At 61.0% G+C, this 57,671-nt stretch carries 48 protein-coding genes and 2 tRNA genes (1 of these 50 running past the window's edge); 28 read left to right on the forward strand and 22 right to left on the reverse strand.

Annotation, left to right across the window (positions count from 1 at the left end; genetic code table 11):
* The first annotated feature begins 81 nt into the window (after positions 1-81).
* Positions 82-549, forward strand: coding sequence for a competence protein CoiA family protein (locus BM017_RS17620; protein WP_256575645.1), 468 nt, complete (start codon positions 82-84; stop codon positions 547-549).
* Between the two features lie 457 nt (positions 550-1,006).
* Here BM017_RS17620 and BM017_RS17625 read toward each other — a convergent pair whose 3' ends face one another.
* Positions 1,007-3,079 carry a TerD family protein gene (locus tag BM017_RS17625; RefSeq protein WP_092246692.1) on the reverse strand — a complete coding sequence of 691 codons (2,073 nt, stop codon included), beginning with the start codon at positions 3,077-3,079 and terminating at the stop codon, positions 1,007-1,009.
* Between the two features lie 385 nt (positions 3,080-3,464).
* Between BM017_RS17625 and BM017_RS17630 the strand changes: the two genes are divergently transcribed.
* Positions 3,465-3,719 (forward strand): helix-turn-helix domain-containing protein, encoded by a 255-nt coding sequence (locus BM017_RS17630; RefSeq protein ID WP_092246695.1) that lies wholly within the window; start codon positions 3,465-3,467, stop codon positions 3,717-3,719.
* Positions 3,703-4,938: a type II toxin-antitoxin system HipA family toxin gene (locus BM017_RS17635; protein WP_092246698.1), complete on the forward strand. Its 1,236-nt coding sequence runs from the start codon at positions 3,703-3,705 to the stop codon at positions 4,936-4,938. The genes BM017_RS17630 and BM017_RS17635 overlap by 17 nt, the downstream gene beginning before the upstream one ends.
* A gap of 16 nt (positions 4,939-4,954) precedes the next feature.
* Here the strand turns inward: BM017_RS17635 and treR are convergent, their stop codons facing one another.
* Positions 4,955-5,659, reverse strand: a complete 705-nt coding sequence (gene treR / locus BM017_RS17640; RefSeq protein WP_092246701.1) for a trehalose operon repressor — start codon at positions 5,657-5,659, stop codon at positions 4,955-4,957.
* Positions 5,660-5,896: 237 nt separating this feature from the next.
* Here treR and treP point away from each other — a divergent pair, with 237 nt between their 5' ends.
* The 5 genes from treP to BM017_RS17665 all read left to right on the forward strand — a co-directional run bounded on the left by treP (position 5,897) and on the right by BM017_RS17665 (position 13,241).
* The gene (gene treP, locus BM017_RS17645; RefSeq protein ID WP_092246704.1) at positions 5,897-7,339 is read left to right on the forward strand and encodes a PTS system trehalose-specific EIIBC component; all 1,443 of its coding nucleotides are present in this window, start codon (positions 5,897-5,899) and stop codon (positions 7,337-7,339) included.
* A 118-nt stretch (positions 7,340-7,457) separates the two neighbouring features.
* On the forward strand, positions 7,458-9,104 hold the full coding sequence (gene treC, locus BM017_RS17650; protein WP_092246707.1) for an alpha,alpha-phosphotrehalase: 1,647 nt from the start codon (positions 7,458-7,460) through the stop codon (positions 9,102-9,104).
* Between the two features lie 69 nt (positions 9,105-9,173).
* Entirely contained in the window at positions 9,174-10,394 is a 1,221-nt protein-coding gene (locus tag BM017_RS17655; protein ID WP_092246710.1) for a maltoporin, read from the forward strand.
* Between the two features lie 49 nt (positions 10,395-10,443).
* Positions 10,444-12,960, forward strand: a complete 2,517-nt coding sequence (ptsP, locus tag BM017_RS17660) for a phosphoenolpyruvate--protein phosphotransferase (RefSeq protein ID WP_092246713.1) — start codon at positions 10,444-10,446, stop codon at positions 12,958-12,960.
* A 2-nt stretch (positions 12,961-12,962) separates the two neighbouring features.
* Positions 12,963-13,241, forward strand: coding sequence for a PTS sugar transporter subunit IIB (locus tag BM017_RS17665; RefSeq protein ID WP_071489269.1), 279 nt, complete (start codon positions 12,963-12,965; stop codon positions 13,239-13,241).
* A gap of 124 nt (positions 13,242-13,365) precedes the next feature.
* On the opposite strand, the gene mltF is transcribed toward BM017_RS17665, so the two are convergent.
* Positions 13,366-14,826 (reverse strand): membrane-bound lytic murein transglycosylase MltF, encoded by a 1,461-nt coding sequence (gene mltF, locus BM017_RS17670; RefSeq protein ID WP_071489270.1) that lies wholly within the window; start codon positions 14,824-14,826, stop codon positions 13,366-13,368.
* Between the two features lie 287 nt (positions 14,827-15,113).
* Here mltF and purL point away from each other — a divergent pair, with 287 nt between their 5' ends.
* Positions 15,114-19,010 (forward strand): phosphoribosylformylglycinamidine synthase, encoded by a 3,897-nt coding sequence (gene purL / locus BM017_RS17675; RefSeq protein ID WP_092246716.1) that lies wholly within the window; start codon positions 15,114-15,116, stop codon positions 19,008-19,010.
* A 4-nt stretch (positions 19,011-19,014) separates the two neighbouring features.
* A complete protein-coding gene (locus tag BM017_RS17680) occupies positions 19,015-19,326 on the forward strand; it encodes a YqfO family protein (protein WP_015885716.1) in 312 nt (103 codons plus the stop codon).
* Between the two features lie 173 nt (positions 19,327-19,499).
* Here BM017_RS17680 and nagE read toward each other — a convergent pair whose 3' ends face one another.
* The 7 genes from nagE to BM017_RS17715 all read right to left on the reverse strand — a co-directional run bounded on the left by nagE (position 19,500) and on the right by BM017_RS17715 (position 27,985).
* Positions 19,500-21,206 carry an N-acetylglucosamine-specific PTS transporter subunit IIBC gene (gene nagE, locus BM017_RS17685; protein ID WP_092246720.1) on the reverse strand — a complete coding sequence of 569 codons (1,707 nt, stop codon included), beginning with the start codon at positions 21,204-21,206 and terminating at the stop codon, positions 19,500-19,502.
* Between the two features lie 27 nt (positions 21,207-21,233).
* Positions 21,234-23,744: a phosphoenolpyruvate--protein phosphotransferase gene (ptsP, locus tag BM017_RS17690; RefSeq protein WP_092246723.1), complete on the reverse strand. Its 2,511-nt coding sequence runs from the start codon at positions 23,742-23,744 to the stop codon at positions 21,234-21,236.
* 29 nt (positions 23,745-23,773) lie between these two features.
* Positions 23,774-24,796, reverse strand: coding sequence for an SIS domain-containing protein (locus BM017_RS17695; protein WP_092246726.1), 1,023 nt, complete (start codon positions 24,794-24,796; stop codon positions 23,774-23,776).
* Positions 24,777-25,883, reverse strand: a complete 1,107-nt coding sequence (gene nagA, locus BM017_RS17700; protein ID WP_092246729.1) for an N-acetylglucosamine-6-phosphate deacetylase — start codon at positions 25,881-25,883, stop codon at positions 24,777-24,779. The genes BM017_RS17695 and nagA overlap by 20 nt, the downstream gene beginning before the upstream one ends.
* A gap of 10 nt (positions 25,884-25,893) precedes the next feature.
* On the reverse strand, positions 25,894-26,652 hold the full coding sequence (locus tag BM017_RS17705) for a GntR family transcriptional regulator (RefSeq protein ID WP_071489278.1): 759 nt from the start codon (positions 26,650-26,652) through the stop codon (positions 25,894-25,896).
* Positions 26,653-26,915: 263 nt separating this feature from the next.
* The gene (locus BM017_RS17710; protein ID WP_071489279.1) at positions 26,916-27,419 is read right to left on the reverse strand and encodes a L,D-transpeptidase family protein; all 504 of its coding nucleotides are present in this window, start codon (positions 27,417-27,419) and stop codon (positions 26,916-26,918) included.
* 17 nt (positions 27,420-27,436) lie between these two features.
* Entirely contained in the window at positions 27,437-27,985 is a 549-nt protein-coding gene (locus BM017_RS17715; RefSeq protein WP_092246731.1) for an NUDIX hydrolase, read from the reverse strand.
* A gap of 149 nt (positions 27,986-28,134) precedes the next feature.
* On the opposite strand from BM017_RS17715, the gene BM017_RS17720 reads away from it, so the two are divergent.
* The 5 genes from BM017_RS17720 (at position 28,135) to purT (ending at position 31,392) form a co-directional block, all read left to right on the forward strand.
* Positions 28,135-28,737 carry a CoA pyrophosphatase gene (locus BM017_RS17720; RefSeq protein ID WP_071489281.1) on the forward strand — a complete coding sequence of 201 codons (603 nt, stop codon included), beginning with the start codon at positions 28,135-28,137 and terminating at the stop codon, positions 28,735-28,737.
* Between the two features lie 37 nt (positions 28,738-28,774).
* Positions 28,775-29,299 (forward strand): gamma carbonic anhydrase family protein, encoded by a 525-nt coding sequence (locus BM017_RS17725; protein ID WP_071489282.1) that lies wholly within the window; start codon positions 28,775-28,777, stop codon positions 29,297-29,299.
* Positions 29,296-29,511, forward strand: coding sequence for a DUF1289 domain-containing protein (locus BM017_RS17730; RefSeq protein ID WP_071489283.1), 216 nt, complete (start codon positions 29,296-29,298; stop codon positions 29,509-29,511). Before BM017_RS17725 ends, BM017_RS17730 begins: the two co-directional genes overlap by 4 nt.
* Positions 29,512-29,673: 162 nt before the next feature.
* Positions 29,674-30,141: a VUT family protein gene (locus tag BM017_RS17735; protein ID WP_032890779.1), complete on the forward strand. Its 468-nt coding sequence runs from the start codon at positions 29,674-29,676 to the stop codon at positions 30,139-30,141.
* A gap of 69 nt (positions 30,142-30,210) precedes the next feature.
* The gene (gene purT / locus BM017_RS17740) at positions 30,211-31,392 is read left to right on the forward strand and encodes a formate-dependent phosphoribosylglycinamide formyltransferase (RefSeq protein WP_092246734.1); all 1,182 of its coding nucleotides are present in this window, start codon (positions 30,211-30,213) and stop codon (positions 31,390-31,392) included.
* Between the two features lie 104 nt (positions 31,393-31,496).
* Here the strand turns inward: purT and BM017_RS17745 are convergent, their stop codons facing one another.
* The 3 genes from BM017_RS17745 to BM017_RS17755 form a co-directional block, all read right to left on the reverse strand.
* Positions 31,497-32,810 (reverse strand): MFS transporter, encoded by a 1,314-nt coding sequence (locus BM017_RS17745; RefSeq protein ID WP_092246737.1) that lies wholly within the window; start codon positions 32,808-32,810, stop codon positions 31,497-31,499.
* A gap of 276 nt (positions 32,811-33,086) precedes the next feature.
* The gene (locus BM017_RS17750; RefSeq protein WP_071489285.1) at positions 33,087-34,325 is read right to left on the reverse strand and encodes a transporter associated domain-containing protein; all 1,239 of its coding nucleotides are present in this window, start codon (positions 34,323-34,325) and stop codon (positions 33,087-33,089) included.
* Positions 34,326-34,337: 12 nt separating this feature from the next.
* Positions 34,338-35,150: a cytochrome C assembly family protein gene (locus BM017_RS17755; protein ID WP_071489286.1), complete on the reverse strand. Its 813-nt coding sequence runs from the start codon at positions 35,148-35,150 to the stop codon at positions 34,338-34,340.
* Between the two features lie 220 nt (positions 35,151-35,370).
* On the opposite strand from BM017_RS17755, the gene ffh reads away from it, so the two are divergent.
* The 9 genes from ffh to thrC all read left to right on the forward strand — a co-directional run bounded on the left by ffh (position 35,371) and on the right by thrC (position 43,735).
* Positions 35,371-36,747: a signal recognition particle protein gene (gene ffh, locus BM017_RS17760; RefSeq protein WP_003193965.1), complete on the forward strand. Its 1,377-nt coding sequence runs from the start codon at positions 35,371-35,373 to the stop codon at positions 36,745-36,747.
* A gap of 251 nt (positions 36,748-36,998) precedes the next feature.
* Positions 36,999-37,250, forward strand: coding sequence for a 30S ribosomal protein S16 (rpsP, locus tag BM017_RS17765; protein WP_003175899.1), 252 nt, complete (start codon positions 36,999-37,001; stop codon positions 37,248-37,250).
* Between the two features lie 5 nt (positions 37,251-37,255).
* Positions 37,256-37,792, forward strand: coding sequence for a ribosome maturation factor RimM (gene rimM / locus BM017_RS17770; RefSeq protein WP_053135622.1), 537 nt, complete (start codon positions 37,256-37,258; stop codon positions 37,790-37,792).
* Positions 37,774-38,547, forward strand: a complete 774-nt coding sequence (trmD, locus tag BM017_RS17775) for a tRNA (guanosine(37)-N1)-methyltransferase TrmD (protein WP_016971933.1) — start codon at positions 37,774-37,776, stop codon at positions 38,545-38,547. Before rimM ends, trmD begins: the two co-directional genes overlap by 19 nt.
* Before the next feature lie 45 nt (positions 38,548-38,592).
* Positions 38,593-38,943 carry a 50S ribosomal protein L19 gene (gene rplS / locus BM017_RS17780; protein WP_003175895.1) on the forward strand — a complete coding sequence of 117 codons (351 nt, stop codon included), beginning with the start codon at positions 38,593-38,595 and terminating at the stop codon, positions 38,941-38,943.
* 113 nt (positions 38,944-39,056) lie between these two features.
* Complete coding sequence (xerD, locus tag BM017_RS17785) at positions 39,057-39,953, forward strand: site-specific tyrosine recombinase XerD (protein ID WP_092246741.1); 897 nt, start codon at positions 39,057-39,059, stop codon at positions 39,951-39,953.
* A 139-nt stretch (positions 39,954-40,092) separates the two neighbouring features.
* Positions 40,093-40,824, forward strand: a complete 732-nt coding sequence (locus BM017_RS17790) for a thioredoxin fold domain-containing protein (RefSeq protein ID WP_010207987.1) — start codon at positions 40,093-40,095, stop codon at positions 40,822-40,824.
* A gap of 129 nt (positions 40,825-40,953) precedes the next feature.
* Positions 40,954-42,258, forward strand: a complete 1,305-nt coding sequence (locus BM017_RS17795; protein WP_092246744.1) for a homoserine dehydrogenase — start codon at positions 40,954-40,956, stop codon at positions 42,256-42,258.
* Positions 42,259-42,325: 67 nt separating this feature from the next.
* Positions 42,326-43,735 (forward strand): threonine synthase, encoded by a 1,410-nt coding sequence (thrC, locus tag BM017_RS17800; protein ID WP_092246747.1) that lies wholly within the window; start codon positions 42,326-42,328, stop codon positions 43,733-43,735.
* Between the two features lie 88 nt (positions 43,736-43,823).
* Here the strand turns inward: thrC and BM017_RS17805 are convergent, their stop codons facing one another.
* Positions 43,824-44,024: a hypothetical protein gene (locus BM017_RS17805; protein WP_092246749.1), complete on the reverse strand. Its 201-nt coding sequence runs from the start codon at positions 44,022-44,024 to the stop codon at positions 43,824-43,826.
* A 314-nt stretch (positions 44,025-44,338) separates the two neighbouring features.
* Between BM017_RS17805 and BM017_RS17810 the strand changes: the two genes are divergently transcribed.
* On the forward strand, positions 44,339-44,623 hold the full coding sequence (locus tag BM017_RS17810; RefSeq protein WP_092246752.1) for a DUF3509 domain-containing protein: 285 nt from the start codon (positions 44,339-44,341) through the stop codon (positions 44,621-44,623).
* 226 nt (positions 44,624-44,849) lie between these two features.
* On the opposite strand, the gene BM017_RS17815 is transcribed toward BM017_RS17810, so the two are convergent.
* Complete coding sequence (locus BM017_RS17815) at positions 44,850-46,049, reverse strand: CaiB/BaiF CoA transferase family protein (protein WP_092246755.1); 1,200 nt, start codon at positions 46,047-46,049, stop codon at positions 44,850-44,852.
* 136 nt (positions 46,050-46,185) lie between these two features.
* On the opposite strand from BM017_RS17815, the gene BM017_RS17820 reads away from it, so the two are divergent.
* Both BM017_RS17820 and recJ read left to right on the forward strand, forming a co-directional pair.
* Positions 46,186-46,728, forward strand: coding sequence for a YaeQ family protein (locus BM017_RS17820; protein WP_032858231.1), 543 nt, complete (start codon positions 46,186-46,188; stop codon positions 46,726-46,728).
* A gap of 60 nt (positions 46,729-46,788) precedes the next feature.
* On the forward strand, positions 46,789-48,498 hold the full coding sequence (gene recJ, locus BM017_RS17825) for a single-stranded-DNA-specific exonuclease RecJ (protein WP_071489291.1): 1,710 nt from the start codon (positions 46,789-46,791) through the stop codon (positions 48,496-48,498).
* Between the two features lie 76 nt (positions 48,499-48,574).
* Here recJ and BM017_RS17830 read toward each other — a convergent pair whose 3' ends face one another.
* The 4 genes from BM017_RS17830 to BM017_RS17845 form a co-directional block, all read right to left on the reverse strand.
* Entirely contained in the window at positions 48,575-49,855 is a 1,281-nt protein-coding gene (locus BM017_RS17830) for a virulence factor family protein (RefSeq protein WP_092246758.1), read from the reverse strand.
* Positions 49,855-52,497 carry a bifunctional lysylphosphatidylglycerol flippase/synthetase MprF gene (gene mprF, locus BM017_RS17835; RefSeq protein WP_071489293.1) on the reverse strand — a complete coding sequence of 881 codons (2,643 nt, stop codon included), beginning with the start codon at positions 52,495-52,497 and terminating at the stop codon, positions 49,855-49,857. Before mprF ends, BM017_RS17830 begins: the two co-directional genes overlap by 1 nt.
* A gap of 279 nt (positions 52,498-52,776) precedes the next feature.
* Positions 52,777-52,853 (reverse strand) — tRNA-Met (locus BM017_RS17840).
* A gap of 205 nt (positions 52,854-53,058) precedes the next feature.
* A tRNA-Met gene (locus tag BM017_RS17845) sits at positions 53,059-53,135 on the reverse strand.
* A gap of 279 nt (positions 53,136-53,414) precedes the next feature.
* Here BM017_RS17845 and dinB point away from each other — a divergent pair.
* Positions 53,415-54,473: a DNA polymerase IV gene (gene dinB / locus BM017_RS17850; RefSeq protein ID WP_064054577.1), complete on the forward strand. Its 1,059-nt coding sequence runs from the start codon at positions 53,415-53,417 to the stop codon at positions 54,471-54,473.
* 129 nt (positions 54,474-54,602) lie between these two features.
* Here the strand turns inward: dinB and BM017_RS17855 are convergent, their stop codons facing one another.
* The 3 genes from BM017_RS17855 to BM017_RS17865 all read right to left on the reverse strand — a co-directional run.
* Positions 54,603-55,556: a hypothetical protein gene (locus BM017_RS17855; RefSeq protein WP_092246761.1), complete on the reverse strand. Its 954-nt coding sequence runs from the start codon at positions 55,554-55,556 to the stop codon at positions 54,603-54,605.
* A gap of 20 nt (positions 55,557-55,576) precedes the next feature.
* Complete coding sequence (locus tag BM017_RS17860; protein WP_092246764.1) at positions 55,577-57,292, reverse strand: proline--tRNA ligase; 1,716 nt, start codon at positions 57,290-57,292, stop codon at positions 55,577-55,579.
* A gap of 181 nt (positions 57,293-57,473) precedes the next feature.
* A protein-coding gene (locus BM017_RS17865) for an AmpG family muropeptide MFS transporter (RefSeq protein ID WP_092246767.1) crosses the window boundary here: on the reverse strand, positions 57,474-57,671 show its end. The gene runs 1,335 nt beyond the window's last position; 198 of the gene's 1,533 nt are visible here — the last part of the coding sequence; the start codon falls outside the window, past its right edge; it ends in the stop codon at positions 57,474-57,476.

Consider the following 57,671-nt stretch of genomic DNA (forward strand, 5'->3'; position numbering starts at 1 on the left):
CTGCCGACGCAGCGGGCGAGTGAGATTGGGGATTTGTTGCCGCATCGATGGCAACCGACTTAGCTGCGCAAGACGGGATGCGTGGACGCTTACGCCTTAACTGGCATGGGTATCGAGAACCGCGATGAAGTGCCCGGCCAATCAGCGAGCGGGGAGAAGTGGGAGGCTGATGTTCTCTTCTCGGCTTCAGGTCGCACCATCGCCATTGAGCTACAACGCTCTTATCAGCATCTTCGCGACTTCACGCGTCGTCAGGAGCGGTATGCCGCATCGGGCGTAGAGTGCTACTGGCTGGTCCGCAAAGAGACATTCAGGACCTTAGGCAAGGCAACGTCGCGCCTGCTGTTGAAGCGTGATTTCGGCAATGTATTTCCTCCCCATGGAATTGGTACTGGTATGTTGCCCGAGTTGCCAGTGGCGATGCTCGACATTGAGGGCGCGCAACTAGTGCAGTTTGGCGGGTTCAAGACTGCGACTGTGTCCGTATGGCTAACTGGCATCCTCAGCGGCGCGTATCAATATCGCGGCGGCTCTTGGAATCTTGATTGATCTTGAGTGCATGGAATGCCATGGTATTTATAATGGTATTGCATATTTTTTTGATTTAAATGCTTTGAAATATAAGGTTTTTTTGTTGTCGTTGATAATAGAGTGGGAATGATCCTGCGGTAGCAGGTGAACGCTGAACAACAAAACCCCGGTCATGTGCCGTAATGCTGTTCACTTAAGCATTTGAGTCCCGGCCGGGCTTTATAGAGAATCCGATGTCAGACTCCTCGGTCATGTGCCGGGGTTTTGTGTTTATGGAATACGGTAAATGAATCACCCCGATTCTCTGTAGGAGCTGGCTTGCCAGCGATGGCATCACCTCGGTATGACTTGATACCCCGGCGTCTGCATCGCAGGCAAGCTCCCACAGTTGATCTCTGTCTGGCCTTACCGCAGCGCGATATCCGAACAGCAAAACATTTACGTTTTCAACGAACGGCTCAGGCCGGCGTAGGTATTAAAGAAACTGTGATCGAATCAAATCCGTATCGAACGGTGTTATACCTTGATCAGGCGCAAACACCGCCTGTGCCTGCTGCGGTGAAGCCACTCGTTCTCCCCGTGCTCGAACATGTAGATTGAACAGAGTCTCCAAATCCGGCCTTGGTGTATGTACCAATGCTCGCAGCATCAGCGATACCCCACTGAGGTTGTTCCCGACGTTGTTCCACCGCGCAGATGACGTGAGCCCCAGGTCGGCCCAAATCATGCGTCGTTCCTGTAAGTCCATCACGAATGGTAGACAGATCGCTGTATCGGATGCGATATCGATACGGTCGAACACGGAGCGCGGCTCAAAAACTTCACCCGACGCCGTGTCGACGCGGGCCATCCAGCCAGCGAAGCATTCTGGAAGATCGCAGTACGGCTGTTCGGTGAATGAGTTGATAGACGTGACGACATAGCGGATGCCCTTCTCGACAAGGACATTAAGGTCGAGGTCGATGAATTCCGAGGCCCCTTCGGGCGCGTCGACGATGTCGCCACTGTGGTAGCCGCCGAAACCCTTCAGGTTGTAGTACGCGACCGTTTCTTTGAACACGAAGTTGGCGTCGAAAAATGCGGCGGACAAGTCGATGTCCGTGCGTCCACGGCCGTTCTTCCACCACAGGAACAGGCGAATGAAGCGTGTGTCAGGCATAGGCAGCCGACTGCCCCGCACCAGCGTACGTAGCGACTTCGATGAGGCACGCTGCGCCAGCGGCACCCGATATTCGCGTAATGCTGGATCGATGAAACAGCGGCCCAGTGGCGGTAGCGACGCAAAACGCGTAACGAGTGCGTCCTCGCAGATTCTGGCTGCACGCGCTAACACGTCGGGAGCGAGAGGTTCGCGTCGATCCTTGATGCCATAGACTTTGGCAAATGCACCTTTCGGCGTGAAAGCCCGCAGTGGGAGGGGGCGCGGCGCACGTACCTGGGCCAGTACCTGCAGCAGCACAGGTGAGGAAACTTGTGTTGCAACCGACTCGAACGCGTCGAGAACCGACTCTGGTTCCGTCGCGCGCCGCAGGGTCGCGTCCAGCCGTCGCGCGAACTCCCCAGGACGGCTCTGTAGTAGGGACGTAAGCGTGGTTATGTGACGCTGGGCAAACAATGTTTCGACACGTGATCCAAATGAGGCTGGCGCTTCGTTGCGACGTGCTGCCGTGATGGCGCCTAGCGCGCGTGGGTATTTATCGGCGTAGTCGCCCGGGTGCAGTACTTCAGCCAGGCGTTTCCAGCGCTCAGCATGGCGCATCACGTCTTCTACAGCGTTGGGTATTTGGTCGAGTAGGCGCAAAAGCAGACGGCGTATCGAGCGCTTCATAGCTTTGAAGCGCGTCGAAGCTGTCGCTAATGATACGTCTCCACCACTCAGAGCGACCGCGAGTCGTAGCACGTCAGTCGCTGTTTCGACGTTTTTCTCAAGGAATGCGTCCACCCGTGCATCGCCGGCTACCTGCAGGACAAGTGCGCCGCCAACCTGTGCACGGATCTCCCGGAACGGAATGGCTTCAGGCAGTAGGCGGAACACATCGTTTTTGTACATTCGGATAAACCAGGCGACATCGGCGGCTTCCTCTTCGGAAAGCGAAGTGCGCGATGAAGCCAGTGGCTCAAGCAGTGCCTCAAATTCATCGATGGTTCCCGGTTCGATAACGCGGGATATGAAGTTGCCTTCAAGCATCGCAGGTCGCGAATGTTCAGTTGGCGGTAAACGTAGAAGCGTGAAGTAGTGAATGATGGCGTTAAGGTACAACTCCGCCTCTGAAGCCGTCAGGACCTGCTCTGGAAAGTCAGGATAAAATGGCTTGTGGTGTACATGAGCGCCAGTTTGCCGACGCAGGACTCCGATAATTTCGTGCAACCAGTGCTTGAGTTCTGTTGCTGACAACATGCCGAGTTGCGCAATCAGAGGTTCTGATAGTACGCATCGGAACGCCGCGACTTCCCGGACAGCCGACGCGACCTGAGCGCGCGTGGCTCCGCCAGTTCCCATCGGGACGTGAACTTTGCTTCGGCGACGCAGGAAAAGATCCTGATTCATGCTTGATTATCTCCCTTGGCCGCCGTCGTTGAGGAGTTGCAGTATGGTTTTACAGCTGATGTAAAAACGCCTGCAAGAAGCAGGCGCGGTGTGGAGAGCGAAACCCCTAGGTCATAGGAGGTTAGAAGGAAGGTGTTCCATAGCCACGAACGCATCCTACGGAAGGTTGTATTTGTTTGCCAAGTAGCGGCGTATCTCAACGGTAACAAGCTGCTTTACAGACTACGTTTTTGCACAGTCTGCTTGGCGAGATGTTTGTGTTTCTTGGTGTGTGAACGCTCAACGACCTGCGCGCGAGTAAAGCACTATTCAAAATTCAGCGCATCGTATAGGATGCATTAATGCAGTATTATGCAATTTTGCATTGCATTGGATGCGTTTCGATATGAACGATTTAGGACTATTGATTAGGCGGCTCCGCAAAGCCGCAGGCCTTTCACAAAGCCAGCTCTCACAACGGCATGGCATGAGTCGCGCCACCATCTCGGGGATTGAGAACAATACCATCCCGGAAGTGGGGATTCGCAAGGTCGCAGCCATTCTTGAGGGCTTGGGATATGAGTTGACGGCCATCCCCAAGCGTCGGCGCAAAACCCTTGATGAGCTGAAATCGGAGAATATCCATGACCAGTCAACGTGAGCGGCTATATATCGGCGCAAGCGGCGTGCCTGTGGGAACGCTCGGGCGGGGAGAGGAGAACCGCCGCGATACGGTTTTCTCATATAACGACACTGTCGGCGAAGAGAATGCGGTCTCCCTGACCATGCCGGTGCGCCTGGAGAGCTACAACTGGGAGTATGGAGTCCACCCTCTGTTCGAGATGCACATCCCCGAGGGGCATCTCAAGGACGAGCTTGTGCGACGCTTCAGCAAGTCGGTGCGCGGCTTTGACGACTTTGCGTTGTTGGGCATTGTAGGCCCGCATCAATTGGGGCGTATCAGCGTTACTCATGACGCGGTTGGCGAGTCACTGCCCGAGGTCAAGCTTTCCGAGTTGTTGGTCTATGCCGGAGCCAAAGACCTGTTCGTTGACCTTCTGAAAACCTACGCCGCCTACTCGGGTGTGTCGGGTGTTCAACCCAAGGTGCTGGTACGCGATGCTGACGACATGAACTTCGGTGTCGAGCGTCTCACCCATCGGGGCGCGACTCACCTGGTGAAGGCGTTCAACGAATCTGATTTTCCACAATTGGCGGCCAATGAGTTTTTCTGCATGCGGGCCGCATTCCATTGCGGTCTTGAAGTGCCTGAGGTCCAGCTCAGCCAACACGGTAAATTCCTGGTGGTGAAACGGTTCGACATCAGTGAAAGCGCCTACCTCGGATTTGAGGATATGTGCGTTCTATCGGGATGGGGAACCGCGAAGAAATATGACGGAAGCTACCAGGGATGCGCGAAGCTGATCAGGTCATTTGTCACGCCCAGCCGTGTCACCAGAACGCTGGAAGACTTCTTCTTGATGGTGGCACTTTCTGCTGGCATCCAGAACGGTGACGCTCACCTGAAAAACTTCGGCTTGCTGTATGAGAATTGCGCACAGGATGCGGACGTTTGGCTGGCACCAGCTTACGACCTGGTGACCACAACCGTGTACAGCTGCAACGACATCATGGGTTTGTTGCTCGGTGGTTCGAAGGCCTGGCCCAAGCGCAAGATGCTGGTCCAGTTCGGGCGCAGTTCGTGCGGCTTGTCCGAGGCACGTTGCAACGAACTGCTGGCCAGAGTGCAAGACGGAATGGCTCAGGCGATGGCAGAGCTTTCCGAGTATCAAAGCACTCACCCAGAGTTTGCGGCGGTAGGAGAGAAGATGGCCGCTGCCTGGGCAGCAGGCCTGGCAAAAAGCATCGCAGTGCAATGATCTTCCCGACTCATGCTCAACGCCGTGCAATATCCGAAAAATAAAACTTATCCAACGTATGCCGCGACTCGGTGTACTCGAACTGTCGCCCGTCCTGCAAAAACGTCTGGTTACTTACCACGATCACATGGCTCTGACCTTCGAGGTCGAGGTGTGTCTGGTCGTCCTTGCCGCGCGGCAGGGCTTCGATGGTGCGTTGCGCGTAGGCAATTTGCAGTTGCAAGGTCTGCTCGATAAACGCGTAGATCGACTGCTCGGCAATCGCGCGATCCAGGCCGGGGATCACGTCGGCCACGAAGTGGTTGATGTCGAGGATCACCCGTTTGCCGCCGATGCGCCGTACCCGTTTGATGCGGGTGATCAGGGTGCCGGGTTCGGCTTCGATGTGTTGCAGCAGTGAGTCTTCCAGTGGGAACTGAGTGAATTCGACCACTTCGGTGCGTACGTCGTCGCCCAGGTCGGCATGGGTTTCGTGGAAGCTGACGATGCCGCCCAATTGGAACTCGATCGGGTTGGGCGACAACACGAACGTGCCCTTGCCGTGGATCTTTTGCGCAAACCCGCGCTCCTGCAACTGCTCGATGGCGCGACGCACGGTGCCTCGGCTGGCCTGGTAGCTGTCCATCAGTTCGGTTTCGGAGGGGAGGCGCGTGCCGCGTTGCAGGCGTTCAGTGGTGATGCTGGCAAGCAGATCCGTATAGATCTGGTTGTATTTGCTCATGGGGATGGCTCTTTGCCGGGGTTGCGGTCAAGGCAGGAACCTTAGTGGCAGAGAGGCGGTTTGTCCATTAGACCCTTGGTTCATGCGGCTTGCAGCGACGCGCTGTCCTACAAAAGATAAACAATATGTAACTCGTACAGACGAGTTGTTGCTTTAACTCGTACAGACGAGTACTTTTGCCCTCGGCGTGCTGCCAATGACTGCCCCCAATAAAAAAAACCAAAGTGGAAACCAAGCATGAGCCACGACTATTCCAATATCGCCCGCGAGATTCTCGAGAACCTCGGGGGCAGCGACAACCTTGAGCAAGCTGCTCACTGCGTGACCCGTCTGCGCCTGGCGCTCAAGGACCCGAGCCTGGTCAACAGCAGCGCGCTGAACCAGGTGGATCTGGTCAAGGGCTCGTTCTTTACCGGCGGTCTGTTCCAGGTGGTGATCGGCCCCGGCGAAGTGGAGAAGGTCTACGCCGCCCTGCGTGAACAGACCGGCCTCGCCGCCGCGACCATCGCCGACGTGAAGAAGAAGGGCGCCGACAAGACCAACGCCATGCAGCGCCTGGTGCGGGTGTTCTCCGATGTGTTCATGCCGATCCTGCCCGCGCTGATCATCGCCGGCCTGTTGATGGGCGTGAACAACCTGATGGGCGCCAAGGGCATGTTCATCGAGGGCAAGACGCTGCTGGAGGCTTATCCGGACCTGGATGGCCTGTGGAGCCTGATCAACCTGATGGCCAACACCTCGTTTGTGTTCCTGCCGGCCCTGGTGGGCTGGTCGGCGGCCAAGCGGTTTGGCGGCAGCGAAATCCTCGGCATCGTGCTCGGCCTGATGCTGGTGCACCCGGACCTGCTCAACGCCTGGAACTACGGCAAGGCGGTGGCTGGTCTCGACGGCCAGAGCCTGCCGTACTTCGATATCTTCGGTTGGTTCAAGATTGAAAAAGTCGGTTACCAGGGGCAGATCCTGCCGATCCTGATGGCGGCCTACGTGATGAGCGTCATCGAGAAATGGCTGCGGGCGCGGGTGCCCAACGCGGTTCAACTGCTGGTCGTGCCGATCACCACCATCGTTGTGACCGGCGTGCTGGCCCTGGCCATCATCGGCCCGGTGACCCGTCACCTCGGCATCCTGATCACCGAAGGCGTGGTCACCCTGTTTGACCTGGCGCCGATGGTCGGCGGGGCGATTTTCGGCCTGCTGTATGCGCCGCTGGTGATCACCGGCATGCACCACATGTTCCTCGCCGTGGACCTGCAACTGATCTCCACCCAGGGCGGCACTTTCATCTGGCCGATGATCGTCATGTCCAACCTGGCCCAGGGCAGCGCCGCGCTCGCGGTGTTCTACACCACCCGTAATGCACGGGACAAAAGCATGGCCTCGACCTCGGCAATTTCCGCGTACTTCGGCATCACTGAACCTGCGATGTTTGGCGTGAACCTGCGCTTCAAGTTCCCGTTCTATGCAGCGCTGCTCGGCTCGGCGCTGGGCAGCATTTTCCTGTCGCTGAACAAGGTGCAGGCGTCGGCCATCGGCGTCGGTGGCTTGCCTGGATTCATTTCGATCATTCCGCAGTACATCCCCAGCTTTGTTATCGGGATGGTCATCGCGATCGTCGTGCCGTTTGTCCTGACCTGTGCGTTGAGCATGAAAATTGTTCGGCCTGGATATCGCGTCGCCTGAACCATCGCAATCGGGGGCAAGCCCCCTCCCACATTGAAACGCATTTCAAATGTGGGAGGAGGCTTGCCCCCGATGAGGCCCGAAAGGCCTGCACAGCAATCAACTGAAGGAACCCACCATGCAAGACTGGCAACACTCGGTGATCTACCAGATCTACCCCAAAAGCTTCCACAGTCACGCGGGTAACGCCACCGGTGACCTGCTGGGCATCGTGGACAAGCTCGACTACCTCAAATGGCTGGGCGTGGACTGCCTGTGGATCACCCCATTCCTGCGCTCGCCGCAACGCGACAACGGCTACGACATCAGCGACTACTACGCCATCGACCCCAGCTACGGGACCATGGCCGACTGCGACCTGCTGATCAGCGAAGCGGCCAAGCGCGGCATCAAGCTGATGCTCGACATCGTGGTCAACCACACCTCCATCGAGCACGAATGGTTCCAGCAGGCACGCAGCAGCCTGGACAATCCGTACCGCGACTTCTACATCTGGCGCGACCAGCCGAACAACTGGGAGTCCAAGTTCGGCGGCTCGGCCTGGGAATACGAGGCGCAAACCGGCCAGTACTTCCTGCACCTGTTCGACCACACCCAGGCCGACCTGAATTGGGACAACCCCAAGGTGCGCGCCGAGGTGTTCAAGCTGATGCGCTTCTGGCGCGACAAGGGCGTGGGCGGTTTCCGCCTGGATGTGATCAACCTGATCTCCAAGCCCGCCGATTTCCCCGAGGACACCAGCGACGGCCGCCGTTTCTACACCGACGGACCGAACGTGCATGAATACCTGCAGGAAATGCACCGCGAAGTCTTCGAGGGACATGACCTGATCAATGTCGGCGAGATGTCGTCCACCAGCCTCGAGCACTGCATTCGCTACTCCAATCCCGCGTCGAAAGAACTGTCGATGACCTTCAACTTTCATCACCTGAAAGTCGATTACCCGAACCTGCAGAAGTGGGTGAAGGCTGACTTCGACTTCCTGCAGCTCAAGCAGATCTTCTCTGACTGGCAGCTGGGCATGCAGGCCGGTGGCGGCTGGAACGCGCTGTTCTGGTGTAACCACGACCAGCCGCGGGTGGTCTCGCGTTTCGGCAATGACGGTGAACATCGCGTGGTCTCGGCCAAGATGCTCGCCACCGCGCTGCACTTTCTCCAGGGCACGCCGTATGTGTACCAGGGCGAAGAACTGGGCATGACCAATCCGGGCTTTGACCGGATCGAACAGTACCGCGATGTGGAGACCCTGAACATCTTCCGACTCAAGCGTGATGCGGGGGAATCCGAGGCGTCGAGCATGGCGGCGATCATGCAGAAGTCCCGCGATAACGGCCGTACGCCGATGCAGTGGAATGCCGACAGGAATGCCGGTTTCAGCAGCGGAGAACCCTGGATCGGCATTCCGGCCAATGCCTCCATCATCAACGTCGAAAGCCAACGGGATGACCCCGAGTCCGTGCTGCATCACTACCGCGCATTGATTGCGTTGCGCCGTCATGAACCGCTGATCCAGGAAGGTATTTATCGCGAGCTGCTGCAAGGCCACTCGCAAGTCTGGGCGTACCTGCGCGAAGGCCATGGCGAACGCCTGCTGGTGCTGAACAACTTCTACGGCACGCCCTGCGAAATCCAACTGCCGGACAACGTGATCAACCAGGCGACTGAACAACGCCTACTGATCAGTAACTACCCCCACTGCCCGGCGCGAACGGGCACGGTTGCATTACGCCCTTACGAATCGTTCGTGCTGCACCTCAAGGACTGAGACCCGTTGTAACCCCGTGTGGGAGCACGGGGCGCTGCAAAAAACATAATAAAAATATCGGAGTGCTTTATGAAAACAACAATAAAGCTGGGCCTCGTTGCGTCTTGTCTAAGTCTGCCTCTTGGCGTTCAAGCCTTGGAATTTGCGGGTTACGTGCGCAGTGGCGCGGGGACGTCGACGGGCAGTGGCCCACAGCAGTGTTTCCAATTACCCGGGGCGCAAACCAAATACCGTCTGGGCAACGAGTGCGAGCAGTACGCCGAACTGGAGTTGCGCCAGGACCTGCTCACCCTCGACGACGGCTCGGTGCTCAGCGTCGATGCCATGGCATCGCTCTACAACAAGTACGACCGCGCGCTGAAGTTCCAGGGCGAAAACAACGGCACCGCGCGCATGCCGCAGATGTATGCGCAGTGGTCCAACCTGCCAGCCCTTAATGGCGGTTCGCTGTGGGCCGGCCGGCGTTACTACAAACGTAACGACATCCATATCTCCGACTTCTACTACTGGAACCAGAGCGCCACGGGCGGTGGTATCGAGGACGTGCTGATCGGCGACCTCAAGTACAGCTATGCCATTTCCCGCAAGGACAACCTGTACCAGAAGGAATACGCCACCCGTCACGACTTCAACGTCGCGGGCTTCAAGACCAACCCCGGCGGCGAGCTGGAACTGGGCCTGAGCTACATCGAAAAAGCCGGCGGGCGCGACACCAACAGCGGTTGGGCGCTCACCGCGCAGCACGTGCAAAAACCTTTCCTGGGCGGCAAGAACAAGTTCGCCTTGCAGTACGGCGAAGGCCCCGGCACCGGCCTGGGTTACACCGGCAATACCTTCCTGGACAACAGCAGCAAAAGTTACCGCGCCGTGGAGTTTTTCGATTGGCAGGTGACCCCGCGTTTCGGTGGGCAGATCGAAGCGGTGTACCAGAAGGATATTCGTCCGGGCAGCCAGGACCAGACCTGGATGTCCCTCGGCGTGCGTCCGGCGTACGCCATCAGCGAACAGTTCAAACTGGTCGCCGAGCTTGGGCATGATCAGGTCGAGGCTACGGGCGGGACGCGCAAACTGAGCAAATTCACCTTCGCTCCGACCTGGTCGCCCAAAGGCCCGGATTTCTGGGCGCGGCCGGAGGTGCGCTTGTACTACACCTATGCCACCTGGAACGAAGCGGCTAAACGTGCAGCGAATGAATTGGCGGCGGGGTCGGCGTTGTCCGATGCCGGCTCGTATGGCACGGCGCGGCATGGGTCGAACGTTGGTGTGCAGGTTGAGTATTGGTGGAAGTGACCCTTCCTCCGCTCAATGATATCTACGGAACAAAACAACAGGTGAAGTCATGACCACAACTCAACCCCTGGAATTACTGGCGCCCTTGTCGGGTGTGCTGCTGGCGCTGGACAAGGTGCCCGACCCGGTCTTCTCCAGCCGCCTGATTGGCGATGGCCTGTGCATCGACCCCACGTCGCAGACCCTCTGCGCGCCATTGGCCGGGACGATCAGCAATATCCAGGACAGTGGTCATGCCGTCAGCATCACCGACGACAACGGCGTCCAGGTGCTCATGCACATTGGCCTGGACACTGTGAACCTGGCGGGCAAGGGCTTCACCCGGTTGGTGCAGGAAGGCCAGCGGGTGGAGACCGGGCAGCCGTTGATCGAATTCGATGCCGACTACGTGGCGCTCCATGCGCGCAGTCTGCTGACCTTGATGCTGGTGGTCAGCGGCGAGCCGTTCAGCGTGTTGGCCACCGATGGTGTGGAGGTCGGCCAGCCGTTGCTGCAGTTATCCCCAGGTGAAGCCGTTGGCGCAGTGGACGAGGAGGAGGGCGATGCGCTGTTCTCCAAGCCGTTGACCTTACCCAATGCCAACGGTTTGCACGCCCGGCCGGCGGCGGTGTTCGCCCAGGCGGCGAAGGGGTTCAAGGCGAGCATCTACCTGCACAAGCAAACCCAGAGCGCCAACGCCAAGTCGCTGGTGGCAATCATGGCGTTGCAAACGGTACGGGGCGACAGCTTGCAGGTGAGCGCAGCAGGGCAAGATGCCGAAGAGGCGATCAAGGCGCTGGTGGCCTTGTTGGCTGAAGGTTGTGGCGAGGTAATTGCGAGCGTTGCCGAGCCCGTCGAAATTCAGTCGTCGGCGACCGTGCTGCGGGGCGTGTGTGCATCGCCGGGTTCGGCGTTTGGCCAGGTCGTTCAAGTGACTGAGCCTGAACTGACCATCACTGAGCAAGGCACGGGGGAAGCCACCGAACGTGCTGCCTTGGCGCGTGGCCTGCTGGCTGCCACTGAGGCATTGCAGGCGTTACGGAACAAGGCTGCCGGCAGTGCCCAGGCCGAGATTTTCCGCGCTCACCAGGAATTGCTTGAAGACCCGACCTTGCTGGAACAAGCCCACCGTTTGTTGGCGGAGGGCAAGAGCGCCGCGTTTGCCTGGAACAGTGCGACGCTCGCGACCGTCAAGCTATTCCAGGGGCTGGGCAACGCGTTGATCGCCGAGCGCGCGGCTGACCTGGCCGACGTCGGCCAGCGTGTGCTGAAACTGATCCTGGGCATTCAGGACAACGCCTGGGACTTGCCGGAGCGCGCGATCCTGATCGCCGAGCAATTGACCCCTTCGCAGACGGCCAGCCTGGATACCCGCAAAGTGCTGGGGTTCGTCACCGTTGGCGGCGGCGCGACCAGTCATGTCGCCATCCTTGCCCGCGCCCTCGGCCTACCGGCCATTTGCGGTGTTCCAACCGAGGTACTGGGGCTGGCCAATGGCAAACAGGTGTTGCTCGACGCCGACAAGGGCGAGCTGCACCTGGAGCCGGACCTGGCCGAAATCGAGCGACTGGACATTGCGCGCAAGCAACAGGCGCTCCGCCATCAGCGCGATGTGGCACAGGCGTCTTTGTCCGCCACCACCCGCGATGGCCATCACGTCGAAGTCACCGCCAACGTGGCCTCGTTGCAGGAGGTGGAGCAATCCCTGACCCTGGGTGGCGAAGGTGTCGGCCTTCTGCGCTCGGAATTCCTCTACCTGGATCGCAACCGCGCGCCAGGCCCCGATGAACAAGCGGCCACCTACACCGCCATCGCCCGTGCCCTGGGTACCGAGCGCAACCTGGTGGTGCGCACCCTGGACGTCGGCGGCGACAAGCCGTTGGCCTATGTGCCGATGGACGCCGAAACCAACCCGTTCCTCGGCCTGCGCGGTATCCGCCTGTGCCTGGAGCGTCCTGAGCTGCTGCGCGAACAATTCCGTGCGATCCTCGCCAGCGCAGGCTTTGCGCGGCTGCACATCATGTTGCCGATGGTCAGCCTGCTGTCGGAGCTGCACCTGGCCCGCAGGATGCTTGAAGAGGAAGCACTGGCGCTGGGGCTTACCGAGCTGCCGAAGCTGGGCATCATGATAGAAGTGCCGTCCGCCGCGCTGATGGCGGATGTGTTCGCGCCCCATGTGGACTTTTTCTCCATCGGCACCAACGACCTGACCCAATACACCCTGGCCATGGACCGCGACCACCCGCGCCTGGCCAACCAGGCCGATAGTTTCCACCCGGCGGTGCTGCGCCTGATCGCCACCACGGTCAAGGCCGCCCATGCCCATGGCAAGTGGGTGGGGGTGTGCGGTGCGCTGGCTTCCGAAGCGCTGGCCGTGCCGGTGCTGATCGGGCTGGGCGTGGACGAGTTGTCGGTGAGCGTGCCGTTGATCCCCACCATCAAGGCCACCGTGCGCGAACTGGACCTGGCCGACTGCCAGATCATCGCCCGTCAGGTACTGGGCCTGGAAGAAGCCGCCCAGGTGCGTGAGGCCTTGCGCCAATATCACGCAGCCACCGTTGAAACCTCACCTGTCATGGAGCTTTGAGCATGTTCGAGAAATTACAGCGGGCGTTCTGGAAAGCCCTGACGCCGGATTTGATTGCCGAGACCGTAGCAACACCGACGCAGAGTCTATTGCCGGCCGAAGTAATCAGCGCGTTGGGCGGCGCGGACAACCTCAAAACGCAGCAGCGTGTGGCGCTGACACGGGTGCGGGTGCAGTTGCAGGATGCGGGGCGGTTGGATGAGGTGGCGTTGAAGGCGGCCGGTGTCGCAGGGGTGATGGTGTTAACAGGCGGCGTAGTCCATCTGCTAACGGGTCTCTAATCCAAATAGAGATCAAAATGTGGGAGGGGGCTTGCCCCCGATTGCAATGTATCTGTCAGCTTATTTGTAGCTGACACACCGCTATCGGGGTGCAAGCCCCCTCCCACTGGGTTTTGCTGTGTTCTTACAACTGTGGGTTGTCTTCCGGCGGCTTGGTCTTGTCGATACCCGGCACATGCAAGTTGCCTTCGACCACCTGGTTGCCCTCCAGCTGCGGCTGGGTCACCCAGGTGAGGATGTCGTAGTAACGCCGGATGTTTGCCACAAAGTGCACCGGCTCACCGCCTCGCGCATAGCCGTAGCGGGTCTTGCTGTACCACTGCTTCTGCGACAGGCGCGGCAGCATCTTTTTCACATCCAGCCACTTGTTCGGGTTCAGGCCTTCGCGCTTGGCCAGCGTGCGCGCATCCTCCAGGTGGCCGGTGCCAACGTTGTAGGCGGCGAGGGCGAACCAGGTGCGATCCGGTTCGGCGATGCTGTCGTCCAGTTCATCCTTGATCTTGGCCAGGTATTTGGCGCCGCCCATGATGCTTTGCTTGGGATCCAGGCGGTTGGACACGCCCATGGCCTGGGCGGTGTTCTGGGTCAGCATCATCAGGCCACGCACGCCGGTCTTGGAGGTGACGGCCGGCTGCCACAGCGATTCCTGATAGCCGATGGCGGCCAGCAGGCGCCAATCGACCTTTTCTTCCTTGGCATAGGCGCGGAAGTGTTTCTCGTACTTGGGTAAACGCTGCTGCAGATGCTGGGCGAAGGTGTAGGCACCCACATAGCCGAGCACGTCGACGTGCCCGTAGTAGCGGTCTTTCAGACGCTGCAACGTGCCGTTCTTCTCGACTTTATCCAGGTAACTGTTGATCTCGTTGAGCAGGCTGTTGTCATCACCGGCAGCGACAGCCCAGCTCTGGTTGCTGGCGTCGCCCAGGTCGAACGCCACGCGTACGTTGGGGAAGTACACCTGGTTCATCGCCACTTCGTTGGAGTCCACCAGGGTCAGGTCGATTTGCCCCTCGTCCACCATGCGCAGCAGGTCGACTACCTCAACGGCGTCGGATTCTTCGTATTCAATTGCAGGATTCTGCTTCTTCAGCGCCGCCAATTGTTCGGCGTGGGTGCTGCCCTTGAGCACCATGATCTTCTTGCCCACCAGGTCCGCCGCGTTCGTCGGGCGGGACTGGCCATTGCGGTAGATGATCTGCGGAGTGACTTCCAGGTAAGGGTGGGAGAAACGTACCTGCGCCTTGCGCTGTTCGCTGCTGACCAGGCCGGCGGCGGCGAGGACCGGGCCGTTGGGTTTGCCCAGCTGGCCGAACAGGTCGTCGAGGTTGTCGGCGGTCTCGATCTCCAGCTTCACGCCCAGGTCGTCGGCGAAGCGCTTGACCAGTTCGTACTCGAAACCGGTTTCACCGTTGCGGTCCTGGAAATAAGTCGCCGGGCTGTTCCGGGTGATCACCCGCAAGACGCCATCCTCCTTGATTCGCTCGAGCGTGCTGGGTTTATCAACACAGGCGCTGAGCATCAGGAAGAGTCCGGTGGCGATGAGCCATTTGGCGCATCGCGGTCGCAAAGCCGTTGGGGAGAACATCTGCGCAGTATACGCAAACGGCCCACGGCGCCATATCTCGACAGCGTGGACGTTGTCTGCTAGCGCCGGCAAAACTGTGCTGCAACCCGCAGAAACGCGGCTTGGCGAGGGATTGTGACGGTTAAAATAACTGCGCCGAATGCCCCTCATGACCCGGCGAAAGGGGTGCAATCCGGCCAACTGACGTTCGGCGGCAGCCACCGGTAGCGTTTCGGGTGCCGTTGGCGGCGGTTTACGCTAGAATGCACGGCCTCAAAGCACACCCCCTTCCCGAGGCTGTCCCGAAGATGTTGATCCTGCGCGGCGCTCCTGCCCTTTCTGCCTTTCGCCACAGCAAACTCCTTGAGCAACTGAGCCAGAAGGTTCCAGCTGTTACAGGCCTGTACGCTGAATTTGCTCACTTCGCCGACGTTACCGGCGTGTTGAACGCCGACGAACAGCAAGTGCTCGCACGCCTTCTGAAGTACGGCCCAAGCGTTCCGGTCCAAGAGCCTGATGGCCGCTTGTTCCTGGTGTTGCCACGGTTCGGCACCATCTCGCCCTGGTCGAGCAAGGCCAGCGATATCGCCCGTAACTGCGGCCTGGAGAAAATCCAGCGTCTGGAGCGTGGTATCGCTTTCTACGTCGCGGGCCAGTTCAGCGATGCCGACGCCGAGCTGATCGCCAGCAGCCTGCACGACCGCATGACCCAGATCATCGTCAGCCAGCTGGAACAGGCTGCCGGCCTGTTCAGCCATGCCGAGCCCAAGCCGCTGACCGCGATTGACGTGCTCGGCGGTGGCCGCGCCGCCCTCGAGAAGGCCAACACCGAGCTGGGCCTGGCCCTGGCCGAAGACGAGATCGACTACCTGGTCAACGCCTTCAACGGCTTGAAGCGCAACCCGCACGACATCGAACTGATGATGTTCGCCCAGGCCAACTCCGAGCACTGCCGTCACAAGATCTTCAACGCCAGCTGGGACATCGACGGCGAAAGCCAGGAAAAAAGCCTGTTCGGCATGATCAAGAACACCTACGTGATGCACAGCGAAGGAGTTCTTTCTGCTTATAAGGACAACGCCTCGGTGATCGTCGGTTCCGTCGCCGGCCGTTTCTTCCCGGACCCTGAGACCCGCCAGTACGGTGCGGTCCAGGAGCCGGTGCACATCCTGATGAAGGTCGAGACCCACAACCACCCGACCGCGATTGCCCCGTTCCCGGGCGCAGCCACCGGTTCCGGCGGCGAAATTCGCGACGAAGGTGCTACCGGTCGCGGCGCCAAGCCCAAGGCGGGCCTCACCGGTTTCACCGTGTCCAACCTGCAGATCCCGGGTTTCGAACAGCCGTGGGAAGTGCCGTACGGCAAGCCTGAGCGCATCGTCACCGCGCTGGACATCATGATCGAAGGCCCGCTGGGCGGCGCTGCGTTCAACAACGAATTCGGGCGTCCGGCGCTGACCGGTTACTTCCGGACCTTCGAACAATCCATCACCACCCCGCGTGGCGATGAAGTGCGCGGCTACCACAAGCCGATCATGTTGGCCGGCGGCATGGGCAACATCCGTGAAGAACACGTCAAGAAAGGCGAGATCCTGGTCGGCTCCAAGCTGATCGTGCTCGGCGGCCCGGCAATGCTGATCGGCCTCGGCGGCGGCGCGGCGTCCTCCATGGCCACCGGCACCAGCTCGGCAGACCTGGACTTCGCTTCGGTACAGCGCGAAAACCCGGAGATGGAACGCCGCTGCCAGGAAGTCATCGACCGTTGCTGGCAGTTGGGTGACAAGAACCCGATCAGCTTCATCCACGACGTTGGCGCGGGCGGTTTGTCCAATGCCTTCCCGGAACTGGTCAACGATGGCGACCGGGGTGGCCGCTTCGAACTGCGCAACATTCCAAACGACGAGCCGGGCATGGCCCCGCACGAAATCTGGAGCAACGAATCCCAGGAACGCTACGTACTGGCGGTTGGCACAGAAGACTTCGCGCGCTTCCAGGCCATCTGCGAACGCGAGCGCTGCCCGTTTGCCGTGGTCGGCGAAGCCACTGCCGAACCGCAGCTTACCGTCACCGACAGCCACTTCGGCAACAGCCCGGTGGACATGCCGCTTGAAGTGCTGCTGGGCAAAGCCCCGCGCATGCACCGTTCGGCGGTACGTGAAGCCGAGCTGGGCGATGACTTCGACCCAAGCCAACTTGAACTGGCCGACAGCATCGAACGCGTGCTGCACCACCCGGCCGTGGCGAGCAAGAGCTTCCTGATCACCATCGGCGACCGCACCATCACCGGCCTTGTGGCACGTGACCAGATGGTCGGCCCGTGGCAAGTGCCGGTGGCTGACGTTGCCGTCACCGCCACCAGCTTCGACGTCTACACCGGTGAAGCCATGGCCATGGGCGAACGTACGCCGCTGGCCCTGCTGGATGCGCCGGCGTCAGGCCGCATGGCAATCGGTGAAACCCTCACCAACATCGCGGCGTCGCGCATCGGCAAGCTGTCCGACATCAAGCTGTCGGCCAACTGGATGTCCGCTGCCGGCCACCCGGGTGAAGATGCGCGCCTGTACGACACCGTCAAGGCGGTCGGCATGGAACTGTGCCCTGAGCTGGGCATCACCATTCCGGTGGGCAAGGACTCCATGTCCATGGCCACCCGTTGGAACGAAGACGGCGTCGACAAGACAGTCACCTCGCCGCTGTCGCTGATCGTCACCGGTTTTGCACCGGTTACCGACATCCGCCAGACCCTGACCCCGCAACTGCGCATGGACAAGGGCACCACCGACCTGATCCTGATCGACCTGGGCCGTGGCCAGAACCGCATGGGCGCGTCGATCCTGGCGCAGACCCATGGCAAGCTCGGCAAGCAGGCTCCGGACGTCGATGACGCCGAAGACCTCAAAGCCTTTTTTGCCGTGATCCAGGGCCTCAACGCCGACGGTCACCTGCTGGCTTACCACGACCGTTCCGATGGTGGCTTGCTGACCAGCGTTGTCGAGATGGCCTTCGCCGGTCACTGCGGCCTGAATATCGTGCTCGACAGCGTTGCCGAGGATGCGTCCGAGATCAACGGCATCCTGTTCAACGAAGAGCTGGGCGCAGTGATCCAGGTTCGCCAGGACGCGACCCCGGACGTACTCGCCCAATTCAGCGCCGCTGGCCTGGACGACTGCGTGGCGGTGATCGGCCAGCCGATCAACAACGGCGAGATCAACATCTCGTTCAATGGCGACACGGTGTTCGCCGGCCAGCGCCGCTTGCTGCAACGCCAGTGGGCCGAGACCAGCTACCAGATCCAACGCCTGCGTGACAACGCCGACTGCGCCGAGCAGGAATTCGACGTGATCCTGGAAGAAGAGAATCCGGGCCTGAGCACCAAGCTCAGCTTCGACGTCAACCAGGACATCGCCGCGCCTTACATCAAGAAAGGCATTCGTCCACAAGTTGCCGTACTGCGTGAGCAGGGCGTCAACGGCCAGGTGGAAATGGCGGCGGCGTTCGATCGCGCCGGCTTCAATGCGATCGACGTGCACATGAGCGATATCCTCGCCGGTCGCGTTGACCTCAACGAGTTCAAAGGCCTGGTGGCGTGCGGCGGTTTCTCCTACGGCGATGTGCTGGGTGCCGGTGAAGGCTGGGCCAAGTCGGCCCTGTTCAACAGCCGTGCGCGCGATGCGTTCCAGGGCTTCTTCGAGCGCAACGACAGCTTTACCCTGGGTGTGTGCAACGGTTGCCAGATGATGTCCAACCTCAGCGAACTGATCCCGGGCAGCGAGTTCTGGCCGCACTTTGTGCGCAACCGTTCCGAGCAGTTCGAAGCCCGTGTTGCCATGGTGCAGGTGCAGGAGTCCAACTCGATCTTCCTGCAAGGCATGGCCGGTTCGCGCATGCCGATCGCCATTGCCCACGGTGAAGGCCATGCCGAGTTCGCCAGTGAAGAAGCCTTGCTTGAAGCTGACCTGTCCGGCACCGTCGCCCTGCGTTTCGTCGACAACCACGGCAAGGTCACCGAGACCTACCCGGCCAACCCGAACGGCTCGCCGCGCGGGATCACCGGCCTTACCAGCCGCGACGGTCGCGTGACCATCATGATGCCGCACCCGGAGCGTGTATTCCGCGCCGTGCAGAACTCGTGGCGTCCGGAAGAGTGGAACGAAGACGGCGCCTGGATGCGCATGTTCCGCAACGCCCGCGTGTGGGTGAACTAAGGCCGTGTACAAGCTCAGCTTCTTCGTGCCCGACAGCCACGTGGAGACGGTGAAAACCGCTGTCTTCGCAGCGGGTGGCGGGCGCATCGGCAACTACGACAGCTGCGCCTGGCAAGTGCTGGGCCAGGGCCAATTCCGCGCGTTGGACGGCAGTCAGCCGTTTATCGGGCAGGTGGGCCAGGTTGAAGTGGTTGAAGAGTGGAAGGTTGAGCTGGTGGTGGCGGATGAGTTGATTGTGGCGGTTGTGGCTGCGTTGAAACTCAGTCACCCCTACGAGACACCGGCGTATGAGGTGTGGCAGTTGGCGGATTTTTGATTCGCACGCTGCAAAAACAAGAAACCCGCTGGGCCAGTTTGGCCAGCGGGTTTTTTGTCGGCTGTCAGGGCCTCATCGCGGGCAAGCCCGGCTCCCACATCTTGAATGTATTCACAGATAAAAATGTGGGAGCCGGGCTTGCCCGCGATGGGGGCTGTTCAGGCCAAGATTTGTTAGGCCCCAGCCCCAATCTGGCGACCGCTGACCAACCGCTCCAAAGCGTCACCCAAGCCCGACGCTTTGTCACCAATCAACAAATGCCAAACACCGCTTTCCAGCTGGCTCACACCCTGGCAACCCAGAGCAGTCAGGTCAGCTTCAGACAACTCCGAGTCATCCCCTAACTCCACTCGCAACCGCGTCATCGCCACCGCTTCCAACTGGCGAACATTACCTCGGCCACCCAAGGCATTCAGCCATTTCTCAGCCTCTTGCACATTCACTGCTACGGGCTTATCCACAGGCGCCGGTTGCACGGGCACACTGGCAACAAACGAAGGCATGGCCAAGCGAATCTCATCGGCAATGCTGTCTGCCATCGGCCCGACCACCACCTGCAAACTGCCGCCGTTACCTGGCCGGACGACCGCCATGGCACCCAGCGCTTTCAACTCCGCATCCACCGCCTTGTTGCGATCCACCATGTCCAACCGTAAGCGCGTGGTGCAGGCGCCGACACTCAGCAAATTCTGTGCACCGCCCAAGGCCTGGATGTAGGCCGTGGCGCGCTGGTTATCTGTCATCACCTCAGCCTGCACCACCTGGATATCCTCACGCCCCGGCGTCTTCAGGTTGAACCGGCGAATGCAGTAGCTGAACACGCTGTAATAGACCAGCGCATACGCCAGGCCTACCGGGAACACCAGCCAGCCATTGGTGGACTTGCCCCAGCCCAGCACCATGTCGATAAACCCACCGGAGAAGGTAAAGCCCAGGTGGATATTCAGCATATTGGTGACCGCCATCGACAGGCCGGTCAGCACCGCATGGATCAGGTACAAAAACGGCGCGAGGAACATGAAGGCGAATTCAATCGGCTCGGTCACCCCGGTCAGAAACGACGTCAGCGCCATCGACAGGAAAATCCCGCCCATCACTTTGCGCCGTTCCGGCAGCGCATTGCGGTACATCGCCAGACACGCCGCTGGCAGCCCGAACAGCATCACCGGGAACATGCCGGTCATGAACTGGCCGCCTTTGGGGTCGCCAGCAAAGTAACGGGTCAGGTCGCCGGTCACCACGGCACCGGTCACCGGGTCGGTAAAGGTGCCGAACACGAACCACGCCATGTTGTTGAGGATATGGTGCAGGCCGGTGACGATCAGCAGGCGGTTGAACACGCCAAACACGAACGCGCCCAGGCTGCCGCTTTCCATCAGCAGCACACCGAAGCTGTTGATGCCGTGCTGGATCGGCGGCCAGATCAGGCCAAAGATCACGCCCAGCGCCACCGCCGAAAACCCCGTGACAATCGGCACGAACCGTCGCCCACCAAAGAACGCGAGGTACTCCGGCAGCTTGATGTCCTTGAAGCGGTTATACAGCCCGCCTGCCATCAGGCCGCTGGCGATACCGGCAAGCATGCCCATGTTGATGGACGTGTCCATCACCTTGAGCGTGGAAACCATCACCAAGTAGCCAATCGCACCCGCCAAACCCGCCGTGCCGTTGTTGTCGCGGGCGAAACCCACGGCGATGCCGATGGCGAAGATCAGCGCCAGGTTGGCGAAGATCGCCTGCCCGGCGTCGTGCATCACCGCGATGTTCAAAAGATCGGTGTCGCCCAGGCGCAGCAACAGGCCGGCGATCGGCAGGATCGCGATCGGTAGCATCAGTGCACGGCCCAGGCGTTGCAGGCCTTCGATGAAATGTTGGTACATGGCGAGTCTCCTTTTTTCTTGTTGTTGTCAGCTCAGCGGCCAGTGGTATTGACAGGCTTGGCGAACGGCCTGGGCGCTGCTCAGGTCGAGCAGGCCCTGGCTCAGTTGCCGGCATTGCGCCGCGTCCAGGTGGCGGACGCGGTCCTTGATTTCTCCGATCTGCGGCGGGCTCACCGACAGCTCGCTGACCCCCAGGCCGACCAGTACCGGCGTGGCCAGCGGGTCGGAGGCGAGGGCGCCGCAGACCCCAACCCAGCGCCCGTGTTGCGCCGCGCCTGCGCAGGTCTGGGCGATCAGCCGCAGCAGCGCCGGGTGCAGCGCATCGACGCGCGCGGCGAGGCCGGCGTGGTCGCGGTCCATGGCCAGGGTGTACTGGGACAGGTCATTGGTGCCGATGGACAGGAAGTCGGCATGTTTGGCCAACTGCTCGGCCATCAGCGCGGCGGCGGGCACTTCGATCATCACGCCCAGTTCGGGACACTGGGTCAGTTCCAGCTCGGCGCACAACTCGTCCAGGCGCTGGCGAATCTGCAACAACTCATCCACTTCGCTGACCATCGGCAGCAGGATGCGGCAGCGTTCCAGCGGGCTGACTTGCAGCAGCGCCCGCAGTTGCTGGTCGAGCAGTTCCGGGCGTACCTGGGCCATGCGGATACCGCGCAGGCCCAGCACCGGGTTGGCCTCGACCGGCAGTGGCAGGTAGTCGAGTTGCTTGTCGCCACCTACGTCGATGGTGCGGATGATCACCGACTTGTCGCCCATGGCATCCAGCACGGCCTGGTAGGCTTGGCGTTGTTCCTGTTCGTCCGGCGCGGTGCGGCGGTCGACGAAGAGAAACTCGGTGCGCAGCAGGCCGACGCCATCGGCGCCATTTTCAAACGCCACCAAGGCTTCGGCGCTGGAGGCAACATTCGCGGCAACTTCGATGCTCACGCCATCGGCGGTGCGTGCCGGCTGCCGGGCTTGGGCCTGTTGTTGCTGGCGCCGCAGTTTCTGCGTATCGCGAATCTGGTGTACTTCGGCGTGGCGTGCATCGCTGGGCGCCAGTTCCAGGCGGCCGTTGGCGGCGTCGAGGACCACGCGTTGGCCCTGGGGCACATCGAGGACTTCGGCGCCCAGCGCGACCACACAGGGCAAGCCTTTACCACGGGCCAAAATAGCCACATGGGAGGTGGCACCGCCTTCGGCCATGCAGATGCCTGCGGCATTTTGCGCGCTCAGTTGCAGCAGGTCGGACGGGGTGAGTTCGTGGGCGCTGACAATCGCCCCTGCGGGCAATTCGAAGTGCCAGGCTTCACCCAGCAATGCGCGCATTACCCGTTGCTGCAAATCTCGCAGATCATTGGCGCGTTCGGCAAACAGCGGTTTGCCCAGGGCCAGTAACACGGCGCATTGCGCCTGGATCGCGTCGCGCCAGGCATGGGTGGCGGCACTGCCGTGCTCGATGGCGCCGGTGGCGGTGTCCAGCAGGGTCGGGTCTTCCAGCAGGGCGAGGTGGGCGGCGAATATGTCTTCTTCCTCGACGTTCTTGCGTTGGCGCGCATGATCCAGGGTGCTGCGTATTTCGCTGCGCACCTGCTCCAGGGCGGCATCCAGGCGTTGCAGTTGCTCGTCGGCAGCATGCTTGCCGGTGTCTGCCGGCAGTTCGATACCGGTCAGGCGGAACAATGGCCCGCAGACCAGGCCCGGCGCGGCACACACGCCTTGCAACACACCCACTTCGGTATTGACCCGACGGGGCGCGGCTGCCACCGGGGTGTGGTGTTCTTCCTTGACGACGGCTGACAAGGCCGCGATCACTGCCTGCACCGCCGCTTCGGCATCCTTGCCGCGACAGCTCACACGCACCTCATCCCCTTCACCGATACCCAGGCCCAGTAAACCGATCAGGCTGTCACACGAGGCGGTTTTATTGCCAAAGTGCAGCGAGGCCTGGCTGCTGAAACCCTGCGCAGCCTTGCGCACCAACGCCGCCGGGCGGGCATGTAAACCACCGCGATGGGTGATGCGTACGCGGGCGCTGGCTTCACCCGCCGAGTTATCCACAGGCGTCGAAACCGACGCCGCCGAACGCGCCACGATCTGCAACAACGGCTCGCCGACCTTGACCGTTCTAGCCGCCACCGAGCGCAACTCGAAGCGCTCGCCATTGGTCAGGATGATCAGGCTGACCAGGCTCTTGCACTGGCGTGCAATGCGGTCCAGCTCAAACTGCACCAGCGCCTGGCCCTTGCTTACCCGCGCGCCATCCTTCACCAGCAAGGCGAAGCCTTCGCCGTTCAGTTCCACCGTATCGATGCCCACATGCATCAACACCTCGGCACCGTTGTCAGCGCGGATCGTCAGCGCATGCCCGGTGCGGGCGACGTGGATGATCACGCCGTCACAGGGTGCATGCAGGCAGTCATTCAACGGGTCGATGGCAATGCCGTCGCCCATGGCGCCGCTGGCGAACACTTCGTCGGGAACGTTGCCCAAGGCCAGCACCGGTCCGCTGAGGGGGGCGCTGAGGGTCAGGTCATTATTGTTGTTGGACATGGGCACGGTACTCATCAGGAAAACGCGACTCAGTGAGTGCGGGTAACTTTGCTCAGGTGACGCGGCTGGTCCGGGTCCATGCCCCGGGCTTCGGCCAAACCTGCCGCCATCACGTAGAAACTCTGGATCGCCAGGATCGGGTCCAGGGTCGGATGTTCGGCGCGGCTCAGGGTCAGGTCACGCTCGGCGATATCGTCCGGTGCAGCCAGCAATACGCGGGCGCCGCGTTGACGCATGTCGGCGGCCAGGCTCAGCAGGCCGGCTTGCTCGGCGCCACGCGGGGCGAAGACCAGCAGGGGATAGTTGTCGCCAATCAGTGCCATCGGCCCGTGACGCACCTCGGCGCTGCTGAAGGCTTCGGCCTGGATCGCCGAGGTTTCCTTGAGCTTGAGCGCCGCTTCCTGAGCGATGGCAAAACCGGCGCCTCGACCGATTACCATCAGTTGCTGGCAGTCGCGCAGGGCGTCGATGGCGACCGTCCAGTCCTGCCTGGCGGCGGCACGCAGTTCGTCCGGCAAGGCGCGGCAGGCTTGCAGCAAGTCGGCTTCCTGGTTCCAGTGGCCGATCAGCAGCGCGCTGGCACTCAGTGTGGCGATAAAACTTTTGGTGGCGGCGACGCTTTGCTCCGGCCCGGCGCAGAGCGGCACGTGGAATTCGCAGGCGGCTTCCAGCGGTGAGTCTTCAGCGTTGACCAGCGAAATGCTCAGGGCGCCGCGTTTGCGCAGCAGGCGCAAGCTGTTGACCAGGTCCGGGCTTTGCCCCGACTGCGAGAAACCGAACGCCACTTGGCCGCTGACTTTCAACGGGGCTTGCAGCAGGGTCACCACCGACATTGGCAACGACGCCACCGGGATGCCCACGTGCTGCATGGCCAGGTAGGCGAAGTAGCTGGCGGCGTGATCCGAGCTGCCGCGGGCGATGGTCATCGCCACTTGCGGCGGCTGGCGGCGCAGGCGGCCGGCGACTTCTTCCAGCAGTGGGTCCAGGCGTTGCAATTGCGCCGACACGGCGTCGCAGGAGGCCAGGGCCTCTTCAAGCATTTTTGAAGTCAATGGTTTCTCCTTCGACCATTACGTCGGTGAGTGTCAGGGTGCGGTCCAGGCGCACGCAGTCGGCGAAACTGCCGGGTTGCAGGCGACCGCGTTCTTCCAGGCCCAGGTAGTCCGCAGGAAATTGCGACAGGCGTTGTGAGGCTTCGCTGATGGGCAGGCCGATCTTCACCAGGTTGCGCAGCGCCTGGTCCATGGTCAGCGTGCTGCCGGCCAGGGTGCCGTCGGCCAGGCGTACGCCGCCCAGGCATTTGGTCACGGTGTGGCTGCCCAGCTTGTATTCGCCATCGGGCATGCCGGCGGCGGCAGTGGAGTCGGTGACGCAGTACAGGCATGGGATCGAACGCAGCGCCACGCGCATGGCGCCGGGGTGCACATGCAGCAAATCCGGGATCAATTCGGCGTACTTGGCGTGGGCCAGTGCGGCGCCGACGATGCCGGGCTCGCGGTGATGCAGCGGGCTCATGGCGTTGTACAAATGGGTGAAGCTGGTGGCGCCGGCAGCGAGGGCGGCGACGCCTTCTTCATAGCTGCCCAGGGTATGGCCGATCTGCATGCGCACGCCGCGTTCGCTGAGGGCGCGGATCAGGCCGTCATGCCCGGCGATTTCCGGGGCGATGGTGATCACGCGGATCGGCGCCAGGCGCAGATAGGCTTCCACTTCGGCCATCAAGGCGGTGTGGGCAAAGTTGGGTTGGGCGCCGAGTTTTCCCGGATTGATGTAAGGCCCTTCCAGGTGCACACCCAGTACGCGGGCGCTGCCCGTCGGACGCCGTTCGCAGAAGGTGCCGAGCTGGCCGAGTACGCTTGAGATTTCATCCACCGGCGCAGTCATGGTCGTAGCCAGCAGAGAAGTCGTACCGAAACGCACGTGGGTGCGGGTGATGGTCTCGAAGGCATCGCTGCCTTCCATGATGTCCTTGCCACCGCCGCCGTGGACGTGCAGGTCGATAAAACCCGGCAGCAGGTAGGGCAGGTCGTTGTCAGTCGGGTCGCAAGGGGTGCCTTCGATGGCGATCACCTTGCCGTGCTGATGCACCAGGCGGCCGCGAATCCAGCCGCTGGGCGTGAGGATGTTGTCTTCGGACATGGGCAGTTCTCTAGAGTCGCAGTTCAGCGGAGTAGTCATGGCGGCGCAGCTCTGCGACGAAGTCGTAGTAGTCGTTGCGGCAGTAGGTGTCGGTGATTTCGATCGGTGTGTTGTCGGCGGTGTAGCCGACCCGGGTCATCAGCAGCATCGCGGTGCCGGGGGCGATGCCCACCAGCGCGGCGAACTCGTCGGAAGCGTTGATCGCCTGCACATGCTGCAGGGCGCGCACGATGGGTTTGCCGATGCTTTCGAGGTATTCGTACAGCGAATTGCCAATGCCTTGCGGGTGCGGCAGTACCGAGGCGGGCAGGGTGCTCATTTCAATCGCCATCACCGTGTCATCCGCCTTACGCAAGCGTTTGAGGCGTGCCACTTTATCGGCGGGCGAAAGGCCCAGGCGGATCATCTCTTCGTGGGTCGGCTGGGTCAGTTCTCGTTCCAGCCATTGGGAGCTGGGCACGAAACCCTTGAGCCGCAGCATCTCGCTGAACCCCGAAAGGCGCGACAGCGGCTGTTCCAAGCGTGGCGATATATAGGTGCCGGAGCCTTGATTACGGCGGATCAGCCCTTGGGCAAACAACACTTCCAGCGCCTTGCGAGCGGTGACTCGCGAGATGCTCAATTGCTCGCTGAGGACGCGCTCCGAGGGCAGGGCCTGTTCGGAGGTCCACTGGCCGGCATGGATCGCTGCTTCCAGTTTGCGCGCCAATTGCAGGTACAGCGGCGTGGATTGTTTATCGTCGGGGCGCAGGGCCAGGATGGGGTTCATCTGTCAGGTTTCCGATGCGGTTATTGGAGTGTTGTCGCCCGGTATTGGCCGGAAATTAATACCACTTAAATACCATGTCAATGCAGCTAAAACGGTGCAAGCAGCGGTTTAAAGGCTCCACAATGAGGCCTGGTATGAAGTGGTATTAGAGAGGTCTTTATCGCGCACAGAACGGCGCAGCCCGCAGGGGTGAACTGGTATTCACCGGCGGGCACAGAGGGGGGGCGGGATTTTTTTCGAATTATTTTACGAACGGTACGAGATTACGGACGAATCTCGATCAGGGTGCCGTCCTTGACCAGGTTCCACACTTCGCGCATGTCCACGTTGCGCATGCCGATGCAGCCGTCGGTCCAGTCCAGGGTATGGAACCACTGCTCCGGGTACTCTTCGCTGTCGGGCGTGCCGTGGATCATGATCATGCTGCCGGGCTTCACGCCTTCGCGGCGGGCGCGGGCGGCGTCGCTGATATTGGGGTAGGAGATGTGCATGGCCAGGTTGAAGCGGTCGCTGGTCTTGCGCCAGTCGATCCAGTACAGGCCCTCTGGCGTGCGGCGGTCACCCTCGATCAGCTTGTGGCCCTTGGGGTTCTTGCCCAGGGAAATGCGGTAGGTCTTGAGCGGCTTGCCGTCGTTGATCAACTGCAACTGATGGGCGGACTTGAGCACCAGGACCTTTTCGACGGTCTTGCCGCCCAGGGTTTCCACGGTCGAGGCGGATGACAGGGTCGCGAACGACAGGCAGATAAGGGCAAGCAGCCAACGCATTAAAACGGTATCCCTAGTCATGGAGCGGGCAACACCCGCGGCTCTACAGCCTCGCTGCGCACCGGGAAGGCCTGCTGCCGACGGTCAGCAAAAAAGTATTCGAGGGTACGCCCGACCGTGCGGAACGCCAGCTCGGACCAAGGGATGTCGGCTTCGTCGAACAACTGCACTTCCAGGCTTTCGGGGCCGGCGGCGAAGTCCAGGTCAAGCAGGTCGGCGCGGTAGAAAATATGCACCTGATTGATATGCGGCACGTCGATCAGGGTGTAGATGCTCAGGTTGTGCACGCGGGCGCAGGCTTCTTCCAGGGTTTCGCGCATGGCGGCCTGTTCCACGGTCTCGCCGTTTTCCATGAAGCCGGCGGGCAGCGTCCAGTAGCCCAGGCGCGGCTCGATGGCGCGGCGGCACAGCAGCACTTTATCGCCCCATACCGGCACGGTGCCGGCGACGATATTGGGGTTCTGGTAGTGGATGGTCGAGCAGTGATCACACACAAAGCGCAGGCGGCCGTCGCCTTCGGGGATGCGTTGGGTAACCGGTTTACCGCACTGGCTGCAGAAATTCATGCTGGGGTTCCTGGAAAGTGCGTCTATCTTGGCGTGACGGGCAGGGCGCTGCAACAAGTTGTCGTTTAGCGACACCGGGCGGGTTTTGGGGTTGGGCACCCGCGAGCTTTGGTGCATGATGCAAGGTAGCCAACAGACCGAGATGACTCATGCTGGACGAGCTACTTCGCCGGGTAAGCAACCACACCCCCCACACGCTTGAAACCGACGGGCGTTTCCCCGAGGCTGCGGTGCTGGTGCCGATTACCCGCAGTGACGAACCTGAGCTGATCCTGACCCTGCGCGCCAGTGGCCTGTCGACCCATGGTGGCGAAGTGGCCTTTCCGGGCGGGCGGCGCGACCCCGAAGACCCGGACCTGATCTTCACCGCGCTGCGCGAGGCCGAAGAAGAAATCGGCCTGCCGCCCGGGCTGGTCGAAGTGATCGGCCCGCTGAGCCCCTTGATCTCCCTGCATGGCATTCGGGTCACGCCGTATGTCGGCGTGATCCCCGATTACGTCGAGTACTTGGCCAACGATGCCGAGATTGCCGCGGTTTTCAGCGTGCCCTTGGACTTCTTCCGACAAGACCCACGCGAACATACCCACCGGATCGATTACCAGGGCCGCAGTTGGTACGTGCCCAGCTATCGGTTTGGCGAATACAAGATCTGGGGGCTGACGGCCATCATGATCGTCGAGCTGATCAATCTGCTCTATGACGATGCCAAGATCAGCCTGCACCAGCCACCCAAGAGCTTCATCAATACTTGAGCCATCGCTTTGAATGGCAACGCCGTGAGGAAAAACCATGAAATACCGCCTGGGCGACGCCCGCGTCGAGACTCATCCACAGAGCTGGGTGGCACCCAATGCCACGCTGGTGGGCAAGGTCAAGCTGGAGGAGGGCGCCAACGTGTGGTTCAACGCGGTGTTGCGCGGTGACAACGAACTGATCCTGATCGGCAAGAACAGCAACGTGCAGGATGGCAGCGTGATGCACACCGACATGGGCTACCCGTTGACCCTGGGCACCGGCGTGACCATTGGGCATAACGCCATGTTGCACGGCTGCACGGTGGACGATTACAGCCTGATCGGCATCAATGCGGTGATCCTCAACGGCGCCAAGATCGGCAAGCACTGCATCATCGGCGCCAATTCGCTGATCGGCGAAGGCAAGGAAATCCCCGATGGTTCGCTGGTGATGGGCTCGCCGGGCAAGGTGGTGCGTGAACTGACCGACGCGCAGAAACGCATGCTCGAAGCCAGCGCCGCGCACTATGTGCACAACGCACAGCGTTATGCGCGGGATCTGGTCGAGCAGGAAGAATGAATCCGATTGAACGCCCCGTTGCGTCGCCGTGCGTGAGCATTTGCGCGCTGGACGATGACGATATTTGCACCGGCTGCCAGCGTACGGTGGATGAGATAACGCGTTGGAGCCGCATGGATAACGCCGAGCGCCGGGTGGTGCTGGGGTTGTGTCATGAGCGGGCGGTGGCGAGTGGATTGGTGTTTATGGCCTCTAATAAATCCGGCGCCTGAACCAACGCTATCGGGGGCAAGCCCCCTCCCACAGTTGGCCGCGTTCAGTCTGTAGGAATGCAGTCAAAATGTGGGAGGGGGCTTGCCCCCGATAGGGCCATCCCAGACGACATATTTCAAAATGTGAAGTACCCTGTGCCCCTTGTTCACAGGTCCATCCCCATGCTCTTCCTGATCGCCTACATCAGCAGCGTCGTGCTGATCAACTTCGCCTTCTCCACCGCCCCGCACCTGGATGTCATCTGGTCCGCCTGGGGTGGCCTGGTCTTTATCCTGCGCGACATGGTGCAAACCCGCTTCGGCCATGGCGCAATCATCGCCATGCTGGCCGCGCTGGTGCTGTCGTATGTCACGTCCGACCCGGCCATCGCCCTGGCCAGCGCCACCGCGTTCGCGGTGTCCGAGTGCATCGACTGGCTGGTGTTCAGCATCACCAAGCGTCCGCTGCACGACCGCCTGTGGATCAGTTCGGCGCTGAGCATTCCCCTCGACACCTTTATCTTCTTCGGCCTGATCGGCGCGCTCACGCCGGCGGTAGTGGGTACTGCACTGGCGTCGAAGTTCGCCGGGGTCACGGTGGTGTGGCTGATCATGGCCTGGCGCATCCGCAAGCGGGCTGTCGCCAACTGAGGCCAATTCCTGCAGTTCATGTAAAATGCCGGCCTTTCTCCCAATGATCCGCTCCCCTGAGGACCTGAGATGACCCGAATCGGAACTCCATTGTCGCCAACCGCGACCCGCGTTTTGCTGTGTGGCTGCGGTGAGCTGGGCAAGGAAGTGGTAATCGAGCTGCAACGCCTGGGCGTTGAAGTGATTGCCGTGGATCGCTACGCCAACGCGCCGGCCATGCAGGTTGCGCACCGTAGCCACGTGATCAACATGCTCGACGGCGCCGCCCTGCGAGCGGTGATCGAGGCGGAAAAGCCGCACTTCATCGTGCCGGAAATCGAAGCCATCGCGACCGCCACCCTGGTGGAACTGGAAGCCGAAGGCTTCACCGTGATCCCGACCGCACGCGCCACCTCGCTGACCATGAACCGCGAAGGCATCCGCCGCCTGGCCGCCGAAGAGTTGGACCTGCCAACCTCGCCGTACCACTTCGCCGATACCTTCGAAGACTACAGCAAGGCCGTGCAGGACCTGGGCTTCCCGTGCGTGGTCAAGCCGGTGATGAGTTCGTCGGGCAAGGGCCAGAGCCTGCTGCGCAGCGTCGAGGACGTGCAGAAAGCCTGGGACTACGCCCAGGAAGGCGGCCGTGCAGGTAAAGGCCGTGTGATCATCGAAGGCTTTATCGACTTCGATTACGAAATCACCCTGCTGACCGTGCGTCACATCGGCGGCACCACCTTCTGCGCGCCCGTCGGCCATCGTCAGGAGAAGGGCGACTACCAGGAATCCTGGCAGCCACAGGCCATGAGTCCGATTGCCCTGGCGGAATCCGAGCGCGTTGCCAAGGCGGTGACCGAGGCCCTGGGTGGCCGTGGCCTGTTTGGCGTGGAGTTGTTCATCAAGGGGGATCAGGTGTGGTTCAGCGAAGTGTCGCCGCGCCCGCATGACACCGGTTTGGTGACCCTGATTTCCCAGGACCTGTCGCAGTTTGCGCTGCACGCGCGCGCCATCCTGGGCCTGCCGATCCCGTTGATCCGTCAGTTCGGGCCTTCGGCCTCGGCGGTGATCCTGGTGGAAGGGCAGTCGACCCAGACGGCGTTCGCCAACCTGGGCGCCGCGTTGAGCGAACCTGATACCGCGCTGCGCCTGTTCGGCAAGCCCGAAGTGAATGGCCAGCGCCGCATGGGCGTGGCGTTGGCGCGGGATGAGTCGATTGAAGCGGCCCGTACCAAGGCGACCCGGGCTTCCCTGGCAGTGGTGGTAGAGCTCTAAAAGCATCGGGGGCAAGCCCCCCTCCCACACTTGATCCAGTTCACAGAGTTAGATTTGTGAATACATTCAAATGTGGGAGGGGGCTTGCCCCCGATAGCGGTCTATCAGCCCACGCGATTCAAATCATTATCCCGCGTCTCTTTCAGGCACAGCACCGCAATCAGGCTGAGCAACGCCGCCGCCGACACATACCCACCGACATAACTCAGCCCACCCATCGCCACCAGCTTGGTCGCGAAGAACGGCGCGGCGGATGCCCCGACAATCCCACCCAGGTTATACGCCGCCGAAGCGCCGGTATAACGCACGCGGGTCGGGAACAGTTCCGGCAGCAGCGCGCCCATCGGGGCGAACGTCACGCCCATCAGGAACAGCTCCAGCGCCAGGAACAGCGCCACCGCCCAGGTCGAACCGTGGGTCAGCAATGGCTCCATGGTAAAGCCCGACAGAATCGCCAGGACTGCACCAGCGATCAGCACCGGCTTACGCCCATAACGATCACTGGCCAGCGCCGCCAGCGGCGTTGCCAAGCCCATGAACAGTACCGCGAAGCACAGCAGGCCGAGGAAGGTTTCACGGCTGTAGCCCAAGGTCGACACGCCATAGCTCAGGGAAAACGCCGTGGTGATATAGAACAGCGCGTAGCACACCACCATCGACGCAGCGCCCAGCAACACCGGCAGCCAGTGCTGGCTGAGCAGCTCCACCAACGGCACTTTGACCGGCGCGTGCTGGGCGACGGCGTTGGCGAACACCGGCGTTTCGTGCAGCTTCAGCCGCGCGTACAGGCCTACCATCACCAGCGCCGCGCTGAGGATGAACGGGATGCGCCAGCCCCAACTGCGGAATTGCTCATCGCTGAGACTCATGGCCAGGATCAGGAACAAGCCGTTGGCTGCCAGGAATCCGATCGAAGGGCCGAGTTGCGGGAACATGCCGAACCAGGCGCGTTTGCCCTTGGGCGCATTCTCGGTCGCCAACAGCGCCGCGCCGCCCCATTCGCCGCCCAGGCCCAGGCCCTGGCCGAAACGCAGTACGCACAACAGGATCGGCGCCCAGGCGCCGATGCTGTCATAACCGGGCAGCAAGCCGATCAGCGTGGTGCACACGCCCATCAGCAGCAGCGAGGCCACCAGGGTCGATTTGCGACCGATACGGTCGCCAAAGTGGCCGAACAGCGCCGACCCCAGTGGGCGGGCGATGAAGGCGATACCGAAGGTCAGGAATGACGCCAGCATCTGCGCGGTGCCGGAGGTCTGCGGGAAGAACACCGGGCCGATCACCAGCGCAGCAGCCGTGGCGTAGATATAGAAGTCGTAGAACTCGATGGCGGTGCCGACGATGCTCGCCGTGGCGACCCGTGCAGTCGAGTTGGTCGGGGCGGCAGCAGGTGCGGCCTCGTTGTAGGTGGTGCTCATGGCGATATCCCTGACGGTCAGTGCGCGTTTGGACGCGGATTATTATTGGTCGAACACCCATGGATCAGGGTTGTGCGCGGGGCGGCTCGGGATGGGAGCGAACACCGGTCAGACACTGTAAAGCGGTGCCTGGACGCGTTCAGTGCGGGTAGCACGCGGTCGGGCGGGGCTCTGGTAAGCCGCCCCGATTATAGGAAGGGGTTTGAACACACAACAAGTCAAAATGTGGGAAGGGCAAGCCCCTCCCACATTATGTGGTTGTGTTTTGTCTGGGAACTAAGCGGCGACCGGCATCCGGCTGGTATGCCAGATCAGCACCTTGCTCACCCGGTTGTCCTCGGTCTCGAGGATTTCCAGGCGGTAGCGGCCTATTTTCAGGCACACCGCGCAATCCGGAATGGTCTCCAGCGCCTCGGTGACCAGGCCGTTGAGCGTCTTGGGGCCGTCGCTGGGCAGGTGCCAGTTCAGGCTCTTGTTCAATTCGCGGATCGAGGCGGCGCCGTCGATGATGTAGCGGCCATCCGGTTGCGCTTCGATATGCGGGTTGTCCGCACTCTGTTCGCTTTCGAATTCACCGACGATTTCTTCGAGGATATCTTCCAGGGTCACGATGCCGAGTACTTCGCCGTATTCATCCACCACCATGCCCAGGCGACGCTGCTGTTTGTGGAAATTCAGCAGTTGCAGTTGCAGCGGAGTGCTTTCCGGGACGAAGTAGGGCTCGTGGCAGGCCGCGAGCAACGCCTCTTTGGTCAGGCTCGCGTCGGGCAACAGGTGCTGGATCTGCCGCGTGTTGAGCACGGCTTCGACCTGGTTGATATCACTGTGGAACACCGGCAGGCGCGTGCGCTGGGAGGTGCGCAGCTGCTCGATGATCTCCTCGATCGAGTCATCCAGGTTGATGCCGTCCACTTCGCTGCGGGGCACCAGGATGTCGTTGACGGTGATGTTGTCCAGAGCGTGGATGCCCGGCATGCCGGGGGTACGGCCTTCGGCGATCTCGGGTTCGGGTTCGTCATCATGGTCAGGCAGCGGTTCGTCGCTCTTCTTCACCACGCCGGTCTTGCGCGCGAACGGGCGCAGCAGCAACAGACTGATACCATTGAGCAGCCAGGCCAGGGGGTAGACGATTTTCAGTGGCACGCCCAGCAGCGTATTGCCGAAGCCCAGTACCGCTTGCGGATAGCGGGTGGCCAGGGCGCGGGGCAGGTAGTCGGCCAGGATCAACAGGATCGCGCAGGAGATCAGCCAGCCGAGCCACGGCCCGTTCTGCGCCCAGGCGTATATGGCCAGCAGCGTGCACAGGATGACCACGGCGGCGCGACACAGGCTGTTGCACAGGATCAGGCTGTTACGCGGAAAGCTCAGGCGGGTGGCCGCCTTGTCGCCCTGGCGTGTACCGGGGCGCAGGGCCAGCAAGTGTTGCTGGGCGGCTTCGATGGCAGTAAACAGCGCGGCCCATAACACCAGCAGGGCGATTACCGCGAGCATCGGCTCCAGGGGCAAGTTGTCCATGATCGCCGCCCGTCAGATATGCAGGATGTATTCGCGAACCAGCTTGCTGCCGAAATAGGCCAGCATCAGCAGGCAGAAACCGGCCAGGGTCCAGCGGATCGCCTTGTGCCCGCGCCAGCCGAGGCGGTTGCGGCCCCACAGCAGGACGCTGAACACGATCCAGGCCAGGCAGGCCAGCAGGGTCTTGTGCACCAGGTGCTGGGCGAACAGGTTTTCGAAGAACAGCCAGCCGGAGATCAGCGACAGCGAGAGCAAGGTCCAGCCGGCCCACAGGAAGCCGAACAGCAGGCTTTCCATGGTTTGCAGCGGCGGGAAGTTCTTGATCAGCCCGGACGGGTGCTTGTGCTTGAGCTGGTGGTCCTGCAGCAGCAGGAGCAAGGCCTGGAACACTGCGATGGTGAACATGCCATAGGCCAGGATCGACAGCAGGATGTGGGCGAGGATGCCTGGCTCTTCATCGATCACCGGCACCGTACCGGTAGGCGCGAATTGCGCCAGCAGCACCGTCAGCATGCCCAGCGGGAAGAGCAGTACCAGCAGGTTCTCGACCGGGATCCGGTAGCAGGCCATCAGTGTCAGCGCGATAACGGCTGCGGCGATCAGGCTGGCGGCGCTGAAAAAGTCCAGGGCCAGGCCGACCGGCGTCATCAAGTGCGTGAACAGGCTCGCGGCATGGGCGAGCAAGGCGAGGACGCCAAGGCCTACCAACAGGCGTTTGTCCGCCTTGGTGCCCTGGGCCAGACGAGTGCCCTGATAGACGGTCGCAGCGGCGTACAAGATGGCGGCGGCGAGGCTGGGTAGCAAACTGGGTGACAAAGGGAGCATAAATCCTGTTAGGCAAGCCCGAAAGGCGCTGAGTTTGGCATACCCCCGCGCAACACGAAAGACTCCCGGGCCAGACAGCGGGTGTGCATGGACGCAGTCTTCGCTATAATCCGCGACCTGCCCACGCCGCAGGCTCGCCGAGCGCTGTTTTTAATAGCGATTTACCACAGCCTGGGCCGCCATTACCTCGGTCTATGAATAGGGCCTGAAAGGATCGCGCATGTTTGAAAATCTGACTGACCGTCTCTCGCAGACGCTGCGCCACGTTACCGGCAAGGCCAAGCTGACCGAGGACAATATTAAAGATACCCTGCGTGAAGTGCGCATGGCGTTGCTGGAAGCCGACGTGGCCTTGCCGGTGGTGAAGGACTTCGTCAACTCGGTCAAAGAGCGCGCGGTGGGCACCGAAGTGTCCCGCAGCCTGACCCCGGGCCAGGCGTTTGTGAAGATCGTCCAGGCCGAACTCGAAAGCCTGATGGGCGCGGCCAACGAAGACCTGAACCTCAGCGCCGTGCCGCCGGCCGTCGTCCTGATGGCGGGTCTGCAAGGTGCGGGCAAGACCACCACCGCCGGCAAGCTGGCGCGCTTCCTTAAAGAGCGCAAGAAGAAGTCTGTGATGGTGGTGTCGGCCGACGTGTACCGTCCGGCGGCCATCAAGCAGCTGGAAATGCTCGCAGGCGAAGTGGGTGTGACCTTCTTCCCGTCCGACCTGAGCCAGAAGCCGGTCGACATCGCCAACGCCGCCATTAAAGAAGCCAAGCTCAAGTTCATCGACGTGGTCATCGTCGATACCGCCGGTCGCCTGCACATCGATGAAGAGATGATGGGCGAGATCAAGGCGCTGCATGCCGCGATCAACCCGGTCGAGACCCTGTTCGTGGTCGACGCCATGACCGGCCAGGACGCGGCGAACACCGCCAAGGCCTTCGGCGACGCACTGCCGCTGACCGGCGTGATCCTCACCAAGGTCGACGGCGACGCCCGTGGCGGTGCCGCGCTGTCGGTGCGTGCCATCACCGGTAAGCCGATCAAGTTCATCGGTATGGGCGAGAAGAGCGAAGCGCTCGAGCCGTTCCACCCGGAGCGTATTGCCTCGCGCATCCTCGGCATGGGAGATGTGCTCAGCCTGATCGAACAGGCCGAAGCCACCCTCGACAAGGACAAGGCCGACAAGCTGGCCAAGAAGCTGAAGAAGGGCAAGGGCTTCGACCTCGAAGACTTCCGCGACCAGCTGCAACAGATGAAGAACATGGGCGGCCTCGGCGGCCTGATGGACAAGCTGCCGAACATCGGCGGTGTGAACCTGGCGCAGATGGGCAATGCCCAGGGCGCGGCAGAGAAGCAGTTCAAGCAGATGGAAGCCATCATCAACTCCATGACCCCGGCCGAGCGCCGCGACCCTGAACTGATCAGCGGTTCGCGCAAGCGTCGGATCGCCATGGGTTCCGGCACCCAGGTGCAGGACATCGGTCGCTTGATCAAGCAGCACAAGCAGATGCAGAAGATGATGAAGAAATTCTCCGCCAAGGGCGGTATGGCCAAGATGATGCGCGGCATGGGCGGTATGTTGCCCGGCGGTGGCATGCCCAAGATGTAAAGAATTCGAGCGGGAGCCCAGCTCCTGCTCCGACCCACAGGGATGTGGGATCTCCAGCAAACCCGCCGTTGGCGGGCGCTGACTCGCCGTTTTAACCGACGGCTCTATAGCAAATCTGGATGGCACGCTGATAGGCGCCGGAAAAAGACATTTGCAAAAGTCCGGATATTCCTTAGAATATGCGGCCTTTCGGGCACCTATGCCCGCTGTGCATTTAGATTTGCAGCACCGACTACAGGAACGATGTTCACATGCTAACAATCCGTCTTGCCCTTGGCGGCTCCAAAAAGCGCCCGTTTTACCACTTGACCGTAACCGACAGCCGCAACCCGCGCGACGGTTCGCACAAGGAACAGGTTGGTTTCTTCAACCCTGTTGCTCGTGGTCAAGAAGTTCGTCTGTCCGTGAACCAAGAGCGCGTAGCCTACTGGCTGAGCGTGGGTGCACAGCCATCCGAGCGCGTTGCAAAACTGTTGAAGGACTCGGCTAAGGCCGCAGCCTGAGCAATATGAACGCGACGCCAGCTGTTGCTGATGATTTGATCGTTATCGGCAAGATTTACTCGGTTCATGGCGTTCGCGGCGAAGTGAAGGTGTATTCCTTTACTGATCCGACTGAAAACCTGTTGCAGTACAAAACCTGGACGCTCAAGCGCGAGGGTAGTGTGAAACAGGTCGAGCTGGTCAGTGGACGCGGGAGCGACAAGTTCCTGGTCGCAAAGCTCAAGGGTCTTGATGATCGTGAAGAAGCTCGTCTTCTGGCCGGTTATGAGATCTGCGTGCCGCGCAACCTGTTCCCTGAATTGACCGACGGCGAGTACTACTGGTACCAGCTGGAAGGTCTGAAGGTTATTGATCAACTCGGGCAACTGTTCGGGAAAATCGATCATCTTCTGGAAACCGGCGCCAATGATGTAATGGTGGTCAAGCCTTGCGCTGGCAGCCTGGATGATCGCGAACGCCTGTTGCCGTATACCGAGCAATGTGTGTTGGCCGTCGACCTGGCAGCGGGCGAGATGAAGGTGGAATGGGACGCGGACTTCTAAGCGTGGCTAATTTGCGCATTGAAGTGATCAGTTTGTTTCCCGAGATGTTTTCCGCCATCAGCGAGTACGGCATCACCAGTCGGGCGGTGAAACAGGGGCTGTTGCAGCTCACCTGTTGGAACCCGCGAGACTACACGACGGATCGACATCACACTGTGGACGATCGCCCATTTGGCGGTGGCCCGGGCATGGTGATGAAGATCAAGCCCCTGGAAGACGCATTGGTTCAGGCCAAGGCCGCCGCCGGGGAGAAGGCGAAGGTGATTTACCTGTCCCCTCAAGGCCGTCAGCTGAAACAGGCTGGGGTCCGCGAACTGGCGAATGAGGAAGCACTGATCCTGATTGCCGGTCGCTATGAAGGCATTGACGAGCGTTTTATTGAAGCTCATGTCGATGAAGAGTGGTCGATTGGGGACTATGTCCTGTCCGGTGGCGAGCTGCCGGCGATGGTCCTGATAGATGCGGTTACACGACTGCTGCCTGGAGCTTTAGGGCATGTGGACTCTGCGGAGGAAGATTCCTTCACGGATGGTTTGCTGGATTGCCCGCACTACACCCGACCGGAGGTGTATGCGGATCAGCGTGTTCCCGACGTATTGCTAAGTGGCAATCACGCACACATCCGGCGTTGGCGTTTACAGCAGTCCCTTGGTCGGACCTATGAACGACGCGCCGATCTTCTGGAAAGCCGCTCGCTTTCTGGAGAAGAGAAGAAGCTGCTCGAGGAATACATCCTCGCGCGGGACGATAGTTAACAACGTATCGATGGTAGGTCCATTGACTTACCTTAGGAGCACAGCATGACTAACAAAATCATCCTTGCACTCGAAGCAGAGCAGATGACCAAAGAGATCCCTACCTTTGCCCCGGGCGACACCATTGTCGTTCAGGTGAAAGTGAAGGAAGGCGACCGTTCGCGTCTGCAAGCGTTCGAAGGCGTGGTAATCGCCAAGCGTAACCGTGGTGTGAACAGTGCTTTCACTGTTCGTAAAATCTCCAACGGTGTTGGCGTAGAGCGTACTTTCCAGACCTACAGCCCGCAAATCGACAGCATGGCCGTCAAGCGTCGCGGTGACGTACGTAAAGCCAAGCTGTACTACCTGCGTGACCTGTCCGGTAAAGCAGCTCGCATCAAGGAAAAACTGGCTTAAGTCCAGCTTTCCGATGCAGAAAAAAGCAGCCTACGGGCTGCTTTTTTGTGCCTGCGATTTGAGGTCCGAGATAGGATGCCAGCAGCCTCTCCCACTTTTCTGTTCGAGCCCCTATGCCTGCCATTGACCACCCCCTGATCGACCGTTTCCTCGACGCCCTGTGGCTGGAAAAAGGCCTGTCGGACAACACCCGTCAGGCCTACCGCAGCGACCTGGCGCTGTTCAATGGCTGGTTGCAGGAGAAAAACCTCGAACTGATCAACGCCGGCCGCGAGCTGATCCTCGACCACTTGGCCTGGCGTCTGGAGCAGAACTACAAGCCACGTTCCACCGCGCGATTCCTCTCTGGTGTGCGTGGTTTTTATCGCTATCTGCTGCGGGAAAAGCTGATCGCCATCGACCCCACCCTGCAAGTCGATATGCCACAACTTGGCAGGCCATTGCCCAAATCCCTGTCGGAAGCCGACGTGGAGGCGTTGCTCGCCGCCCCCGACCTCAGCGAAGCCATCGGTCAGCGTGACCGCGCCATGCTCGAAGTGCTCTACGCCTGTGGCCTGCGGGTGACCGAGCTGATCAGCCTGACGCTGGAGCAGGTCAACCTGCGCCAGGGCGTGTTGCGGGTAATGGGCAAGGGCAGCAAGGAACGGCTGGTGCCGATGGGCGAGGAGGCGATTGTGTGGGTCGAGCGCTACATGCGCGATGCTCGAGGCGAACTGCTCGGTGGGCGCCCAAGCGATGTGCTGTTCCCCAGCCTGCGTGGCGAACAGATGACTCGCCAGACCTTCTGGCACCGCATCAAGCACCAGGCCAAGGTCGCCGGGATCGGCAAGGCGCTGTCGCCGCACACACTGCGCCATGCATTCGCCACGCATTTGCTCAACCACGGTGCGGATTTGCGTGTGGTGCAGATGCTGCTCGGCCACAGCGACTTATCCACCACCCAGATCTACACCCACGTGGCGCGCGCGCGTTTGCAGGATATGCACGCCAAGCACCACCCGCGAGGCTGAAAACGTCCAATTTATCCGGCTGCGGGCTGCCCTGCGGCCCAACTGTGGTAGGCTTTGCCGGTTAGCAAAGGGGACGACCCAGACCTGTGTTTCCAGGCAGTGTCACTGCGCGTCCCTGCATCTGCCTTCAGGAGTTCCCATGCGCTTGACCCAGATTATTGCCGCCGCAGCCATTGCGTTGGTTTCCACCTTTGCCTTCGCCGATGACGCTGCCGAGCAGACCATCCGCAAGAGCCTGGCCAACCTGCAACTCGACACCCCGATCGAGAGCATCAGCGCCAGCCCGATGGCCGGCCTGTACGAAGTCAAGCTCAAGGGCAGCCGCGTGCTGTATGCCAGTGCCGATGGCCAGTACATCGTCCAGGGCTACCTGTTCCAGTTGAAGGACGGCAAGCCGGTCAACCTGACTGAAAAAGCCGAACGCCTGGGTGTTTCCAAGCTGATCAATGGCATTCCAGTGGCCGAGACCGTGGTGTACCCGGCTATCGGTGAGACCAAGACCCACATCACCGTGTTCACCGACACCACCTGCCCGTATTGCCACAAGCTGCACGCCGAAGTGCCTGCGCTGAACAAGCTGGGCGTGGAAGTACGCTACGTAGCGTTCCCGCGCCAGGGCCTGGGTTCGCCGGGTGACGAACAGTTGCAAGCCGTATGGTGTTCGGCCGACAAAAAAGCGGCCATGGACAAGATGGTCGACGGCAAGGAAATCAAGGCTGCCAAATGCGCCAACCCGGTCTCCAAGCAGTTCGCCCTGGGCCAGTCCATCGGCGTCAACGGCACACCGGCCATCGTTTTGGCTGACGGCCAAGTGATTCCGGGCTACCAGCCGGCACCACAAGTTGCGAAACTGGCGCTGAGTGCCAAATAAACCAGCATCGTCGAACCTTTGACGATCATGGCCTGTGGATAAGTCGACAGGCCACTAATTGAAAGCCGCAGTCGTGCGGCTGTTTTCCACGGCCGACCTCGTGTCGGCCGTTTCATGGGGAGTTCTTCAGTGAAACCGGTCAAAGTAGGCATCTGTGGGTTAGGGACCGTCGGTGGCGGCACCTTCAACGTACTTCAGCGTAACGCTGAAGAGATTTCCCGCCGTGCAGGGCGTGGAATTGAAGTGGCACAAATTGCCACGCGTTCGCCAAAGCCTCAGTTCGAAACGACCGGTATTGCGATGACCAACGATGTCTTCGCCGTTGCCACCAACCCTGAAATCGATATCGTGATCGAACTGGTGGGCGGGTATACCGTGGCCCGCGAGTTGGTGCTCAAGGCCATCGAAAACGGCAAGCATGTGGTCACTGCCAACAAGGCACTGATCGCGGTGCACGGCAACGAAATCTTCGCCAAGGCTCGTGAGAAGGGCGTGATCGTGGCGTTCGAGGCTGCGGTGGCTGGTGGCATTCCGGTGATCAAGGCGATCCGTGAAGGCCTGTCCGCCAACCGCATCAACTGGGTGGCCGGCATCATCAACGGCACCGGCAACTTCATCCTCACCGAAATGCGCGAGAAGGGCCGGACCTTCGAAGACGTCCTCTCCGAAGCCCAGGCCCTGGGTTACGCCGAAGCCGACCCGACCTTCGACGTGGAAGGTATCGACGCCGCGCACAAGCTGACCATCCTGGCGTCCATCGCCTTTGGTATTCCGCTGCAGTTCGACAAGGCCTACACCGAAGGCATCACCAAGTTGACCACCGCCGACGTGAACTACGCCGAAGCCCTGGGTTACCGCATCAAGCACCTGGGCGTGGCGCGCAGCACCCCGGCCGGTATCGAACTGCGGGTACACCCGACGCTGATCCCGGCCGACCGCCTGATCGCCAACGTCAATGGCGTGATGAACGCCGTAATGGTCAACGGTGATGCGGCCGGTTCGACCCTGTTCTACGGCGCCGGTGCCGGCATGGAACCCACCGCTTCGTCGGTGATCGCCGACCTGGTGGACGTGGTCCGCGCCATGACCAGCGACCCGGAAAACCGTGTGCCGCACCTGGCCTTCCAGCCGGATTCGCTGTCGGCCCACCCGATCCTGCCGATCGAAGCCTGCGAAAGCGCCTACTACCTGCGCATCCAGGCCCAGGATCACCCGGGCGTACTGGCCCAGGTGGCGAGCATCCTGTCTGAGCGCGGTATCAACATCGAGTCGATCATGCAGAAGGAAGTCGAGGAGCAAAACGGCCAGGTGCCGATGATCTTGCTCACCCATCGCGTGCTCGAACAGCATATCAACGATGCCATCGCCGCCCTGGAAGCCCTGCAAGGCGTGGTCGGGCCGGTGGTGCGGATCCGCGTCGAACACCTGAACTAATGGTTTTGCGACAAGGGCCCCGCAAGTTCGGCGGCCCTTGTTCAAGAATGCTCTAGAGGAGCCAGTCATGCGTTATATCAGCACCCGCGGCCAGGCACCGGCCCTGAATTTCGAAGATGTCCTGCTGGCAGGCCTTGCCACGGACGGCGGCCTGTACGTGCCGGAAAACCTGCCACGTTTCACCCAAGAGGAAATCGCATCCTGGGCTGGCCTGCCATACCACGAACTGGCGTTCCGCGTGATGCGCCCGTTCGTCACCGGCAGCATTCCGGACGCCGATTTCAAGAAGATCCTGGAAGAAACCTACGGCGTGTTTTCCCACAACGCCATTGCACCGCTGCGCCAACTGAACGGCAACGAATGGGTCCTGGAGTTGTTCCACGGCCCGACCCTGGCGTTCAAGGACTTCGCCCTGCAACTGCTGGGTCGTCTGCTGGATTATGTGCTGGAGAAGCGCGGCGAGCGCGTGGTGATCATCGGCGCCACCTCCGGTGATACCGGTTCGGCGGCCATCGAAGGCTGCAAGCACTGCGAAAATGTCGACATCTTCATCCTGCACCCGCACAAGCGCGTGTCGGAAGTGCAGCGCCGCCAGATGACCACCATCTTTGGCGAGAACATCCATAACATCGCCATCGAAGGTAACTTCGATGACTGCCAGGAAATGGTCAAGAACAGCTTCGCCGACCAGAGCTTCCTGAAAGGCACGCGCCTGGTGGCGGTGAACTCGATCAACTGGGCGCGGATCATGGCCCAGATCGTCTACTACTTCCACGCCTCGCTGCAGTTGGGCGGCCCTGCACGTTCAGTGTCTTTCTCGGTGCCGACCGGCAACTTCGGCGACATTTTCGCCGGTTACCTGGCGCGCAACATGGGCCTGCCGATCAACCAGTTGATCGTCGCTACCAACCGCAACGACATCCTGCACCGCTTCATGAGCGGCAACCAGTACGTCAAGGAAACCCTGCACGCGACCCTGTCGCCGTCCATGGACATCATGGTCTCGTCCAACTTCGAACGCCTGCTGTTCGACATGCACGGCCGCAACGGTGCGGCGATTGCTGGCTTGATGGACACCTTCAAGCGCGGCGGCGGTTTCAGTGTGGATGAAGAGCGCTGGACCGAAACCCGCAAGCTGTTCGACTCCCTGGCCGTGGACGACGCGCAGACCTGCGAAACCATTGCAGACGTCTATGCCCAGTCCGGCGAGCTGCTCGACCCGCACACCGCCATCGGTGTGAGGGCCGCCCGTGAATGCCGTCGCAGCCTGGATATCCCGATGGTCATCCTGGGCACTGCCCACCCGGTCAAATTCCCGGAAGCGGTGGAGAAGGCCGGTGTTGGCAAGGCGCTGGAGTTGCCAGTGCACCTGGCCGACCTGTTCGAGCGTGAAGAGCGTTGCACGGTGTTGGCTAATGACCTGACGGCCGTGCAGGCGTTTGTGAGCCAGCATGGCAACCGGGGTAAGCCGTTGTAAGGCACACCGCGTAGACAAAAACGCCGCTTGCCCTTCCCTGGGGCAGCGGCGTTTTTCGTTTATGGCAGGCCCCGCTTGGTATGCGCGGCTACGTGAGTAGTTTCTGCACGATGGCCAAGACAGTGCTGAACGCCGTAAACATGGCCATGACGACACCCAATGGATACCAGAAATTCTCACGGGTTATCTTGTGGGTCTCGGCAGCGAGTTTGCGTTGCTCCGCATAAATGCGTGATATGTCGGCGTGAATCTTCTCTAGCGCAGCTTGCTCTTTGTCGTGTTCCAGCATCGTCTTCATCCTTCACAGTAAGGGCCTTCTGACATGCGCTTTTATCTGCTTGGCAGCGTCACCAGCGCTCACCGAGTAAAGGATCCACCTCTGATCTGACCCTTGGGCAAAACCCAAAACGACTTGCCAGTGCGTAAGCAGTTATGTGCCGTCGTTTTTAGGTTGTCATGTTGCAAGCGCATGCTGGAATCCGTCACCCCCTGACGGCCCCATAAAGACGATAAAGCGAACTTTCCTACGTCACAAACAGTCACTTAGGATAGATGCAGCTCCCGTTGAAACGATTGTTCCCGAACTATTGAGTGGTGATCGAGATGGAAAGTATCAGCCTATTGCTCGAAGAAGCACTGAGCCCTTATCAGGTTACGCTGACCACCTCTGGTGCGCAGGACGAGTGCCTGGTAACCGTGAAGAATCCTGCTGGCGCCATCGTGGTCGAGCGTGACGTCGACCGCGCCCAATTGATGGACAAGCGCGTACTGGTGGATGTGGTGGACTGCCTGCTGCGTGACATCAAAATTGCCGAAGGACGTCTGGAGCCTTCGGTCATCGCGGCCTTGCGCAACGCAGCCCTGACTCGCAACGCCACCGCCGCATGAAGAATTGTTTAACTGTGGAAACTTCCTACAGCGCGGCCGGTCAGACTTTGTAACAGCAAGAGCAAACATTGTGCTCCGGTGTTTGTGCCTTGCTGTACTGGTCTTTGTAGGCCAAGTTTAACCCCAAAGTGTCTCCCCACGCTTTGGGGTTTCTTTTTGCCTGCGATTTGTCAGGCAAGTCATCTGGCACAGGGCATCTGGTGCCAAAGCCTGGCGGAATGGGACATCAGATCGCGCCTTCCTCGCGCAAGCGCACAATGGCGGCCGCGTCGTAGCCCAGGCCAGCGAGCACTACGCTGTTATGTTCACCCAGTTGCGGCCCCACCCATTCGCAACTGCCCGGCGTGTCCGACAGCTTGGGCACGATGCCCGGCATCTTGAATTCCTTGCCGCCGGGAAGCCGGGCCTTGAGGAACATCTCCCTGGCGAGGAATTGCGGGTCGCCCAACATGTCCTCGGCGCTGTAGATCCGGCTGGCAGGCACCTCGGCTTTGTTCAACAGGTCGACCACCTGGTCCAGCGGCAGAGAATTCACCCAGCGATCTATCACTCCATACAGCTCGTCACGGCGGCTATCACGCCCGTCGTTGCTGGCCAGCACCGGATCGTTGGCCAAGTCCTCACGGCCAATGGCCGACATGAAACGCTTGAAGATCGCATCACCGTTGGCGCCGATCTGTACATGCTTGCCGTCGGCGCTGGTGTGGATGGAGGAGGGCGTAATGCCGGGCATGATGTTGCCGGTGCGTTCGCGAATAAAGCCGAACACGTCGAACTCGGGGATCATGCTTTCCATCATGGCGAAGATGGCTTCGTACAGTGCCACATCCACCACTTGGCCCAGGCCACCGTTGACCTCGCGGTGACGCAGCGCCATCAGCGCGCCGATCACTGCCCACAATGCGGCAATCGAATCGCCAATGGAAATGCCGGTGCGCACCGGCGGGCGGTCTTCGAAACCGGTGATGTAGCGCAGGCCGCCCATGGACTCGCCGACTGCACCAAACCCGGGTTGGTCTTTCATCGGTCCGGTCTGGCCGAAGCCGGAGAGACGTACCATCACCAGCTTGGGGTTCAGCGCGTGCAGGGTCTCCCAACTCAGGCCGAGCTTTTCCAGCACGCCGGAGCGGAAGTTTTCGATCAAGATGTCGGCGTCCGCCAACAGTTGTTTGAGAATGGCCAGGCCGTCCGGGTGCTTGAGGTTCAGCGTCAGCGACTGCTTGTTGCGCGCCTGCACGAACCACCACAGCGACGTGCCCTCGTACAGCTTGCGCCATTTGCGCAGCGGGTCGCCGCCGTCCGGCGATTCGACCTTGATCACCTCGGCGCCGAACTCCGCGCAGATTCGTGAGGCGAACGGGCCGGCGATCAGGGTGCCGAGTTCGATGACTTTCAGGCCGGCAAGTGGTTTGGCATTGAACGACATGAGGATCCTTGTCTGCGCAGGGCGGTGGTGTGATGCCTTTTAACATAGGCGAGCAGCCCAGGGCAGCGCAGGATTCGTTGATTGGCCTCGTCATCGGTTAGACTGGCCGCCTTTCCCTGTCTCTAGAAGCCCGTTCATGGCCCAGCCGTCCACGACCTACAAATTCGAACTCAACCTCACCGACCTCGACCGCTCGGTGTATGAGAGCGTCAAACAGACCATCGCCCGCCACCCGTCGGAAACCGAAGAGCGCATGACCGTGCGTCTGCTGGCCTACGCACTCTGGTACAACGAGCAGTTGTCGTTCGGGCGTGGCCTGTCAGATGTCGACGAACCAGCCCTGTGGGAAAAAAGCCTGGATGATCGGGTGTTGCACTGGATCGAAGTCGGCCAGCCCGATGCCGACCGCCTCACCTGGTGCTCGCGCCGTACCGAACGCACCAGCCTGCTGGCCTATGGCAGCCTGCGTGTGTGGGAAGGCAAGGTGGTGCCGGTGGCAAACAACCTGAAAAACGTACACATCGCCGCTGTGCCGCAGGAAGTCCTGGAGACTCTGGCCAAAGACATGCCCCGCGTGATCAAGTGGGATGTAATGATCAGCGAAGGCACGATCTTCGTCACCGACGACCGCGGCCAGCACGAAGTGCAGTTGCAGTGGTTGGTCGGCGAACGCGGTTGATTGAGTCGCCGCCGGTCACCTGTTTTATTTCCGTATCAGAAGAGAAGTTTTCGTCACCCCATGCGTATCGATCCTCGCCCGTTGCCTGCCGTCCTGCCGTTTCTCGGTGAATTGCCACCGCTGTTGACCCGCCTCTATGCTGCGCGCGGCGTGCAATCCGAGGCCGAGCTGGATAAAAGCCTGGCGCGGTTGATTCCCTATCAGCAGCTCAAGGGCATCGACGCGGCGGTGGACCTGTTGGTGACGGCGTTGGAGCAACGCCAGCGCATCCTCATTGTCGGTGACTTCGACGCCGACGGCGCCACCGCCAGCACCGTGGGCACCTTGGGCCTGCGCCTGCTCGGTGCGGCCCATGTCGATTACCTGGTGCCCAACCGTTTCGAATACGGCTATGGCCTGACCCCGGAAATCGTCGCGGTGGCCCTGCAGCGCGAGCCGCAGTTGCTGATTACCGTGGACAACGGCATCTCCAGCGTCGAAGGCGTGGCGGCGGCGAAGGCGGCGGGTTTGCAGGTGCTGGTGACCGACCACCACTTGCCCGGCGACGAGTTGCCGGCGGCGGACGCTATCGTCAACCCGAACCAGCCCGGCTGTGAGTTCCCCAGCAAGGCGCTGGCCGGCGTGGGGGTGATCTTCTACGTGTTGATGGCCTTGCGTGCGCGCCTGCGCAGCTTGGGTTGGTACGAGAACAAGCCACAACCGAATATCGGCGAACTGCTCGACCTGGTCGCCCTGGGCAGCGTCGCCGACGTGGTGCCCCTGGACGCCAACAACCGCATCCTGGTGCATCAGGGGCTGGAACGTATCCGCGCCGGTCGTGCACGGCCGGGGATCAAGGCGATCCTGGAAGTGGCCAAGCGCGATGCCGCGCGTATCACCTCCACCGACCTGGGGTTCATCCTCGGGCCGCGTTTGAACGCAGCCGGACGCTTGGACGACATGAGCCTGGGCATCGAGTGCCTGCTCACCACCGACGTGGCCGCGGCCCGTGAAATGGCCGCGCAACTGGACGGCATGAACCAGGACCGCAAATCCATCGAGCAAGGCATGCAGCGCGAAGCCCTGGCCCAGCTCAAGGACTTGCCGGTGGAGTCGATGCCCTACGGTTTATGCCTGTTCGACCCGGAATGGCACCAAGGTGTGATCGGGATTCTGGCGTCGCGCATGAAAGAGCGCTATTTCCGCCCAACCATTGCCTTCGCCGACGCTGGCGACGGTTTGCTCAAGGGCTCTGGGCGCTCTGTGCAGGGTTTTCATATCCGTGATGCCCTGGCGGTGGTCGCCAGCCAGCATCCGAACCTGATCAGCAAGTACGGCGGTCACGCCATGGCGGCAGGGCTGACATTGCCCGAGGAAAACTTCCCGCTGTTCGCCGAAGCCTTCGATGCCGAAGTGCGTCGGCAACTGCGCGAAGAAGACCTGACCGGGCGCCTGCTGTCTGATGGCACCCTGGCAGTGGAAGAGTTTCACCTGGAGCTGGCCCGTGCGCTACGGCACGCCGGGCCGTGGGGGCAGCACTTCCCTGAGCCGTTGTTCCATGGCGTGTTTCAGTTGGTGGAGCAGCGCGTAGTGGGGGAGCGGCACCTGAAGGTCGTGCTCAAGAGCGAGTGCGGGTCGGTGAAGCTGGATGGCATTGCATTTGGCGTGGACCGTGAGGTCTGGCCGAACCCGACGGTGCGTTGGGTGGAATTGGCCTACAAGCTGGATGTGAACGAGTTTCGCGGGAATGAAACCGTGCAGTTGATGATCGCGCACATCGAGCCGCGTTAGATCTCACCAACACCACAAAACCAATGTGGGAGGGGGCAAGCTCGCTCCCACATTTTGATTTGTGTAACGCTCGGGCTTATTCGGTTTTGGTTTGGTGTTTGACGATGATATCCACCAACCGCTTGGCCAGCGCCGGGTAGTTCTCATCGAAGTGATGCCCGCCTGGCAACTTGATGGCTTCACCTACAGCCGTCTTGTCCGTGCAGCCACTCTCGTCGACTTCTTCGGCGCCGTAGATGCACACCACTTTGTCAGCCGGCAGTTTGGCCATGTCCGGGCCTGTCGCCGCTTCTTTGCCTGCGTTGCCCAGCCAGCCTTCCACTTCAATCTCGAAGCTGCCAGTGCGTGCGAATGCCAGCAGGATGATTGCGTCCACACGCTGCTGCTCGTTCTCCGGCAGGCGGTTGTAGATGGCCGGCAGTACATCGGCACCGAACGAATAGCCGGTCAGTACGAAGCGCTTGGTGCCCCACTTCTGACGGTAGTGCTGCATCAGCTCGGTGAGGTCCTTGGCGCTTTGTTCCGGGGTCTTGTGCTGCCAGTAGTAGCGTAGGGTGTCGATGCCCACCACCGGATAACCGATCTTGGCCATTTCACCGGCCACGTCACGGTCGAGGTCGCGCCAGCCGCCGTCGCCGGAGAGGAACAGGGTGACAGTGTCCTTGGCCTGGCCGGCCGGTACTTCAACCACCGGTATTGCCAGGCCGCCATTGTCCGAGCCCACCAGTTGCTTGCGCAGCTCGTTGTTCAGTACTTGCGGGTAGTGGATGTCGTAGTCGCTGATGCTGGTGGTGGCGCGCGGTGTGTCGCGTACGAAACTGGCGCTTTCATCGTCAGGGTTGTCGTTCCAGGCCACCAGCCAGTTGCCGTGGGCGGCTGTCTTCGGCAGTGGGTCCTTGCAGCCTTCCTGCACCAGGGCGAAGCCGACGGAGATGGCGTTGGCCTTGTCGTCGTTCTGGGTGGCCAGCCAGCGCCAGGCGAGGGCAGCGCCAGGGCCGATGCCGCTGACCAGTGTCGCCGGGCCCTTGAGCTGGGCGAGGGCGCCTTGCAGCGCTTGTTCCTGCAGCTTGCAGTCATCCTTGGGCAGGACCACCTGGACAATCTGCGCCTTGCCGCCTTGGCTCAGGGCAATCAACTGGCTGTCGGTCAGGGTTTCATCGGCCATTACGGCCACGGCCACGCGGGCTTTCGGCGTGCCGTTGGGGGTCACCCGGGTCATGACCGAACCGTCGGCCTGGGGCAGTTGCTCCAGCACCGGCTGAGGGGCAGGGCGGTTCCAGTACCAATAGCCGCCACCCAGGACCAGGGCGAGCAGCACTACAAAGGCCAATACATACCGCCAGGAGCGTCGAATCATCAGCGTTTCACCAATCCAGTCAAGCCGCCCGCGATCAGGGCGGCGGTATCGGCCAGTGCCACCAGCGGATCAAGTCCTGCGGGCACGGCCATGTAACGGGGTTCCCAGTCAGGCTGGAACTTGTCTTTGAAGCGGCGCAAACCTTGGAAGTTATACAGTTGCTCGCCACGGCGGAACACCATCGAGCCCAGGCGTTGGGTCAACGGGGCGCCACGTCGTGGTTGCAGGCCCGACAACGGCACCATGCCGAGGCTGAAGCGGGCATAGCCGTGACTCTTATAATGTTGAATCAGGCCGACCATCATGAATTCCATGGTCAGCTTGGGCGCGTCTGGGTGGGCGCGCATCAGGTCGAGACTGGCCAGGTCATGGTTGTAGGTCTCGAGCAGGTTGGCGAAGGCTACCGGGCGCCCTTCGAAGCGAATGATCGCAATGCGAAAGTGCTTGAGGTAGTCGTCGCTGAAGCGTCCCAGGGAAAAGCCTTTTTCCCGTACGTTCTTGCCGGTCAGCCAGGCATCGGAGATCACCTTGAGTTCGTCCATCGGCGCCGTGCCCGGTTCGCAGATCTCCAGGGACAGGCCGTCCCGCGAGCCACGGTTCCAGGTGTAACGCAGGTCCTTCATCTCTTTGCCCTTGGCTTCCAGGTCAAAGCGTTTGAGGTCGACACGGGCTTCTTCGCCCAGTTTGATCGCGGTGAGGCCGATGTCCATGTAGTACGGCAGGTTCTCCGCACGCACCTGGTAGAACACCGGGCGGGCGTGGTGGATGTCGCATAGGTCTCGGAACTGCCAGATCATCTCGGCCCGTGGCTGGGTGGGGCCAATCGGGTCGTACAAGGCTACCAGGCTGCGGCCGCGACGGGCGTACATGAGGAAAGCTTCATCATTGGGGTGGAACAGCAGCGCCTTGTCGCCAGTGAGCGCCAGGCCGCCGTCAGGCTGGGAAGAGGCCATCAGGATCTTGCTGGCACGCTCCAGTTCATCGGGTGTCGGCAGATGGATCACCGGGCGCGCAGTACGCAGCAGCCAGGTCAGGGACACGATCACCAGCAACACGGCGGCGCCCAGCAGCGAGCGCAAGCCACGAGGGGCGTTGGCGTCCAGGGTGAACTGCCACCACAGCTGATGGCTGTACGGGACATCCTGGTACGCAAACAGCAGCAGCCAGATCGACGCCCCGAGTACGCAGACACTGGCCACCAGGTACAGCGGCGAGAAGGGCAGCTCGGTGAGGCGGCTGGCGCGATAGAACGAGCGTCGGAAGATCGCCAGCAGGATCGCGGTCATGGTCATCAGGCTGGCTTCTTCCCAGTCGAAGCCTTTGAGCAGCGAGAGCAGGGCGCCCACCAGCAGCAGCACCATGGTCAGCATCCAGGCGGCCGACAGGCGTCGACGCAGGCCCTGGGCCAACAACAGGCACAACACGCCGATCAGGCTGGCGCCAAAGTGCGAGGCGTCAATCAGGCGGTGGGGAATCAGGAAGCCGATGTTTTCCAGGCGTGAGTCGATTTCGGGCGTGGCGCCAGAGAACAGCAGGACCACGCCGGACAAAAAAACCAGGACGGCCAGCACTGGCGCCGCCAGCCCCGAGGCGACCCGCAGGCTTTGCTGGGTCTGGAACAGGCGCTGCGCTTCGTTGACCAGCAGGAACACGCAGGCGATCAGCAGAGGCAGCACCACGTAGATCATGCGGTACAGCAGCAGGGCGGCGGCCAGTGGCGCGGCGCCCAGTTTGTCGGCGAACGCCGCCAGCAGGATCGCTTCGAATACACCCACACCACCCGGTACATGGCTGAGTACACCGGCGGCCAGCGCCAGCAGGTACACGAGCAGGAAGGGGCCGAAGGGCGGCGCCTCCGGCAGCAGCATATAAAGGACGGTAGCGGCAGCGGCAACGTCCAGTGCGGTAATGATCAGTTGCAGGAAGGTCAGGCGACGGCCCGGCAGGCGCAAGGTGCGGCGGCCGGCTTTTACCAACAGGTTGTCCGGGTAGGGTTGCTCCGGCAGGCGACGGCGATAAATGCCGATGCACAACACCGCCGACAACAGCAGCACCGCGCCAGCAATACCGCCCAGCACCGCTTGTGGCAAATGCAGGTAGGTTGATGCGGCGGGCAGGTTGCTCAGTGTTGCCAATGCTGCCAGTGGCGGCAGGGCAGTGCCCAGCGCCAGGCTGGCGAACACGGTCATATGGGCGACTTCGGATGCACCGATGCCATGGCGTGCATATAAACGGTAGCGCACCGATCCGCCGGAAAGCATCGACAGACCAATGGCATTGCCAATCGCGAAGGCGGTGAAACCACCGAGGGCCAGGGTCTTGGCGGGCAGGTTCACGCCGGCATAGCGGGCGCCGGAGAACTCATAGCCTAATAGAATGACAAAACCGGCGACGGCTGCGGCAAACGCACCGAGCAGGGCTGGCTTGGGCACTTCCAGGATCGAGTCGTGGAGCGCGTAGAGGTCCAGCTCCAGCAGCAGGTGGCGGCAGGCGATCAGGGCGATGGCAAACAGCAATAAGGTGACGGCCAGCCCGATAGGCTGCCGATACTTGCTCACCAGATCCAGCCAACGCAAGCGGGTGGGTGTGATCGGTTGTTCTGCTGTGACAGTGTCTTGTGTTTCAGACGAGTTGGCGCGCATCAATCACCTCGTGGATTGTGCGCGACAGGATGGAGGTATCCAGCCAAGTTACCAATCCCTATGGACAAAATAATTACAAATATTAACGCGTATCGCCGGGGGCGGCGACTGCGGCCATTGGTCGTAGAGGGCAGCGCTTGAGCATTGAGCATAGCTTGCAATGAGATGGACTCTACAAACCGCGCGCGGTTTCATGAAAGATGCCATGCCATTGTTTCAGAAGAACTTTTTCACCGGATACAAAAAAGGCCACTCTTTCGAGTAGCCTTTCTTGATGTTTGGTTGCGGGAGCCGGATTTGAACCGACGACCTTCGGGTTATGAGCCCGACGAGCTACCAGACTGCTCCATCCCGCGTCTGTGGGCGGCATTCTACAGTCCAACGCCGAGGTGTCAACCGTTATCGGGCCGATGGGTCAAATAAGTGTGAATTGGCCTCTGAATGCTGGCCATGCACCGTAAGTGCGCGATGGCAAAGATTTTTTTGTCTTACAATTTTCGTACATAACAAAACAGGCACGCACAAAAAAGGCCACTCTTTCGAGTAGCCTTTCTTGATGTTTGGTTGCGGGAGCCGGATTTGAACCGACGACCTTCGGGTTATGAGCCCGACGAGCTACCAGACTGCTCCATCCCGCGTCTGTGTGTCGGCATTCTACAGAGGAACGCCGGTGTGTCAACCTGTGAATTAAAGAAAAGCGCTTGTGGTTCAATCGCTTAGCTCTCTATAAAAGCCCCTTGATACCCCTCGGGCCCAGTCTGGCCGAGGCTTTCAGCTCTATTGTAAGGGCAAATCCGATTGAGAAAATGAATTCATCCTGGAATTTTCCTACCGCTCAAGCGGAAGATTCAAACCACTGGTGCTATATACAGGTGTGAGTGCGATACTGGCCACCCGTAGGTAAACACCCCGTTTATATGACGCAGCGCAAAATCATCCACGTCGACTGTGATTGCTTCTACGCCGCCATCGAGATGCGCGATGACCCGAGCCTGGCGCAAAAACCGCTGGCGGTGGGCGGCTCGGCGGACCGGCGCGGGGTGATCGCCACCTGCAACTACGAGGCACGCGCCTATGGCGTGCGCTCGGCCATGTCGTCGCGACATGCCTTGAAGCTTTGCCCGGACCTGACCATCGTCAAGCCGCGCATGGATGCCTATAAGGAAGCCTCCAAGGAAATCCAGACGATCTTTCGCGACTACACCGACCTGATCGAACCGCTGTCGCTGGATGAGGCTTACCTGGACGTGTCCGACAGCCCGCACTTTGGCGGAAGTGCCACGCGCATCGCCCAGGACATTCGTCGCCGTGTCTCCAACCAACTGCACATCACCGTGTCCGCAGGCGTGGCGCCGAACAAGTTCCTGGCCAAGATCGCCAGCGACTGGAAGAAGCCCAACGGCCTGTTTGTGATTACCCCGGACCAGGTCGAAGACTTTGTCTCGCAGTTGCGGGTCAGCAAGTTGCACGGTGTGGGCAAGGTCACGGCCGATAAACTGGCACGCCTGGGCATTGAAGACTGCCTGCAACTGCGCGAGTGGAACAAACTGGCGCTGGTGCGCGAATTCGGCAGTTTTGGCGAGCGGCTGTGGAGCCTGGCGCGTGGGATCGATGACCGTGTGGTGCAGAACGACAGTCGTCGGCAATCGATCAGTGTGGAAAATACCTACGATGTCGACCTGCCGGATCTCTCAAGCTGCCTGGCCAAACTCCCCGAGCTGATGGAAACCCTGGCCGGGCGCATGGCGCGTATCGACAGCAGTTACCGGGCCGGCAAGCCGTTCGTGAAGGTGAAGTTTCATGACTTTACCCAGACCACATTGGAGCAGGCGGGGGCAGGGCGGGATCTGGAGAGTTATCAACAGTTGCTGACGCAGGCGTTCAACCGGGGAGGGAAACCGGTGCGGTTGCTGGGGATTGGGGTGCGCTTGCTGGATCTGAGTAACGGCAACGAGCAGCTCGAATTCTCCTGGTAAAAATGGGGAGCAAATTGTGGGGAGGGGCTTGCCCCCGATAGCAGTGGATCAGCCAGCCTATCTATAGCTGACCCGCTGCAATCGGGGGCAAGCCCCCTCCCACATTTGACCGCCAACAATTTGAGGGGCTCAGCGTGCTCCAGGATCTGCGACGAGCCGCCCCGCATCCTTGGTCAGCGCCTGCAGAAACTCTTGCTGCAACTCGGGATCATTGCGGGTCAGTTCGATCAGGCTCTGTTCCAGTTCGCTGGCTTCTTCTTCCAGGCCCAGCTCCGACAAGCGCTTGACCCGGTGCACCCACTGGCTGACTTCGTCGTCTTCCAGGTCGTCGTAGATCAGGCCGTGGGCTTCCAGCAACTTGCCGCGCAGGGTGTTGCTGATCGCCAAGGTCGAGTCCGAATGCACATCGTCCTGGCCGTCTTCCACACTGATCTTCAAGGTCGTGACGCGGTTCAGGTCCTGCTCGGCAAATGGGCTGTCCAACAGGTTCAGGCGCAGGACGCCGTTGCGGTCGGTGGTCAGCTCATGGGTCTGCTTGCCGGCGGTGACCTGCACCGGGCGTTCGCTCCAGGGCAGGCTCGAATACTCCACGCGCTTGTCGCGCTGGACTTCATCGATACCCGCCAGGTTCTGTTGCGCACGGCCGTGGGATTGCACGTTCATGAACGGGTTGAGGCCGTCCACGCCATAGATCAGCCAGTCATGGGTCATGCTGGTCGGCAGGTGGCCGAGGGCGAAGATATTCGCCACGTTGGCGCCCGCGCCCGCCACCAGGGCGACTGCACCCAAGGGCATCTCGTAGAGCTTGCGCCAGGGCTGGTAAGGGGTATAGCGGTCGTAACGACGGGTGACTTCGTACTCGGTGACCTCGAAGGTCTTCTGCTCGTGAATGCGAATCCGGCGTTGCGGCAGCTCCAGCACTTTGGGCTCGCCGACATCGATCTGCAGGCTGTGGTCGAGCAACTTACGCTCGACCCGCTCTTCGTGCTCACTGCGTTGCGACATCTGGTTGGCGCAGCCGCTGACCAGCAGGGCGCCGCACAAGGCGGCGCCCCCCAGGGCTCTGGTGTTTCGCTTGAACATGACTTCTCTTGATCTGGTTTTCAGCGACGAATACGCGCCTGGAGGAAAGACAGCACGTCAGCCACCGGCAACGGTTGGGCTTCGGCTTCGGTCCGGCTCTTGTATTCCAGATTGCCATCGGCCAGGCCGCGGTCACTGACCACGATCCGGTGCGGGATGCCAATCAGTTCCATGTCGGCGAACTTGATGCCCGGGCTGGTTTTCTTGTCCCGGTCATCCAGCAGCACTTCAAAACCAGCAGCCGTCAATTCGGCATACAGCTTGTCGGTGGCTTCGCGCACTTGCTCGGTTTCATAACGCAGCGGCACCAGGGCGACCTGGAACGGCGCCAGGGCGTCACTCCAGATGATGCCTTTGTCATCGTTGTTCTGCTCGATGGCAGCAGCAACCACGCGGGATACGCCAATGCCGTAGCAGCCCATCTCCAGGGTGATCGGCTTGCCGTTCTCGCCCAGCACTTCGCACTTCATTGCCTTGCTGTACTTGTTGCCCAGCTGGAAGATGTGCCCGACTTCGATGCCGCGCTTGATTTCCAGGGTGCCCTTGCCGTCCGGGCTAGGGTCGCCGGCCACGACGTTACGCAGGTCGGCCACGGTCGGCACCGGCAGGTCACGTTCCCAGTTCACGCCGAAGTAGTGCTTGTCGTCGATGTTTGCGCCGATCCCGAAGTCGCTCATCAGCTCGACCGAACGGTCGATGATGATCGGCAGCGGCAGGTTCAGCGGGCCGAGCGAACCGGCACCGGCGCCAATGGCGTCGCGCAGTTCGGCGTCGGTGGCCATGACCAGCGGGCTGGCCACGCCAGGTTGGTTGGCGGCCTTGATTTCGTTGAGCTCGTGGTCGCCACGGATCACCAGGGCGATCAGCTTGCCTTCTTCCTCGGCGCGCACGATCAGGGTCTTGATGGTCTTTTCAATCGGCAGATTGAATTTCTCCACCAGGGCCGCGATGGTCTTGGTATCCGGCGTGTCCACCAGGCGCAGTTCTTCGGTCGGCGCCGGGCGGGACGTTTCCCGTGGCACGGCTTCGGCTTTCTCGATGTTCGCCGCATAGTCGGAACCGTTGCTGAACACGATGTCGTCTTCGCCGGACTCGGCCAGCACGTGGAATTCGTGGGAGCCGGCGCCGCCGATGGAGCCATTGTCGGCTTCAACCGGGCGGAACTTCAGGCCCAGGCGCGTGAACACGTTGCAGTAGGCCTGGTGCATGCGGTCGTAGGTGACCTGCAAGGACGCCTGGTCAGCGTGGAACGAATAGGCGTCCTTCATGATGAATTCGCGACCGCGCATCAAGCCGAAGCGTGGGCGGATTTCGTCACGGAACTTGGTCTGGATCTGATACAGGTTCAGCGGCAGCTGCTTGTAGCTGCTCAGCTCGTTGCGCATCAGGTCGGTGATCACTTCTTCGTGGGTCGGGCCGGCACAGAAATCGCGGCCATGGCGATCCTTGAAGCGCAGCAACTCCGGGCCGTACTCTTCCCAGCGCCCGGATTCCTGCCACAGTTCAGCCGGTTGGGTGCTCGGCATCAACACTTCCAGAGAGCCGGCGGCGTTCATTTCTTCACGAACGATGGCTTCGACCTTGCGCATCACCTTCAAGCCCATGGGCAGCCAGGTGTACAGGCCGGAGGCCAGTTTGCGGATCATGCCGGCGCGCAGCATCAGCTGATGGCTGATCACGACCGCGTCTGAAGGCGTTTCTTTCTGTGTGGCGAGCAAATATTGACTGGTACGCATGGTAGGCCGTTGTCGGTTGCTTGGACTTGAAATGACTTGGGATTGTACGGGCGCCGGCTGCTGGAGTACAGGCATCAGAATGCAGAGGGGTATGTGGGAGGGGGCTTGCCCCCGATAGCGGTGGATCAGTAACACATAAGCGCCTGACAACCTGCTATCGGGGCAAGCCCCTCCCACATTGTCAGTCTTCGGCCGGCGGACTCAACCGCGCCCGCCGATTTTCCTGGAACCAGTGCAACGCGATCAGGAACAGCGTCGGCACGCCCAGCAGGCAGGTGATCATGAAGAAATTGTGATACCCGAACTTCTCCACCATTACCCCCGAATACCCGCCGATCAGGCGTGGCAGCAACAGCATGATCGAGCTGAGCAGGGCATA

It is taken from the genome of Pseudomonas sp. NFPP04 (genome assembly GCF_900113815.1).
In the GTDB taxonomy this organism is placed as follows: domain Bacteria; phylum Pseudomonadota; class Gammaproteobacteria; order Pseudomonadales; family Pseudomonadaceae; genus Aquipseudomonas; species Aquipseudomonas extremorientalis.

Coding starts and splice junctions, on each gene's coding strand:
- BM017_RS17625 (WP_092246692.1), bottom strand. CDS start 3,079: ATGAATCAGGATCTTTTCCTGCGTCGCCGAAGCAAAGTTCACGTCCCG.
- BM017_RS17630 (WP_092246695.1), top strand. CDS start 3,465: ATGAACGATTTAGGACTATTGATTAGGCGGCTCCGCAAAGCCGCAGGC.
- BM017_RS17635 (WP_092246698.1), top strand. CDS start 3,703: ATGACCAGTCAACGTGAGCGGCTATATATCGGCGCAAGCGGCGTGCCT.
- treR (WP_092246701.1), bottom strand. CDS start 5,659: ATGAGCAAATACAACCAGATCTATACGGATCTGCTTGCCAGCATCACC.
- treP (WP_092246704.1), top strand. CDS start 5,897: ATGAGCCACGACTATTCCAATATCGCCCGCGAGATTCTCGAGAACCTC.
- treC (WP_092246707.1), top strand. CDS start 7,458: ATGCAAGACTGGCAACACTCGGTGATCTACCAGATCTACCCCAAAAGC.
- BM017_RS17655 (WP_092246710.1), top strand. CDS start 9,174: ATGAAAACAACAATAAAGCTGGGCCTCGTTGCGTCTTGTCTAAGTCTG.
- ptsP (WP_092246713.1), top strand. CDS start 10,444: ATGACCACAACTCAACCCCTGGAATTACTGGCGCCCTTGTCGGGTGTG.
- BM017_RS17665 (WP_071489269.1), top strand. CDS start 12,963: ATGTTCGAGAAATTACAGCGGGCGTTCTGGAAAGCCCTGACGCCGGAT.
- mltF (WP_071489270.1), bottom strand. CDS start 14,826: ATGTTCTCCCCAACGGCTTTGCGACCGCGATGCGCCAAATGGCTCATC.
- purL (WP_092246716.1), top strand. CDS start 15,114: ATGTTGATCCTGCGCGGCGCTCCTGCCCTTTCTGCCTTTCGCCACAGC.
- nagE (WP_092246720.1), bottom strand. CDS start 21,206: ATGTACCAACATTTCATCGAAGGCCTGCAACGCCTGGGCCGTGCACTG.
- ptsP (WP_092246723.1), bottom strand. CDS start 23,744: ATGTCCAACAACAATAATGACCTGACCCTCAGCGCCCCCCTCAGCGGA.
- nagA (WP_092246729.1), bottom strand. CDS start 25,883: ATGTCCGAAGACAACATCCTCACGCCCAGCGGCTGGATTCGCGGCCGC.
- BM017_RS17705 (WP_071489278.1), bottom strand. CDS start 26,652: ATGAACCCCATCCTGGCCCTGCGCCCCGACGATAAACAATCCACGCCG.
- BM017_RS17710 (WP_071489279.1), bottom strand. CDS start 27,419: ATGCGTTGGCTGCTTGCCCTTATCTGCCTGTCGTTCGCGACCCTGTCA.
- BM017_RS17715 (WP_092246731.1), bottom strand. CDS start 27,985: ATGAATTTCTGCAGCCAGTGCGGTAAACCGGTTACCCAACGCATCCCC.
- BM017_RS17720 (WP_071489281.1), top strand. CDS start 28,135: ATGCTGGACGAGCTACTTCGCCGGGTAAGCAACCACACCCCCCACACG.
- BM017_RS17725 (WP_071489282.1), top strand. CDS start 28,775: ATGAAATACCGCCTGGGCGACGCCCGCGTCGAGACTCATCCACAGAGC.
- BM017_RS17730 (WP_071489283.1), top strand. CDS start 29,296: ATGAATCCGATTGAACGCCCCGTTGCGTCGCCGTGCGTGAGCATTTGC.
- BM017_RS17735 (WP_032890779.1), top strand. CDS start 29,674: ATGCTCTTCCTGATCGCCTACATCAGCAGCGTCGTGCTGATCAACTTC.
- purT (WP_092246734.1), top strand. CDS start 30,211: ATGACCCGAATCGGAACTCCATTGTCGCCAACCGCGACCCGCGTTTTG.
- BM017_RS17745 (WP_092246737.1), bottom strand. CDS start 32,810: ATGAGCACCACCTACAACGAGGCCGCACCTGCTGCCGCCCCGACCAAC.
- BM017_RS17750 (WP_071489285.1), bottom strand. CDS start 34,325: ATGGACAACTTGCCCCTGGAGCCGATGCTCGCGGTAATCGCCCTGCTG.
- BM017_RS17755 (WP_071489286.1), bottom strand. CDS start 35,150: ATGCTCCCTTTGTCACCCAGTTTGCTACCCAGCCTCGCCGCCGCCATC.
- ffh (WP_003193965.1), top strand. CDS start 35,371: ATGTTTGAAAATCTGACTGACCGTCTCTCGCAGACGCTGCGCCACGTT.
- rpsP (WP_003175899.1), top strand. CDS start 36,999: ATGCTAACAATCCGTCTTGCCCTTGGCGGCTCCAAAAAGCGCCCGTTT.
- rimM (WP_053135622.1), top strand. CDS start 37,256: ATGAACGCGACGCCAGCTGTTGCTGATGATTTGATCGTTATCGGCAAG.
- trmD (WP_016971933.1), top strand. CDS start 37,774: ATGGGACGCGGACTTCTAAGCGTGGCTAATTTGCGCATTGAAGTGATC.
- rplS (WP_003175895.1), top strand. CDS start 38,593: ATGACTAACAAAATCATCCTTGCACTCGAAGCAGAGCAGATGACCAAA.
- xerD (WP_092246741.1), top strand. CDS start 39,057: ATGCCTGCCATTGACCACCCCCTGATCGACCGTTTCCTCGACGCCCTG.
- BM017_RS17790 (WP_010207987.1), top strand. CDS start 40,093: ATGCGCTTGACCCAGATTATTGCCGCCGCAGCCATTGCGTTGGTTTCC.
- thrC (WP_092246747.1), top strand. CDS start 42,326: ATGCGTTATATCAGCACCCGCGGCCAGGCACCGGCCCTGAATTTCGAA.
- BM017_RS17805 (WP_092246749.1), bottom strand. CDS start 44,024: ATGCTGGAACACGACAAAGAGCAAGCTGCGCTAGAGAAGATTCACGCC.
- BM017_RS17810 (WP_092246752.1), top strand. CDS start 44,339: ATGGAAAGTATCAGCCTATTGCTCGAAGAAGCACTGAGCCCTTATCAG.
- BM017_RS17815 (WP_092246755.1), bottom strand. CDS start 46,049: ATGTCGTTCAATGCCAAACCACTTGCCGGCCTGAAAGTCATCGAACTC.
- BM017_RS17820 (WP_032858231.1), top strand. CDS start 46,186: ATGGCCCAGCCGTCCACGACCTACAAATTCGAACTCAACCTCACCGAC.
- recJ (WP_071489291.1), top strand. CDS start 46,789: ATGCGTATCGATCCTCGCCCGTTGCCTGCCGTCCTGCCGTTTCTCGGT.
- BM017_RS17830 (WP_092246758.1), bottom strand. CDS start 49,855: ATGATTCGACGCTCCTGGCGGTATGTATTGGCCTTTGTAGTGCTGCTC.
- mprF (WP_071489293.1), bottom strand. CDS start 52,497: ATGCGCGCCAACTCGTCTGAAACACAAGACACTGTCACAGCAGAACAA.
- dinB (WP_064054577.1), top strand. CDS start 53,415: ATGACGCAGCGCAAAATCATCCACGTCGACTGTGATTGCTTCTACGCC.
- BM017_RS17855 (WP_092246761.1), bottom strand. CDS start 55,556: ATGTTCAAGCGAAACACCAGAGCCCTGGGGGGCGCCGCCTTGTGCGGC.
- BM017_RS17860 (WP_092246764.1), bottom strand. CDS start 57,292: ATGCGTACCAGTCAATATTTGCTCGCCACACAGAAAGAAACGCCTTCA.